Source organism: Variovorax sp. GW821-FHT09B05, assembly GCF_059418265.1.
Window position 1 is genome coordinate 1 of sequence record NZ_JBWKPN010000023.1, and the last position, 57,671, is coordinate 57,671.

Consider the following 57,671-nt stretch of genomic DNA (forward strand, 5'->3'; position numbering starts at 1 on the left):
CGGGCGCGGCTGGGCCGGGCGCTGCCGGACTACATGGTGCCGGGCGTGGTGATGGTGCTGGAGAGCCTGCCGCTGAATGCGAACGGCAAGGTGGACCGCAAGCTGCTGCCGCGTGCGGAGTTCGCGAGCGAGCGTGCCTACGAGGGGCCCGCCGGCGACATCGAACAGAAACTCGCGCTCATCTGGGCCGAGGTGCTCGGCATTGCCCGTGTGGGTCGCAACGACAACTTCTTCGAACTCGGCGGCGACTCGATCCTCAGCCTGAAGCTCGTGGCCCGCGCGCACAGAGACGGCATCCGGATGAATCCGCGCCAGGTGTTCGAGCACCAGCGCCTGGCCCCGATCGCCGCCGCGATCGGCAGGGACGATGCCGCGCAGCCCCCGTCGATCCCGTTGCTGTCGGCAGCGCAGCGCGCGGCGGGCGTCGCGCTCTCCCATGCGCAATTGCGCCAATGGTTCCTGTGGCAGCTCGACCCGCAGAGCACGGCCTACCACGTCAGCGGTGCCCTGCGGCTGGTGGGCGCGCTGGACGTGGAGGCCATGCGCGCGAGCCTGAACGACATGGTGCAGCGCCACGAGTCGCTGCGCACGGTTTTCCGTGCCGATGCACGCGGCATGGCCGAGCAGGTGATCCACGAGACCGGTCGCATCGATATCTCGCTCGTCGACCTCACGGGGGTGGCCGAAGGCGAAGAGCGCGAGGCCCGCGCCAGGCAGGAGGCCCGGCGCCTGAGCGACACGCCCTTCGACCTGGGCCAGGCCCCGCTGTTGCGGGTGGGCCTGATCCGGCTGGCGGCCGAGGCGCATGTGCTGGTCGTGGTGATGCACCACATCGTGTCCGACGGCTGGTCGATGCAGATCATCGTGGACGAGTTCGTCGCCCGCTTCCGCGCGCGCATCGAGGGCCGCGCGCTCGATCTGCAACCCCTGCCGCTGCAGTACGCGGACTACGCGGCCTGGCACCGCGCCTGGCTCGAGGCAGGCGAGAGGGACCGGCAGCTGGCGTACTGGAAGGCGCACCTGGGCACGGAGCAGCCCGTGCTGCAGATGCCCGCCGACCACGCGCGGCGGGCCGACGGCCGCTACAGTGCCGCGAGCCATGCCTTTGCATTGCCCGACAGCCTGGTGCAGGGCCTGAACCGGCGCGTGCAGGCGCAGGGCGCGACGCTGTTCATGGCGTTGCTCGCGGGCTTCCAGGTGCTGCTCAGCCGCTACACGGGCCAGCAGGACATCCGGCTGGGCGTGCCGATCGCCAACCGCCAGCGAGCGGAGATCGCGGGCGTCATCGGCCTGTTCGTCAACACGCAGGTGCTGCGCGGCGTGGTGGACAGCCGCTCGACCCTGTCGCAGGTGCTGGCGCAGGCGCGCGAGACGGCAGTGGGTGCGCAGGCGCACCAGGACCTGCCTTTCGAGCAGCTCGTGGAGGCGCTGCAGCCCGAGCGCAGCCTCAGCACCAGCCCGCTGTTCCAGGTGATGTTCAACCACCAGCGTGGCGACTTCCGCGCCCTGGAAAACCTGCCGGGCCTCACGCTGATGGACCATGAACTGGACGCGCAGGCGGCCCAGTTCGAGCTGGCGCTGGACACCAGCGAGGACGGGGATGGCCATGTGCGTGCGAGCTTGCGCTATGCGGCCGAACTGTTCGACGCGCAGACGATGAAGCGCATGGCCGGCCATTACCTGGAGGTGCTGCGCGCGCTGGCCTGCGAGCCGCAGCGGACGGTGGGCGAAGTGGCGCTGCTCGACGGCGCCGAACGCGCGCAACTGGCCGCGTGGAGCGAGAACACGCAAAGGCACGAGGACGCCGAGCCCGTGCACCGCCTGTTCGAACGGCACGCCGCGCGCAGGCCGGAGGCGGCCGCGCTGGTCTTCAGCGACGAGACGCTGAACTACGGCGAGCTCAATGCGAGAGCGAATCGGCTGGCGCACCACCTGATCGCACGCGGCGTGAAACCCGAAAGCCGCGTGGGCATCGCGGCGGAACGCTCGATCGAGATGGTGGTGGCGATCCTCGCGATCCTGAAGGCCGGCGGTGCCTATGTGCCGCTGGACCCCCACTACCCGGGCGACAGGCTGGCCTACATGGTCGAGGACAGCGGCATCGAGATGCTGCTCACGCAAAGCGGCATCGGCGCGCGGATTCCCGTCGATCCGGCCTTGCCGGTGCTGGTGCTGGACGGCCTGGACCCGGTGGACCGCTCCGCCGCCGACCCCCAGATCGCCATCGACGGCGAGAACCTCGCCTACGTCATCTACACCTCGGGCTCCACCGGCAAGCCCAAGGGCGCGGCCAACCGGCACCGCGCGCTGCACAACCGCCTGGCCTGGATGCAGCAGGCCTATGCGCTCGGTGCCGGCGACACCGTTCTGCAGAAAACCCCCTTCGGCTTCGACGTGTCGGTGTGGGAGTTCCTCTGGCCCTTGATGACCGGTGCGCGCCTGGTGGTCGCCGCGCCGGGCGATCATCGCGACCCGGAGCGACTGCGGGCATTGATCGTCCTGCACCAGGTCAGCACCCTGCATTTCGTGCCGTCGATGCTGCAGGCGTTCCTGGCCCACGAGGGCATCGAGGACTGCACCAGCCTGCGGCGCATCGTGTGCAGCGGCGAGGCCTTGCCGGCCGAAGCGCAGAACGCGGTGTTCGAGCGCCTGCCGCAGGCGGCCCTGTACAACCTCTACGGACCGACCGAAGCGGCGATCGACGTGACGCACTGGACCTGCCGCGACGACGGGCGCCACCACGTGCCGATCGGCCGGCCCATCAGCAGCACGCGCACGCACGTGCTGGATACGCAGCTCAACGAAGTCCCCGTGGGCGTGGCGGGAGAGTTGTACCTGGGCGGCGTGAACCTCGCGCGCGGCTACCTGAATCGCCCGGGCCTGACGGCCGAGCGCTTCATCGCCGCGCAAGACGGCGGCCGGCTGTACCGCACCGGCGACCTGGTGCGCTGGAATGCGGAAGGCCAGCTCGACTACCTGGGCCGCATCGACCACCAGGTGAAGGTGCGCGGCCTGCGCATCGAGCTCGGCGAGATCGAGGCGCAACTGCTCGCCCAACCCGAAGTGCGCGAAGCGGTGGTCGTGGCCAGGGACGGCCCTTCGGGCGCGACGCTCGTGGGCTATGTCTCCGCGCATGCGGGGCAGTCGATCGAGGGGGGCGAGTTGCGCAGCCGGCTGGGCCGGACGCTGCCCGACTACATGGTGCCCGGCGTGGTGATGGTGCTGCAGGACCTGCCGTTGAACGCGAACGGCAAGGTCGACCGCAAGGCGCTGCCCGCGGCGGAGTTCACGAGCGAGCGGACCTACGAGGCCCCCGAGGGCGAGGCGGAAGAGATGCTGGCGGCCATCTGGCGCGAGGTGCTCGGCGTGCCGCGCGTGGGCCGCAACGACAACTTCTTCGAGCTCGGCGGCCACTCGCTGCTCGCGTTGCGCGTGCTCGAGCAGGTGCGTTCCCGAGGCTGGAAGGCGCAGGTGCGGACGCTGTTCCAGCAACCGCAGCTGGCTGCTTTCGCGCAGGTGCTGGCGCAGGAACAGGGGCGGCGCGAGGTTGTCGTGCCCCCCAATCTGATCCCCGATGGCTGTGGCGCGATCGAGCCGCGGATGCTCACGCTGATCGCGCTCGATGCCGCGCAGATCGCGCGCATCGAGGCGGCCGTGCCGGGCGGAGCCGCCAACATCCAGGACATCTATCCGCTCGCGCCCCTGCAGGAAGGCATGCTGTTCCATCACCTGCTGCAGACGCAAGGCGATGCCTACGTGACACCGCTCGCGCTGAGCTTCGACACGAAGGAGCGGCTGGAGCGTTTCATGGACAGCCTCGACCGGGCCGTCGCACGGCACGACATCCTGCGCACGGCCGTGCTGTGGGAAGGGCTGAAGGAGCCGGTGCAGGTGGTGCTCCGGCAAGCGTGCATCGCGCTGCAATGGCTGGAGATGGGCGAAGACCCGCGGGCCGTGGCCGAGCGCCTGAATGCGCATGTGGACCCGTCCCGCTACCGCATCGACGTGCGCAGCGCGCCGATGATCCGTGCCGTGGCGGCGCACGATCCCGCGCACGGGCGCTGGCTGCTGCAGCTGCCGAGCCACCACATGGCGCTGGACCACACGACGCTGGAGCTGCTGGTCGAGGAGATCGCGCTGATCCAGCAGGGCCGCCAGCAGGAGTTGCCCGAGCCGGTGCCGTTCCGGCGCTACGTGGCGCAGGCACGCCTGGGCGTGAGCCAGGCCGAGCACGAGGCCTTCTTCGGCGAGATGCTGGGCGACGTGGACGAGCCGACGGCGCCCTTCGAGCTGCTGGACGTGCAGGGTGACGGCACGCGGGTGGTGGAGGCGCGCGTGCCGCTGGAGGCTGCGCTGGCGGCACAGATCCGCGGCCAGGCGCAGCGCCACGGAGTGAGCGCGGCGACCTTGTTCCACCTGGCGTGGGCGCTGGTGCTGGCCAAGACCACGGGCAAGGACGACGTGGTGTTCGGCACGGTGCTGTTCGGCCGCATGGAAGGCGGCGAGGGCGGCGGGCGGGCACTGGGGTTGTTCATCAACACGCTGCCGGTGCGGATCCGGCTGGGCGCGCAGGACATGGTGCAGTGCCTGCGGCAGACGCATGCGGCGCTCACGGGGCTGCTGCACCACGAGCATGCGAGCCTGTCGCTGGCGCAGCGCTGCAGTGGCCTGCCGGGCGGCACGCCGCTGTTCTCGACGCTGCTCAACTACCGCTACAACCTGCAGGCCGTGCCGGCGGAAGGCGCCTTTGCCTGGGACGGCATGGAAGTGCTGGGCGGCCAGGAGAGGACCAACTATCCGCTCGGCGTGTCGGTCGACGACCTGGGCGAAGGCTTCGAGCTGGTGGTGCAGGTGCATGAATCCATCGACGCGGCGCGCGTGGGCGGCTACATGCATGCCGCGATCCGCGGCGTGGCCGAGGCCTTGGCGCAGGAACCGTGGAAGTTGCCCAGCGAGATCGACGTGGTGTCCGGACAGGAGCGCACGCAGCTGAAGGCCTGGAGCGAAAACGATCGGCGGCATGCGGGGGCGCGGCCGGTGCACGAGCAGATCGAGCAGCACGTGCGGCAACGGCCCGATGCGACGGCGCTGCTGTTCGGCGACGAGGTGCTGAGCTACGGCGAGCTCAACGCGCGGGCCAACCGCCTGGCGCATCGCCTGATCGCGCTCGGGGTGAAGCCCGAGCACTGCGTGGGCATCGCGATGGAGCGCTCCGTCGAGATGATGGTGGCCATCCTGGCGATCCTGAAGGCCGGCGGCGCCTACGTGCCGCTGGACCCCGAGTACCCGGCGGACCGGCTGGCCTACATGGTGGCCGACAGCGGCCTGTCGATGGTGCTCACGCAACGCCGCCTGCGCGCCCTGCTGCCCGCGCACGACGCTCTGCGGGTGCTCGAACTCGATGCCCTGGACACGCTCGGCGAGCCGGACGCCGATCCGCGGATCGCGCTGCACGGCGAGAGCCTGGCCTACGTCATCTACACCTCCGGCTCGACCGGCAAGCCCAAGGGCGCGGCCGTGCGCCACGACGCCCTGTACAGCTGCATGGCCTGGATGCAGGAGACCTACCGCCTGGGCGATGGCGACACGGTGCTGCACAAGGCGCCCTTCGGCTTCGACGTGTCGGTGTGGGAGATGTTCTGGCCGCTGACCACGGGCGTGCGGCTGGTGATCGCCAACCCGGGCGACCACCGCGACCCCGAGCGGCTGGTGCAACTGATCCAGAGGCACCAGGTCACGACGCTGAACTTCGTGCCCTCGATGCTGCAGGCCTTCCTCGCGCACGAGGGGATCGAGGCGACCACGCGGCTGCGCTACATCATCTGCGGTGGCGAGGCCATGCCCGCGGCCACGCAGCGCGAGGCGCTGCAACGCCTGAAGGGGGCCTCGCTGCAGAACCTGTACGGCCCGACCGAGACCACCATTCACGTCACGCAGTGGACCTGCCGGGACGACGGGCGCAGCCAGGTGCCGATCGGTCGCCCGATCAGCGAGACGCAGGCGCACGTGCTGGATGCGCGGCTCAACCGGGTGCCCGCGGGGGTGGCGGGGGAGTTGTACCTGGGGGGCATCAACCTCGCCCGGGGCTATCTCCATCGGGCGGGGCTGACGGCCGAGCGCTTCGTGGCGACGGACGACGGGCAGCGGCTGTACCGCACGGGCGACCTGGTGCGCTGGAATGGGGAAGGGCAGCTGGAGTACCTGGGGCGCATCGACCACCAGGTGAAGGTGCGTGGCTTGCGCATCGAGCTGGGCGAGGTCGAGGCGCAGCTGCTGCAGCAGGAGGAGGTGCGCGAGGCGGTGGTGGTGGCGGACGAGGGGCCTTCGGGGGCGCGGCTGGTGGGCTATGTGTCGGCGCATGCGGGCCGGGCCATCGATGTGGGCGAGCTGCGGGCGCGGCTGGGCCGGGCGCTGCCGGACTACATGGTGCCGGGCGTGGTGATGGTGCTGGAGAGCCTGCCGCTGAACGCGAACGGCAAGGTGGACCGCAAGCTGCTGCCGCGCGCGGAGTTCGCGAGCGAGCGCGCCTACGAGGCGCCGCAAGGCGCGCTGGAGGGCGCGCTGGCGGCCCTCTGGGCGCAGGTGCTGCGCGTGCCCCGCGTGGGCCGCCACGACAACTTCTTCGAACTCGGCGGCGATTCCCTGGTCGCGCTGAGCCTGCTGGCCAGGATCAACAAGTCCCATGCAGTGGGGGTGCAGATCTCCCTGCAGGACCTGCTGCAGAAACAGACGATCGCCAGGCTGGTCGTGCAGATGGACATCGCCACGCCATCGGATCCGGTCCAGTTGCTGAGCGCGCAGGCCGGGCCCGCGGAAGCGATGCCGCTGTTCTGCGTGCCACCGGGGCTTCGCCATCCGATCGACTATCGGCCGATGGCGCGCCATCTGGAGGGCTCGCGGGCCGTGTATGGCCTGAGCTACATGGAGGACATCGCCGGGCTGGATTCGATCGGGCAGATGGCGCGGTACTACGCCGATCTCATCCGCCAGACGCGGCCCGACGGTCCCGTCGGCATTCTCGGCTGGTCGCTGGGTGCGGTGGTGGCGGCGCATGTGGCCAACCTGCTGGAGCAGGAAGGCGTGAACGTCGCCTTCCTCGGCATGGTCGATAGCTTCCTGCTCGGCGAGCGCTTCGATCCCGACGACTGGCACCTGGACTTCCGGGAGTTCGTGCTGGACACCGCGCGCGCGGACATGGCGCGCGAGACCCTCGACGCGATGCTCGACGGGCTCGAGTCCATCCGCTCGGGCCCGAACGAGACCGTGCGCGATGCCGTCGAGCACATCGTGGCCGCGGCCGGCATCGACATGAAGGCGGCCGACATCGTCCAGGGAATCGAGGCGTCCCGTCGCATGAAGGCGATCACGCAAAGGATGGGCCCGCTGCCGCGCCTGAACGTGGCGCCGCATTTCTGGTGGGAGAAGGGTCGGGCGGCCGCGGACAAGGCCGCGCTCCTGTCGCGCTTCGATGGCGAGGCGAGCGCTTCGGTGGAGCTGGATGCCGACCACATGAGCATCGTCAGGGATGCCGCGCTGTTGCGCCATCTGTCGGCCGCCATGCAGGAGGCGGAACGCCAGGCCATGGCGGACATGCGTTGATGGCGATGCGGGAGCGCGAACGGCAGAGGAGGTCGCCGCTCCCGCATGCACGCGGGGCCGGCGCCACGCCGCTTGCGGATGATCAGGTCAAGGTCATCCGGAGGAATCCGCCGCGCGCTTGCGGATCCAGGGCCATGGCGCCATGCCGGCGCCGATGAACGGGGAACGGCGAGCGGCGGAATACCGCCGCTCTCGCTCGATCAGAACTGGTACTTGGTGGTCAGCAGCACCGTGCGCTCGTCGCCCGGCGAGTAGTAGTCGATGGTGCGCGACGGCGCGTACTTGCGATTGGCCAGGTTGGTGACGCTGAGCGCGAAGCGCCACGGGCCGCGGCGATAGTGCACGGTGGCGTCGAGCAGGGCGACGCCGCCTTCCGCCGAGGTGTTGGCCACGTCGTTCCAGCGCTTGCCGATGTAGCGCAGGCCGCCGCCGAGGCCGAAGCCGTTGGGCATCGCGTAGTCCACCCACAGGCTGGCCGTCTGCTTGGGCACCTGGATCGGGGTGTGGCCGAGTTCGGCCGTGTTGTTGCTGTCGAGGACCTTCATGTTGATGAAGGTGTAGGAGGCCGTGAGGTTGAGGTTGGGCGCGAGCTCGGTCTTAGCTTCGAGTTCGAGGCCGCGCGAGCGGATGTTGCCGATCTGGCGGCCTTCGTAGGTCTGCTGGTCGTAGGTCACCACGTTCGTCTTGCGCAGATCGAACACGGCGGCCGTGAACAGCGAGCGCGAACCTTCGGGCTGGAACTTGACGCCCGCTTCCCACTGCTTGCCGCGGCTCGGGCGGAAGGGCTGGTTGTCGGCATCGACGCCGGCGGTCGGCAGGAAGGACTCGCCGTAGCTGACGTACGGTGCCCAGCCATTGCCGACCAGGTAGGTCAGGCCCGCGCGGCCGCTGAACTTGCTGTCGCTCTGGCGGGTGACGGTGTCGGCCAGGCGGTCGGTGCTGACGGTCTTGACGTGATCCTGCCGACCGCTGAGCGTGACGACCCAGCGGTCGGCGATCTTGATCTGGTCCTGCAGGTAGACGCCGAGCTGCTCGGTCTTTTGCGAGGAGTTGTCCGTGAGTTCGGTCGGCTCGGCAATGGGCACGCCGTAGAGCGGCGCCAGCAGGTTGAGGTCCGGTGCCGGGCCGTCGAAGGTCTTCCCCGAGTTCCTGAAGCGGGTCCAGTCGACGCCGAACAGCAGCGTGTGCTCGGCCGCGCCGGTGCGCACGCGCCCGCGCAGGTGGGTGTCGGCGGTGAGCTGGTTGAAGCGTTCGGTCGTGAACTTCGCGGTGCGCGCGAGCGTCCGGTCGTCGTCGAGAAAGTTCGAGAAGATGTGGTGCTTGTCGGTGTCGAACCGGGTGTAGCGCAGGTTCTGGCGCACGGCCCAGCTGTCGTTGAAGTCGTGCTCCAAGATGTAGCCCAGCGAGCTCTGCTGCGTTTCGAGCAGGCTGTAGCGCGGATCGCCTTCCTTCACCATCGGGGTTCCGCCCTTGGGGTTGACCACGTAGCCGATGTCGTCGCCCGCCTTGTTCTTGAGAAATTCGCCGAGCACCGTGAACGAGGTCGATCCCGAGGGTTGCCAGCGCAGCGAGGGCGCGAGGTAGCTGCGCTTGAGCGGAAGGGCCTCGCCCGTCGGGTAGCGCTCCTGCACATCGCTGTCCAGCCCCACGGCGATGAGGCGATAGCTCAGGGTGTCGCTGATGGCACCGCCCAGGTCGACGGCTGCCTGCTTCCGGTTGAAGCTGCCGAGCTGCACCTCGACTTCGCGCACGGACGTGGCGCTGGGCAGCTTGCTCACGCGGTTGACGATGCCGCCCGCATCGGTCTGGCCGAAGCTCGTGGACGCGGGGCCGCGCAGCACTTCGACACGCTCCAGGCCATAGGACTCGGTCATCGACCAGGGCGGAAGCAGCAGGCCGTCGCGGTACATCGCGGTGGTCGCGTTGAAGCCGCGGATCAGCAGCCAGTCGTAGCCGCGGCCGTCGAAGCCCCAATTGCCGGCCGCCACGCCCGGCGTGTAGCGCACGGCTTCCGTGATGCTCTGGACGCCGCGTGCGTCGAGTTCGTCGCGGCCGATCACGGAGATGGACTGGGGCGTCTCGATCAGCGGCGTATCGGTCTTCATCGCGGTCGAGCTGCGGCGAGCCACATAGCCTTGCACCGGGCCGTTGGCGGTTTCCGGCCGCTCGTCGCTCACCATGATCGGCGGCAGGCCGGTGGTGGGCGTGGCCGCCTCGGGCGCCCGCGTGGTCTGTGCCTGCGCAGCGAAGCTCAAGAATGCGGCGGCAGTGCCAAAGGCTGTCGCGAGCGACGCGTGGAGCTGGCGTTGCCGCGGCAAGGGAAGAGGACGCATGACGGAATGACTCCCTGGAAGTGTTGATTGGCGCGCTTCCATTTTAATGAGAATCATTCTTAACGAATAAAAAATGTAGCACTTGTTGCGAAGTTGCAATGAAATAGCACTCATCAAAGATGCGGTGCCAACAGGGCCATGCCCTGATGCATTGCGGGGAAGAGACTGCGATTGAAATTGTTCCAGCGCAATTCGAGGATCGAATCCTCGGGTGCGATGTCGGTGCCGAGCACGTCGAAGATGACTTCCCCCGAATCGATGCCGTTGTCCACGTAATGCAGCGATGCGCCGGTCTTGGAGACCGGCTTCGTGGCGACCTTGGCCATGGCCTGCCAATCGACCACCTTCTCGCCGCGCGCGCCGTGCAATGCATCGAGCGTGGCATAGGCGCCGCGCCGTTGAAAAGGCGATTCGAGACGCGTGATGCCCGGATGGATATTGACGATCTTCCGATGGAAGCGGCTGCCGGGTCGCACCAGTTCGTCGAGGATGACCAGCAGTCCGTCGAGCAGGACCGCGTCGGCGCGCAGCGTCAGGAGCTTGTCGAGCAGCGCGCTTTCGAAGGCGCTCTTGCCCGCAATGCGTTCGGCCGAATTCATCGGCTGACGCCGGTAGGAGGAGGGCACCGAATGCATCATCTCCCGGAGCAGGCGGCCTTGCGCACGCAACTCGCCCGGGAAGATCCACTTGCGCTCGGGATGCCAGGAAAAGCCGTAGTCCACGAGCACCGCCTGGTCCCGCGGCGATTGCGGGTCGTCGTCGAAGACGATGCCTTCGAGCGAATAGGCATCGCCGAGCGGCGTGGTGTCGAGCGCCTCGGCCAGGTACTCGAGCGGCGACTTCATGTAGCGGGGCGTGCCCTTGTAGTCGATGAACTGGCCGGCCTTGTCGGCGGCGGCATTTCTCAGCGAGAGGACATAGACGAGCTTGGCTTTGGACATGGCTGTGGGTGATGAAGGATTCGGGTCTTCGTGAAAGACGAAGTGCCCGGCAATCTGTTCATCCGCCGCCAGGTCCATTCACGCTGGCCTCTTCCTCGCCTACCCGCTTTCAATGCGGCGATGCCAGCGGGCAGGCCACGCAATAGTCCTCGTCCGGCAGCAGATGGCAAAGGCAGCACTGCCGATGCAGCAGCGTCGCAACGCTGCGGCCGTCGTGGTGACGCAGCACTTCGCGCTGGCGCCCGTGCAAGGGATTGAGGCCGTCGGCGGTGTCCGGCCAGGCGGCCGTCTGCAGAAGATGGGCCCGGTCCTGCGCGAGGGTCGCGGATCCGCCGGTCAGCAGCAGTCCCTGCTCGAGCAGGGACTCCAGCCGGCGCGCCACGTTGCCCCAGAGGATCTTGGGCGCGAGCCGCGTCAGCCGGCTGACTTCAGCAAACAGCGGGTCGAGGTGCTGCCACAGCAGCGGTCCGTAGCGCTCGGGCGTCGGGCTGCCGCGCCGCGATTCGCCGAGCGCGAGCACGTGAAAGCTCGACGCCGCGCCGTTGTCGTCGAACCGTACCCAGACCTGCGATGCGGCGATCGGGAACACGTGCTCCAGCAGGCTGGCCCCCGCCACGACGGGCGGCAGCAGGACGTCGAGGTAGCGAAGGCTCCAGATCGAGGCGACGGCCCGCAGGTCGCTGCCGGCGTCGCGCTTGAAGCGGGCATGCTGCCCGAGGAGGTCGGCCAGGCGGCGCCCGGGTTGCAGCAGATCGGCCACGCGCACGGCGTCGGAAGGCGCGGTGGGCGCGCACTGGAGTGCGTCGCCGAGCGGCGCCAGTTCACCCCGGAAGATGGGAGCCAGCAGGGGGATCATGGGCCGGTTCGAAGGCGTGGGGCGAGGCATCGCGCAGGGTGCATCCCTCCGAGACGCACGGGCGGCCCGCATGTTCATCGGGCGCGAAGTGAGCCGTCCGAAGCGGCGCCGCATGAACATCGGCGAAGCCCGGTCGTCTATGCAGGGAGCGGCATCGCGCCGCATGAATGCGATCGCCCCGGTGGCGGAAAGACCCCTGCATGACATCTCCAAGCGGCAGCGACAGCAGCAACGGCGCCGAAGTCGTCCGTCTGCTGAAACCCTTCTCTCCGTGGATCCTGCTGTCCATGGTCACGGGCGTCTGCGCGGGCATCGCCACCGTCGCGCTGCTGCGCACCATCAACCAGGTCCTGAACCAGGAGGGCGGAATGGCCGGCGGGTTGCTGCTGACCTTCATCGGCCTGTGCCTGGTCGCATTGTTCGGCCGCATGGCTTCCGACATGTCGACCAACTTCGTCGGACAGAAGCTGGTGGCCCAGGTGCGGCAGAGCCTGGCGCAGAAGATCCTGTCGGCCCCCATCGATGCGTTGGAGCGCTACCGCACGCACCGCCTCATGCCGGTGCTGTCACAGGACGTGGACATGATCAGCGACGCCGCCTTCGTGCTCTCGTCCACGCTGATCTCCGTGTCGGTGGGGCTGGGCTGTCTCGTGTACCTGGCGTGGCTTTCGCTGCCGCTGTTCCTGCTGCTGATGGTGGCGCTCGTGATCGGCGCCACGATCCAGATCGTCGCGCAGACCCGCGCCGAGGCCGGCTTCTGGAAGGCGCGCGAGCATGAGGACCGGTTGCACAAGTCCTACCGCGCGATCAGCGAGGGCGCCAAGGAACTGCGCATGCACCGCGAGCGCCGCACGCGCATGTTCGGCGGGCAGATCGAGCACATCGTCGACACCATCCGCAGCGTCAACAGCCGCGCGATCAACACCTACGTCGTCGCCACAGCCTTCGGCTCTGCACTCTTCTTCCTGCTGATCGCGATGATCCTGGGCTGGGCCGCGCTTCGCACCACCGAGCCGGTGGTGCTCAGCGGCTTCGTGCTGGTGCTGCTGTTCCTGAAGGGGCCGATCGACCAGATCGCCGGTGCCCTGCCCAGCGTGGGCCGCGCCAAGGTCGCGTTCGAGTGCATCGCCGATCTCTCCGCGCGCTTCGCCACGCCGGAGCCGCATCTGCACCTGGAGCGCCCGGTCAGCATTGCCGCGCTGTCGCAGGGCATCGGCATGCGCGGCGTGCGTTACGCCTTCGACGCGCCGGAGGGCGGAACCCCGTTCGTGCTCGGTCCGATCGATCTGCAGCTGCGCCGCGGCGAGATGGTGTTCGTCGTGGGCGACAACGGCTCCGGCAAGACCACGCTCATCAAGCTGCTGCTGGGACTCTACGCACCGCAGGAAGGCGAGGTGTTGCGCGACGGCGTGGCCGTGACGCCCGAGGCGCGCGACGACTACCGCCAGCTGTTCACCACGGTGTTCTCGGATTTCTACCTGTTCGAGGACCTGGTCGCGAACGAGCGCGGCGAGGCGGGGGGCGCGTCGCTTCCGCAGGCGGCGCTGCCCTATCTGCAACGCCTGGAGATCGCTCACAAGGTCAGCGTGAAGGACGGTTCCTTCAACACCATCGACCTGTCGACCGGGCAGCGCAAGCGGCTCGCGCTGGTGCATGCCTACCTCGAGGGCCGGCCGGTGCTGGTGTTCGACGAATGGGCCGCGGACCAGGACCCGACCTTCCGCCACCTGTTCTACACCGAACTGTTGCCCGAGTTGCGTGCCAAGGGCCATCTGCTGGTGGTCATCTCGCACGACGACCGCTATTTCCATCTGGCCGACCGCGTGATCACCCTGAAGGCGGGGCGCATCGCGGAAGACCGGGCGCGCGCGCCGGAAGGCCTGGCGGCATGAAGTCGTACCCGGCCTTCGACGCGGGACTTCCGGTCGCGCGCAGATTTTCCATAGGAGTTGAATTCCATGCAGCACATCCATGACCTGATCGGCGTCGGATTCGGACCGTCGAACATCGCGCTGGCCATCGCGCTCGAAGAGAAGCGTCATGGGACGAAGCCGCTGGACGCCCTGTTCATCGAGCGCCAGCCCAGCTTCGCCTGGCATCCGCACATGCTGCTGGATCAGGCCAACATGCAGATCTCGTTCCTCAAGGACCTGGCGACCTTGCGCAACCCGACCAGCCGCTTCACCTTCATCAACTACCTGCACGAGAACGGACGCCTGCCGGAGTTCATCAACCTCAAGAGCTTCTTCCCGAGCCGGCACGAGTTCAACGACTACCTCGGCTGGGCCGCGCAGCAGTTCGACGACGCCTGTGCCTATGGCGAGGAGGTGTTCGAGGTGCTGCCGGAGACGCAGGACGGCGAGGTCTCGCTGCTGCGCGTGCGTTCGCGCAGCAGCGAGGGCGGCCGCGTGCAGGAACGGCTGGCGCGCAACCTCGTGGTCGGCATCGGCGGCGTGCCCAACATTCCCGAGAGCTTCCGCGCGCTGCGCGGCGACGGCCGGGTGCTGCATTCGAGCAGCTACCTGCGCGACATCGCGCGCATATTGCGCGACGGCCAGCCGCAGCGCGTGGCCGTCATCGGGGCGGGGCAGAGCGCGGCCGAGATCTTCATGGACCTGCAGGGGCGGCCGAACGCGCCGCAGGTCGACTTCATCATGCGGGCGCGGTCGATCCGCCCGTCCGACGACAGCCCGTTCGTCAACGAGGTCTTCAACGTCGACTTCACGGACTACGTCTACAGCCGGCCGAGCCACGAGCGCGCGGCGCTGCTCGAGGAGGTGGCGCAGACCAACTACGCGGTGGCCGACCTCGACCTGATCCAGCAGATCTACAAGGTGTTCTACGACCAGAAGGTGATGCGCGGCAATCGCCTGCGCATGCTGCGCCAGCACGAGGTGCGCTCGGTGCGCGCGGCGTCCGACGGCATCCACCTGCAGCTGCTCGACCAGGACGCGGGCCGCGAGATCGCGCAGTCCTACGATGCCGTGGTGCTCGCCACCGGCTACGCGCGCGACCAGCACCGCGACCTGCTGCAGCCGATCGCGCCCTACCTCGGCGACTTCTCGGTCGACCGCTACTACCGGCTGCAGGCCACGCCCGACTTCCATCCCGGCGTCTTCCTGCAGGGCGCCTGCGAGGACAGCCATGGCATCAGCGACACGCTGCTGTCCGTGACCTCGGTGCGCACCGGCGAGATCGGCAATGCGCTGCTGGCCGCGCTGCCGCGCATGCGCAGTAGCACCGTGCGCGGCGAATCGCAGGTCGCGCAGATCTAGGGCCGTCCGTTCGGAACCCGCGGCCGCGCGAGTCGCCGGCCCTGCAGCGCGTGGGCGATGCGCGGCGGCATGCGGCTCGCAGTGACCTCACGCGCGGCCATGTCATTTCCGGCTGCGCCGATACTCTTGCGCCTTCGAAAAACCGCCCGACTGTTCTTGCTTTCCTGACATGCGCCGAATCGTTCCCCTCCTGCTGCTCGCCCTGTTGTCGGTTTCCGTGGGGGCCGGGTATCTCTGGCATCGTCAGCCGGCGAGCGCCGTCGAATCGGTCGTGGTGGCCCGCACCCACATCGAATCCAGCGTCACGGCGCTCGGCACGCTGCAGCCGCGGCGCTATGTCGATGTCGGTGCCCAGGTGTCGGGGCAGATCCTTCGTCTGCACGTGCAGCCGGGCGACGTGGTCGAGAAGGGGCGGCTGCTCGTCGAGATCGATCCCAGCGTGCAGCGCGCGACCGTCGACGCGGGCCGCGCCTCGCTGGCCGGGCTGCGGGCCCAGTTGGCCGAGCAGCGCGCCAAGCATCGGCTGGCCGAGCAGCAGCAGGCGCGCCAGCGGCGCATGGCGGCCGACGGCGCGACGCGCGAGGAGGACGTGCAGGCCGCCGAAGCCGAACTCGCGTCGGCCGCCGCGCGCATCGACAACCTGTCGGCGCAGATCGCCCAGACCCAGGCCACGCTGCAGGCCGACGAAGCGCGCCTGGGCTACACGCGCATCTTCGCGCCCATGGAAGGCACCGTGGTGTCGGTCGAGGCGCGCGAAGGCCAGACACTCAATGCCACCTACCAGACGCCGAACGTGCTGCGCATCGCCGACCTGTCCTCGATGACCGTCTGGTCCGAGGTGTCGGAGGCCGACGTGCGGCGCGTGAAGCCCGGCATGCCGGTCTACTTCACCACGCTGGGCGCCGACCAGCGCCGCTGGCAGGGCAAGGTGCGCCAGCTGCTGCCCGCGCCGCCCACGCCCGCGCCCAAGGCGGGCGGTTCCGAAAGCAGCAGCACGCCGCAGGCCGCGGCCAGCAAGGTGGTGGTCTACACCGCGCTGTTCGACGTCGACAACGCCGACGGCGAGCTGATGCCGCAGATGACGGCACAGGTCGCCTTCGTCGAGGCCGCCGCGAAGGATGCGCTGTCGGTGCCCGTGTCCGCTCTGGTTCCGGCGCAGGGCGGCGGCACCGACCGCTTCGCCGTGCGCGTGCTGCGGCCCGACGGCACGCTCGATGCCCGCGTGGTCCGCGTCGGCGTGCGCAACCGCGTGTCGGCCCAGGTGCTCGAAGGCCTCGAGGCCGGCGAGCGCATCGTCACCGGTCCGGCGTCGCGCAAGGCCGCGACGCCATGAGCGGCGAGGCACGGCAGCCGGCCGGCCCGGGCGAGGCGGCCGTGCCGCTGATCGAACTGCGGGACATCACCAAGTCCTACGGCCGCGCGGCCGCGGACGATGCCGATGCGAACGACGCCGACGACGTGCAGGCCATGCCGCCCGCGCTGGTGCTGCGCGGCATCTCGCTGAAGCTGCACGCGGGCGAGTTCGTCGCCATCGTCGGCGCCTCGGGTTCGGGCAAGTCCACGCTGATGCACATCCTCGGATGCCTCGACCGGCCGAGCGGCGGACACTATCTGTTCGAAGGCCAGGACGTCGCGGACTTCGACGCCGACGCACTGGCCTGGCTGCGTCGCGAGGCCTTCGGCTTCGTGTTCCAGGGCTATCACCTGGTGCCGACCGAGTCGGCGCGCGAGAACGTCGAGATCCCCGCGCTCTATGCGGGCATGCCGGAGGCCGAGCGCCGCCTGCGCGCCGCCGCGCTGCTCGAGCGCCTGGGCATGGGCACGCGCCTCGACCATCGGCCGAACCAGCTCTCGGGCGGCCAGCAGCAACGCGTGGCGATCGCGCGTGCGCTGATGAACGGCGGACGCATCATCCTGGCCGACGAACCCACCGGCGCGCTCGACAGCCACAGCGGCGCCGAGGTCATGCGGCTGCTGAACGAACTCGCGGACGCGGGCCACACGGTGATCCTGATCACCCACGACCGCGGCGTGGCCGCGCAGGCACGCCGCGTGATCGAGATCAGCGACGGGCAGATCGTGGCGGACTCCGGCGTGCAGATGGCGGCGCCGGCGCAGAGCCCGCCGCGCGCATCGCTGATCGCGACCCGGGGCCGTGCGCGCTATGCCCAGGCATCGCTGGCGGCCGACCTGCAGGAGGCCGCCCGGGCCGCGTGGCGCGTGATGTGGAGCAACCGCTTCCGCACCGCTCTCACGCTGCTGGGCATCGTGATCGGCGTGGCCTCGGTGATCGCGATGCTCGCGGTCGGCAGCGGCTCGCATCGGCAGGTGATGGCGCAGTTCGAGACCTTCGGCGTGCGCACCATGTTCCTCTCCGCGCGCGAGGGCAGCGTGCGCTCGCCCGTGGCACCGCTCGTGTTCGAGGATGCCGAAGCCGTGGCCGGCGTGCCCAACGTCGAGGCCGTCGCGCCCTACATCGAGGACCGCGTGGTGGTGCGCCGCGGCAATGTCGACCATGCCACCGAGGCCGGCGGCACCACGCCGGGCTTCGGGCGCGTGCTCGGCTGGAGCGCGAGCGAGGGCCAGATGTTCGACGCGCTCGACGAGCAGCGCGTGGCCAAGGTCGCGGTGATCGGCCAGACCGTGCGCCGCGCGTTGTTCGCCGACGGCAGCGATCCGATCGGGCAGGACATCCTGATCGACAAGGTGCCGTTCCAGGTCGTGGGCGTGCTCGCGGCCAAGGGCTCCACCGACGGCGAAGACCAGGACGACCGCGTCATCGTGCCTTTCTCCTCGGCCGCGGCGCGGCTGTTCGGGCATCGCCATCCGACCTGGATCGGCGTGCAGGTGCGCGACCTGGAGCAGGCCACGCAGACCGCGGAAGGGATCGAGACGGCGCTCGCCGAACGCCGCCGCGTGCGCGACGTGCGCGTGTGGAACCGGGTCGAGGCGATCCGCGTGCAGTCGGCCACCGCGCGCGCCATGACCGTGATGCTGGGCCTGATCGCCGCGATCTCGCTGGTGGTCGGCGGCATCGGCGTGATGAACGTGATGCTGATGACGGTGCGCGAGCGCACGCGCGAGGTCGGCATCCGCATGGCGACCGGCGCGCGCCAGACCGACATCCTGCGCCAGTTCATGACCGAGGCCGTGCTGGTCACCTCGGTGGGCGGAACGGTCGGCGTGGTGGTCGGGCTGCTGATCGTCGCGGGCCTGATGCTCGCCAGCGTGCCCGTGGTGTTCTCGCTCGTCGCCACCATCGGCGCCTTCGGCTGCGCCGTGCTGACCGGCCTGGTCTTCGGCTTCATGCCGGCACGCAACGCGGCCCGGCTCGACCCCGTCGTGGCCCTCGCATCCCAGTAGGCGACGACCGTGCGCCGTTTCCGTTTCATGTTGTCCAACGCCATGCCGCCGTTTTCTTCGCTTCCCCGTGCGCCGTGGCTCGCGCTCGTGCTCGGTGCTTGGTTGCTGGCCGGCTGCGCCGTGCCCTCGGCCGACGCCGACCGTGCCGTGACGGCACCCTCCGCCTGGCGCTCGACGCCGCCTGTCGTCGCGCAGGCCGGCCTGCCCGATGCGCAGTGGTGGCGCGGCTTCGGCAGCGCCGAGCTCGACGCCATGATCGAGCGCGCACAGGCCGGCAACCACGATCTCGCGATGTCGGCCGCGCGCGTGCAGGCGGCCCGCGCGCAGGCCTCGATCGCGGGCGCGGCGCGCCTGCCGGTGTTGAGCGGCGCCGTCGATGCCAGCCGCGATGCGCGCGTGGGCGGCCGCGGCGCGGCCGACAGCGACTCGCACTTCGTCGGCTTCGCGGCACGCTATGAACTCGACCTCTGGGGCCGGCTGGCCGCCTCGCAGCGCGAGGCGCTGCAGGGCGTGCGTGCCAGCGAATTCGACCGCGACGCCGCACGCCTCGGCCTCAATGCCCAGGTGGCTTCGGCCTGGCTGCAATGGACCGCGCTGCGCGAGCGCGAGGCCATCGCGCGCGACAACCTCGACAACGCCCGGCGTGTGCTGCGGCTCGTGGAATCGCGCCATCGTGCCGGCGCCGCGACCCCGCTCGAGCTCGCGCAGCAGCGGGGCCTGGTGGCCGCGCGACAGCGCGAACTCGCGGCATTGACGCAGCAGGCCAGCGATGCCGCCACCGCGCTCGCGCTGCTGTTCGGCCTGCCGGCGTCGGCACAGGGCGGGCCGCTGGCAGGCGATGCGCGCCTGGAGGCCGTGCGCGTTCCCGCGGTCGATGCCGGCATGCCGTCCGAACTGCTGGTGCGCCGGCCCGACATCGCGCTCGCGGAGGCGCGGCTGGCGGCGGCCGATGCGAACGTGCAGGCCGCGCGTGCCGCACTGCTGCCGAGCGTGTCGCTGAGCGCCACATTCGGATGGCGCGGCGGCAGCGCCGCCGGAAACCTGTTCGACAACCCGGCCTATGGCCTCGTGGCCGGTCTCGCGGCACCGATCTTCGATGGCGGACGGCTGCGTGGCGAGCAGGCGCTGGCCGAGGCGCGCCGCGAAGAGTTGCTGCAGGCCTACCGCCGCAGCATCGCCGCGGCCTTCGCCGACACCGAGACCGCCCTCAACGGCCTCGCCGGTCTCGACGCCCAGGCCGACATCCAGGCCGAGGAACTGCTGCAGGCCCGCCGCGCCGCCGAGCTGTCGGAGTCGCGCTACCGGGCCGGCGCCGAGACGCTGCTGTCGCTGCTCGATGCGCAACGCACGCTCTATGGCGCGCGCGACCAGCAGGTGCAGCTGCTGCAGTCGCGGCTGCAGGCGCGGGTCGCGCTCTATCGCGCGCTGGGCGGCGGATGGCGCGAAGCGGCCGCGGGCGGCGGGTAGCCACGGCGTCGCGCGCGCCTGGCCGATGCCCTCCGGAATTCCGTCGGGTGAGCGCCTGCTTTCTCGGAACTGCCCGAAATGAACATATGCCAGGGTTGCGCGTCAGTACCAAGACGCAGACAACGCTTCGGCACATTCGCAAGGCAGTCGACGATGAAACACTCCTCTCTCACGCGCTCCGAAGCTGCCGTTGCGACCGCCTGGACGCTCTTCAGCCGCCTGCATGACGAGCCTTCACGCGTCCATGCCCACCGGCTGGTGGCGTGGCTCGGCGAAGACCCGCTGCACGTGCGCGCGCTCGACGATGCGCTCACCTTGTGGGCACTGGCCGGCGCGGCGCTGTCGCGGCCTTCGGGCGACGAGGACAGGAATGGCCCGCGCACCGGGCTGCAGTGAACAACACGGCGCCGCCTTCGTCTTCCGAAGGAGCAACGGCCCTCGGCTACCGATCGGGCTGTGTTGCCGCAACCTGACGGAGTCGCGTGATCTTTTCTTCCATGACAGGTGCCCCGGCGGCATCGGGCCGGCAAGCGACGGGCCGCGCCGCGCGCGTGCTGGGCATCGCCGCCGTGCTGGCGCTGATGGCGGGCTCGCCCGCCAGCGCACGCGAGGCCGTTCGCGAGCGCACGTCCACCGCGATCGACATCCGTCGCACCGCCGACGGCATTCCGCATGTGCGCGCCGGCTCCTGGCGCGGCCTGGGTATCGGCCAGGGCTATGCGCAGGCGCAGGACGCGCTGTGCACGCTGGCCGACGCCTTCGTCACCTACCGCGGCCAGCGTTCGTTCTACTTCGGTCCCGACCGGAAGCCCGCGACCCGCTCGACCTTCGGCACGCCCGCCAACCTCGATCTCGATTTCTTCTTCAAGGCCTTCGCCGACGCCCCGGCCGTCGCGGCACTCGCGCGCGAGCAGCCCGCGGCGCTCAATGAACTGATCGCGGGCTACGCCGAGGGCTACAACCGCTACCTGTCGACGCTGCGCGAGCCGCGGCGCGGCACCGCCGCGAAGCCGGCCTGCGCCGATGCCCCCTGGGTGCAGGACATCGGCGCCGACGACATCTACCGCCGCATGATCGCCGCCGGCCTCGCGGGCGGCTACACGCAGTTCCTCACCGAGATCGTCAAGGCCCGGCCCGCGGCCGCGGTGCCGCCGGCATCGCCCGACCAGCTCTCGCTGTCCTCGCGCCTGGCCATGCCGGTGGGCGACGCGCGCGGCATCGGCAGCAACGTGCTGGCCTTCGGCGGCGCGGCCACCGGCGGGCAGGGCGGGGTGCTGTTCGGCAATCCGCACTGGTACTGGGGCGGGCCCGACCGCTTCTACCAGTCGCACCTCACGCTGCCGGGCCGGCTCGACGTGGCGGGCGTTTCCTTCCTCGGCATTCCCGTGGTGATGATCGGCTTCAACAACGACGTGGCCTGGAGCCACACCGTGTCGGCCGCGCGCCGTTTCGGCCTGTTCGACCTGGTGCTCGATCCGGCCGATCCCACGCGGTACCTGGTCGACGGCGTCTCGCAGCCGATGCAGGCTCATCCGCTCGCCGTCGAGGTGCGCCGCGCCGACGGCACGATCGCCACCGAACGTCGCACGCTCTACAGCACCCGCTTCGGGCCCGTGGTCGATCTCGGCGCACGCCATCCCGCGCTCGGCTGGAGCGCGAAGAAGGCGGTCGCGATGCGCGATGTCAATGCCGACAACCACCGCATCTTCCGCAACTTCTTCCGCTGGAACCAGGCCCGCTCGCTCGATGATTTCATCGCGATCCAGCGCGAGGAGACCGCGATGCCCTGGGTCAACACCGCCGCCATCGGCCGTGGCGACCCTCGCGCCTGGTATGCCGACATCGGTGCGGTGCCCGACGTGCCCGACACGCTGCGCGCCGCCTGCGCCACGCCGCTGTCGAAGGCCTTCGCGGCCCTCGATCCGACCACGCCGGTGCTCGACGGCAGCCGCTCGGCCTGCGACTGGCGCAGCGAGAGCGCGGCGGCGCAGCCCGGCGCGATGCCCGCCGCGCGCATGCCGGGGCTGCTGCGCGAGGACTACGTGGCCAACATGAACGACAGCTACTGGCTGGCCAATCCGGCGCAGCCGCTCGAGGGCTTCGCGATCGGTCTCGGCGGCGAGGCGAAGCCGCTCTCGCTGCGCGGGCGCGAGGGCCATCGCATCGCGGGCGAGCTCGCGGGCGCGCACCTGCGCTCGGCGGACGCGCTCGCCGATCGGCTCGCGGTCGAGACGCTGGCCTCGCGCGCCTACAGCGCGGACCGTTTCAAGGCGCCGTTGCTCGACGGCATCTGCAAGGCCGACAGCGTGGCACTGGGGGCCGACGATCCGGTGCCGGGCCAGGCCGCGGGCATCGCCGCGAATGCGCGTTCGGTGAGCATCGGGCCGGCCTGCGAAGTGCTGCGCCGCTGGCCGAATCGCGCCGATGCGCAAGACCGCGGCGCGCTGCTGTGGGACTTCTTCTGGACCCGCGTGCGGAAGATCCCGTCGGCCGAGCTCTATGCCACGCCGTTCTCGCCCGGCACGCCGCTGTCCACGCCCGACGACATCCGTGCCGCCGATCCGCGCGTGGCGCGTGCGCTGGCCGGCGCCGTCGAGGACATGGCCGCCAAGGGCTGGGCGCTCGACACGCCGTTGGGCGCGCGCCGCTTCGCGCGCAGCGCGGGTGGCCTGGTTCCGCTCTACGGTGGCTGCGATTCCGATGGCTACTTCACCAATGCCTGCTCGCGCGACGACGATTACACGATGAGCGAGCTCTCGCACGGCAACACCTACCTGCAGATCGTCCACTTCGACGCACGCGGCGTGCAGGCCCGCACGCTGCTCGCGCACGGCGAGCGCGAGACCGCGGTGACGAACGGCGCGGGCGCCGCACCCGTGTTGCGTTATGCGCGCAAGGACTGGCTGCGCTTCCCGTTCCGCGAGGAAGAGATCGCGCGCGATCCGAAGCTGGTGCGCGAGACGCTGCGGCCCTGAACGACGCGCTTCAGGCGCGCGATGCGTCCAGCGTATTCATCCGCTCGACGATGTCCGCGCAGACGCGTGCGTTGCCCGGCATGAACCGATGCAGCAGGGCCCGCGCATCGAGGCTGCTCGATGCACGAGGCCAGTGGGAGCTTCGGGCCGGGAACACCGTCACGTCGAAAGACGTCCAGTACCCGAACACCGCCATCCGCGCCAGCCGATGCTCGGTGCGCTGGAGTTCCTCGAGCACCGGGCTGCCGGGCCGCATGTCGCGGGCGCCCTTTCCCGGATAGAGGTAGGCCAGCAGCGTTCCCCGGTGCGGCGCCGAGACCGCGAACAGAGCTTCGGAGCGTGCATGCCCGTCGAGCAGCTGCAGGTAGTGGCGCGAGACGATGCAGCCCATGCTGAAGCCGACAATGGCGATCGGCTCGGTCGGGCCGAGCTGCTCGTCGACGTACGCCTTCAGCTTGCAGGCAAGGTCATGGATGCCGCGGCGTCCGTCCGCGGGCTTGAGCGCGGGCACCCGGCAGCGATGGCCGGCGTCGCGCAGGCTGCGCTCGAGGCGCCGGAAGATCGCGCCGTCGTCGAAGATGCCGTGCACCAGCACCACATTCATGCCGTGCGCTTCTTCCGCATTACTGCTTCGCCGCCGGAAACGTGAGCTTGTTCTTCAAGCGCGCGCCGTCCGGGCTGATGGCCAGCACCGCCTGGGTCACGGCCTGCGGACTGTCCGTCGTTCCCGCGCCGAAGTGCCACAGCTGCCCGTCGCTGTCGCGCTGCACCCGGTACACGGTCTTGCGCAGCGGTCCGCCGTAGTCCGGAACCTGTGCATCGGACAGCTTGCGTACCGTCACGCCGGTGGCCGCCAGGGCTTCGACGCTTTGCGCGAACGCCGCATCGACCTCCTTGGCACTGGCCTTCTGCGCGCGGATCTCGCACACGCCGTTGTCGAGCAGCACCAGCACCCGCTGCGAATAGACGCTGCTGCTGACATCCCACACCGAGCCCGGCTCGCCGTTGAGAAAGCTGATCGCGTTCGGTGGGTTCTCGATGTAACTGGGCCTGGCCTTCACCAAGGCCGTGCGCAGGGCCAGCGGCTGGTCGTAGTGCTTCAGGCAGGTGTCCTGCCACAAGGCCATGAGCGCACGCGCCTGTGCCTCGGGGGAGAAGCGCAGGTCCGGATTCGCGACCGGTGCGCCCGCGTTGGCGTCGATGCCGGCGGGCGTGCGAAGCTTGAGTGCGCGCTGCTTCTGGCCCTCGATGTACCGGAGTTCGCTGCGCGACATCGCGTTGGCGGGGTCGAGCGCGAGCACGCGCTCGTGCAGCGCCTTGGCGGCATCGAGATCGCCGAGCTCGACCTCGGCAAAGGCCATGCCGCGCAGTGCGCGCGTGGTCTCCGAGGTCTTCACCTGTTCCGGGCTGAGCTGCGCCGCGTCCAGTGCCTGCTTGAACCGGTCGAACGATGCGCGCCAGTTCTTCTCGAGCGCATCGATGTTGCCGCGCTCTGAAAGGTACTTGGAGTTCTGCGGCGACAGCAGGATGGCGGCATCGAAGGCCTGCCTTGGCTTCCGGAATCCGGTGCAGGTCGACCAGCGCGAAGCCCTGCGTGAAGTAGGCGAGGCCGAACCAGGGGCCATGAACCTTGGCCGGCGTGTTCGCGCTGGCGGCCTGGCCCAGGTAGGCGAGGGTTTCGACCAGGGAGCGCGACGAGAACGAGATGACGCCGATCTCGCGATAGCGCTTCTCGTACTCGGCGACGGCCTGTTGCGCCAGCGGCAGGGCCTCGGCCGGCTTCTTCGCCTGGATCAACGACAACGCGCGCAGCACCCGTTGCGCGTTGGCGTCGTTGTCTTCATCGGATGGGGCGGGCGCCGGCTTGGCCGAAGCCGTGGCTTGCGCGGCCGGCTCGATCTTTCCTTCGGGTTGCGTCGCGCAGGCGGCCAGCAGCAGCGACAGAAGAAGTGCCGCGCAAGCCTTGCCGCGGGCCTCGAACCTTGTCATGTCTCCCATTCCTCGTTCCCTGCATATTCGTGTGCCGGGCACGGTAGCGGAAGGCGGGCCGAACTGCAACGACAGTTCGATGACAGAAGTTCGGGCGTTCGCGGCGGATGCTTCGCGCCCGGCCCGGGCTCAGAGCTCCAACACCAACCGCTCCCCCGCACAAGCCCGCGAGCAGCAAGTCATCATCCTTCCATTCGCCTCGCGCTCCGAGCGCGTGAGCACCACGTCGCGGTGGTCGACCTTGCCGGCCAGCACGCGCACCTCGCACGAGCCGCACAGGCCTTCCTCGCAGTCGCTCTGCACGTCGATGTTGGCGGCGCGCAGCGCGTCGAGCACGGTGCGGTCGGCCGGCACGGGCACGACGATGCCCGAGTCCTTGAGCTCGACCTCGAAGGCATGTTCCTTCGACGGGTCGAGCGTGCCGAGCTTCGATTCGAAATGCTCCACGCGCAGCGAGTCCTCGGGCCAGGCGGCGCAGCAGGCCTCGAGGGCGTCGAGCATGCGCGCGGGGCCGCAGGCATAGACCTGGGTGCCTTCGCGCGGGGTGGCGAGCAGCGCGGCGAGGTCGCAGCGCAGGCCTTCCTCCTTCGCGTAGACATGCAGGCGCTCGCCATGCTGCGCGGCCAGCTCGTCGACGAAGGCCATGCGCGCGCGGCTGCGGCCGCTGTAGTGGATCTCGTAGGCCAGGCCCAAGGCCTTGGCGCGGCGCGCCATCGCGGCGATGGGCGTGATGCCGATGCCGCCGGCGACGAGGATGAGCCGCTGGCGGCTCTCGTCGAGGTGGAAGTGATTGCGCGGGCCGCGCACCTTGAGCTTGTCGCCGGGGCGCACGTTGGCATGCACCCAGGCCGAGCCGCCGCGGCCATCTTCTTCGCGCAGCACCGCGATCTCGAGCACGTCGGCCTCGGCCGGGTCGCCGCACAGCGAGTACTGGCGCGACAGGTCGGGCGAGCCGCACTCGATGTCGATGTGCGAACCCGGCGTCCAGCGCGGCACGGGGCGGCCGTCGGGCGTGGCCAGGCGCAGCTTCACCACGCCCTCGGCGACCGGGGTCACGCTCTGCACCACCATCTGGCGCGAGATCGCGTGCTTCGAAGGCTCGCCGATGCGCACGGGCACCTGCTGCTGCAGCAGCGCGGCATCTCGGCGCTCGGGGTTGTGGGCCGGGTCCCATTCGACCCACAGGTGCTCGGGGCCGCGGAACGAGGTGTTGGGCACGTAGCTGAACTGCTGCTCGGCCAGCTTCATGTGCGGCAGGCGGCGCGTGAACTCCTCGAGGAAGATCTGCATCTCCATGCGCGCGAGGTTCTTGCCCATGCACTGGTGCGAACCGTAGCCGAAGGTCAGGTGGTCGCTGGCGTTGTCGCGCCGGATGTCGAACAGGTCGGCATCGGCGAAATGCGCCTCGTCGTGGTTGGCCGAGGAGGTGACGATCAGGAGCTTCGAGCCGGCGGGGATGTCGATGCCGCCGACCTGCACGTCCTTCGTAGCCAGACGTCGCCAGGCCGCGACCGAGCCGTTGTGGCGCAGGCATTCCTCCACCGCGCTCGAGATCAGGCCCGGGTCCTCGCAGATGTCGCGCCAGGCCTGCGGATGCTGCAGCAGCAGCTTCATCGCGTTGGCCGTGGCATTGGCGGTGGTCTCGTGCGCGGCCACGATGCCGGCCATCATCATCGAGTGCAGGTAGGAGTCGGTCACGACCTCGGGATGCTCCTTCTGCTTGCGCAGGCCGTAGGGCATCCAGCCCGGCGCGTCGGGGTTCAGGCGCATCTTGTCGAGCACCTTGCCCGCGAACTGCCAGAAGTTGCCGACCGCGTGCGCCACCGCCACCTGCTCCTCGGGCTTGGGGCGGCCCCAGGTGTTGACGGTGTGGGCGATCGAGTACTGGCGCAGCGTGTCCATGTCCTCCTCGGGCACGCCGAGGAAGTGCAGCGCCACGGTCAGCGGCACCTCCCACAGCATCTGGTCGACCAGGTCGGCGCGGCCGTCGTCGATGAAGCGGTCGACGTACTCGCGCGCGAGCTGGCGCACCATCGGCTCGTGGTGCTTGAGCGCCTCGGGCGTGAACGGGTCCATCAGCACGCGGCGCCGCGGCATGTGGGCCGGCTCGTCCTCGTTGACCAGCGTGCGGTTGAGCGCGAAGCCGTAGCTCGCGAGCACCGCGTTGGCCTCGGGGCCGGTGGGCGTGATCTTCTCGAGCGCGATCGAGGGGCTGAAGGTGAGGTTGTCGCGGAAGATGGCCTTGATGTCCTCGAAGCGCGTGACCACCCAGTAGCCGAGCTTCGGGCTGTAGAACACCGGCTCCTGCTCGCGCGCCCAGCGCACGTACTCGGGCGGGTCCTGCTGGTAGCCGTCCTCGAAGGGATCGAAGTCGGCGGCGCGCCGGCTCACCGGGCAGCCGGTGGGCGAGCGTTCGGCGGACAGGTCGCCGTGCGCCACGGGGCAACCCCCGGTGCGCGCGGCGGCGGCTTCGGAAACGGTGGACATCGAGAAGGCTCCTTCCGCGCGGCGCGTCAGTCCAGGGTGATCTTCAGGTCGCGGATCAGCTTCTGCCAGCGCACGGTCTCGCTGCGCAGCAGTTCGCCGAACTGCGCGGGCGTGTTGCCCACGGGCTCGACGCCGAAGTCCTCGAGGCGCTTGCGCACCGTGGGTTCGTTGATGGCCGCGACCACGCGCTTGTTGAGCGCGTTCACCACCTCGGGCGGCGTGGCGGCGGGCACCACCATGCCGACCAGCGCGGCGGCTTCCACGCCCTTGTGGCCGAGCTCGGCGAAGGTGGGCACGTCGGGCAGCTGCGGCAGCCGCGTGGCGTTGGCCACGGCGATGGCCTTGACCTTGCCGCCCTTGATGAAGCCCGCGCCCGCGGCGAGGTCGACCATCATGGCCTGCACCTGGCCGCCGGCCACGTCGGTGAGGGCCGGTGCCGCGCCGCGGTAGGGCACGTGCACCATGAACAGGCCGGCTTCGGTCTTGAGCAGTTCCATCGCCAGGTGGTGCGGGCTGCCCGCGCCGGCCGAGGCGTACGAGAAGCTGCCGGGCTTGGCCTTGGCCTGGGCGATGAAGGTCTTGGCGTCGGCGATGCCGCTGGCCGGGTTGACCACCAGGATCATCGGGAAGCGGCCCATCAGCGTGACCGGCGCGAGGTCCTTGGTGGGGCTGTACGACAGCGTCTTGTAGAGCGAGGGGTTGAACACCATGGTGCCGTTGTCGGCCGACAGCACGGTGTAGCCGTCGGCCGCCGAGCGCGCGGTCTCCGCGGCCGCGATGGCGGTGTTGCCGCCGGGCTTGTTGTCCACCAGCACCGGCTGGCCGGCCTGCGTCGACAGTGTCTGGCCGATGGTGCGCGCGAGGAAGTCGGAACCGCCGCCGGCGGCATAGGGCACGAGCCAGCGGATGGGCTTGGCGGGGTAGGCGGCGGCCTGGGCGAAGGCGGTGCTCGTGACTGCGAGCGCGGGGAGGGCCAGCAGGCAGCCGGCCAGGAACTTCTTCATCGTGTCTCCTGGTTTCTAGGGTTCTGGGAAGCGCAATCCGGGGTCAAAATCCGCGACGGCGAGTTTTGCGTAATGATTGTACGCATAGCGTAAATCGCGAGGCAAGCCCTCGGGCCACCGTACTTACCATCGGGTGCCCGCCCCTTTTTCGAGAACGAGACGATCAGCACATGGCTTCCACCCCGAAGAAAAGCGCTCCCGCCGCCAAGCCGAAGGCCGCTGCCGCCAAGCAGCCCGCCACGCCCGCGCCGCGCGAGCGGCGCCAGCGCGTGCAGTCGGCCGAGACCGGCATGGCGGTGCTCAAGGGCCTGGCGCGCATGGGCGGCAAAGCGGGGCTGTCGGGCCTCGCGGCGCACGTGGGCGAGAGCCCGGCCAAGGTGCACCGCTATCTCGCGAGCCTGGTGCAGGAAGGGCTGGTGGCGCAGGACGTTGATTCGCAGCGCTACCGGCTCGGCCCCGAGGCCATCAACATCGGGCTGGCCGCGATGCGCCAGTCCGATCCGGTGCGCGCGGCCGAGCCCGCGCTGGTGCGGCTGCGCGAAGGGCTCGAGGTCACCTGCTTCGTCGCCGTGATGGGCAACAAGGGCCCGACCGTGATGCGCTTCGAGGAGCCGGGCCTGCCGGTCACGGTCAATGTGCGCGCGGGCTCGGTGATGTCGATGCTGTGGTCGGCCACGGGCCGCGCCTTCCTCGGCCTGCTCAACGAGCGCAGCGTGCGCGAGCTGGCCGAGCAGGAACTCGCCGCGGCGCCGCGCGAGATGCGCGCGCAGCTCGACGCCAAGCAGCCGATCGAGGCCCTGCGCGCCGAGGTGCGCGCGCTGCGCTGCGCGGTGGTGCGCGACACCTACCTGCGCGGCATCAGCGCGGTGGCGGCGCCGGTCCACGACTTCACGGGTCGCGTGTGCGCCGTCATCACCGCGCTGGGCGCGAGCGGCGGCTTCGATCCCTCGGCCGATGGCGAGATCGCGACCGCCGTGCTGCGCGAGGCAGCCGCCACCAGCGAAGTGCTGGGCTACCTGGTACCGAAGGAATGCTGAGCCGCGCTTGACCCGCGTGCGGGCGGGGCGATAGGCTGCGGCGGCGCGTCGCGGGGAGCGGCGCGCCTCCTCGCGGAGCCACAAGCCATCGACAAAGAACGGACAACAAGACTTATGAAGACTTTCGCCTTCCCCTCCCTTCGCACCCCGGCCATCGCGCTGGCCTGCGCGCTCGCCTTCGCGGGCGCTTTCTCGGGCGCTGCTTCGGCGCAGCAGCCGAACCAGGCCGTGCTCGACGCCGCCACGCAGAAGAAGGAGGAATCGCTCAAGCTGCTCGAGCGCCTGGTCAACATCGACTCGGGCTCGACCAATGCCGAGGGCCTCGAGAAGGTCCGCACGCTGGTGGTGGACGAACTGCGCCAGCTCGGCGCGCGCATCGAGACCTTCCCGGCCGAGCCGCATCCGGGCAGCAACGTGGTCGCGACCTTCACCGGCACCGGCAAGAAGAAGATCCTGATCCTGGCCCACATCGACACCGTGTTCAAGGACGGCACCGCCGCGGCCAAGCCCTTCTACGTGAAGGACGGCCGCGCCTACGGCCCGGGCGTGATGGACAACAAGGGCGGCGTGGTCGCGGGCCTGCAGGCGCTCAAGATCCTGCAGCAGCTGGGCTTCAAGGACTACGGCCAGCTCACCTTCCTGATCGACACCAACGAGGAGACCGGCTCGGTCGGCACCAGCGCGCTGATCGAGCGCGTGGCGAAGCAGCACGACGTGGCGCTGAACCTCGAGCCGGGCCGTCCGGCCGACGGCCTGGTGGTGGAGCGCAAGGGCTCGGCCACCGCGCTGATCGAGGTCAAGGGCCTGGCCGCGCACGCCGGCGTGGCGCCCGAGGCCGGCCGCAATGCCGCGATGGAGGTGGCGCACCAGGTGCTGCAGCTGTCGAAGACCGCCGATGCCGCGAAGAAGACCACGGTCAACTTCACGGTGCTGACCGCCAACGGCCCGACCAACGTGATCCCCGCCACCGCGAGCGCGCGCGGCGACGTGCGCGCCGCCACGCCCGAGGAGCTCGACCGCGTCGAGAAGGACCTGCAGCGCATCTCGCAGAACAAGCTGATCCCCGACACCGAGGTCAAGGTGCGCCTGATCCGCGGCCTGCCGCCGATGCCGCGTTCGCCCGCCTCCGACAAGCTGGTGGCGACGGCCGAGGGCATCTACGCCGAGATCGGCAAGAAGCTCACGATCGAGAGCAGCGGTGGCGCCGCCGATGCGAGCCTGGTGGCCGGCGTCGGCGTGCCGGTGCTCGACGGCTTCGGCATCGTGGGCGGCGGCATCCACACGCCCGAGGAATACGCGGAGGTCGAGAGCATCGTGCCGCGGCTGTATCTGCTGTCGCGGATGCTGATGGCGTTGAGCGCGAACTGAGGTTCAGGCCGCCGCGCTCTGGAGGCGCGGCAGCACCTCGCGCCCGAGTTCTTCCACGATCTCGCGCGCGTCGCGCGGTCCACGCGCGATGTTCATCAGCACGTGGGCCACACCCGCATCTTCGAGCCGGTCGAGGTAGGCCACCAGCGCGTCGCGCCCGGTGCGCAGCCCCAGTTCGATCGGCTCGGCCGGCGCGTCGGCGCGCTCGAGCAGTTCGAGCTGCAGCGACTGGATGAAGGGCTTGGCCTCGCCGCCCGCGCGCTCGCGCAGCGCGGTCTGCCACAGGCCGATGCGGCCCTGCTGGCGCGCCTCGTCGCGGTGGTAGGTGGCCCAGCCGTCGGCATGGGCCGCGGTCCACTGCAGCGACTGCCGCGCCGACCCCACCACCACCATGCCGATGCGTTCGGCCGGCGCCGCCATCAGCTCGTGGCCCGCCGTGGCTTCGCGCAGCACGGCGCGTTCGGCAGCCAGCGGCGAGAGGGCCGAGCGCACCAGCGACCAGCGCTCGCGGAAGGTCTCGGCGCGCTGCGCGATGTCCTCGCCGAAGATCGCGAACTCGGCCTCGCGGTCGCCCGAACCGAGCCCGAGGATGAAGCGCTCGCCCGACAGCCGGTTCAGCGACAGCGCGGCCTTGGCCAGGTGCAGCGGATGGCGCAGCGGCAGCACCGCGGCGGCCGTGCCGAGCGCGATGCGCTGCGTGGCCGCGGCCAGCGTGGCGAGCCAGAGGAAGGGCTCGTCGAGCGGGGCTGTCGGCATCATCCGCTCGCCCTGCGGCGCGAGCACCGGCACGTCGCGCGTCCACAGCGCCGCGAAGCCCAGCGCGTCGGCACGCTGCGCGAGATCGCGTTCCACGGCGAGGTCGGCCATCGCCTCGTCGGGGCGCGCGATCGGTGTCATGAGGCCGAGCGTGAGTCGGCCGGCCTGGAGGGTCTGCTGGTAGGCGCGATTGAAGGAGGGCATGGGCGGCGGGAGATGGGGCGAAGGAAATGATCGCATGCGCATCGTGGCCGGCGCCGCGTGGGGACAAGGCCGCCGCGCCAAGCATCTCGATCGGAGATGCGCCGATCTTCAATCCATATGAATCTTGCGCGTAAACCCGCTGCGGTGCCCTCGCGTGCCGCCGCGACCATCGGCGCACCGAATCACAAGCACAGCGAGACACCCACTCCATGAACACGAGCGCGATCACACGGCCCCGGGCAGCGGCGGCGCAAGAGGACGGCGGCGCCGATGCCGTCTACCGCAAGGTCGGCTGGCGGCTCATCCCGCTGCTCTTCGTCTGCTACATCGTGGCCTACCTCGACCGCGTCAACGTCGGCTTCGCCAAGCTGCAGATGCAGGGCGATCTGCAGTTCAGCGAGGCGGTGTACGGCCTGGGCGCGGGCATCTTCTTCATCGGCTACTTCCTGTTCGAGGTGCCGAGCAACGTGGTGCTGCACCGCGTGGGCGCGCGCCGCTGGATCGCGCGGATCATGATCACCTGGGGCCTGCTGTCGGCCGGCACCATGTTCGTGAGCTCGCCGATGTCCTTCTACGTGATCCGCTTCCTGCTGGGCGCGGCCGAGGCGGGCTTCTTCCCCGGGATCATCCTGTACCTGACCTACTGGTACCCGGCCGCGCGGCGCAGCAAGGCGACCTCGCTGTTCCTCGCGGCGATCCCGTTCGCGGGCATCCTCGGCGGCCCGATCTCGGGCTGGATCCTGCAGGGCATGGGCGGCGTCAACGGCTGGGCCGGCTGGCAATGGCTCTTTCTGCTGCAGGGCCTGCCGACGGTGGCACTGGGCCTGGTCGTGTGGCGCTACCTCGACGACCGCGTGAAGGACGCGCAGTGGCTCAGCACCGCCGAGCGCGAGCTGATCGCGCGCGACATCGCGGCCGAGAACCAGGGCAAGGCCGAGCCGCGCATCCTCGAGGTGCTGGGCAACGGCCGCGTCTGGCTGCTGGCGCTGGTGTACTTCGCCTACACCTCGGGCCTCTATGGCATCTCGTTCTGGCTGCCGAGCATCATCAAGGCGATCGGCGTGAAGGGCGCGCTCGACATCGGCCTGTTGAGCGCCATCCCCTGGACCTTCGGCGTGGTCGCGATGTACCTGATGGCGCGCAGCGCCGACCGCCGGCTCGAGTACCGCTGGCACAGCGCGCTGGCCGCGATCGTGGGCGCGGTCGGGCTGGTGCTCAGCGTGGCCTTCCACGGCAACGCGGTGCTCGCGATGGCCGGGCTCACGCTGGCCACCATGGGCATCATGTCGACCCTGCCGATCTTCTGGGGCATGCCGACGGCTTTTCTGGGCGGTGCGGCCGCCGCCGCGGGCATCGCGCTGATCAACTCCTTCGGCAATCTCTCGGGCTTCAGCGCACCCTTCCTCATCGGCCTGATCAAGGACGCGACGCAGAGCACCGACGCGGGCCTGCACATGCTCGCGGGCCTGCTGGTGGCGGGCGCGGTGCTGGTGCTGCTGGTCAAGCCGGCCACCGCACGGCGCTGAGCCTTCGTCTTTCCGCGCCGCGGCGTTCGTCCGCGGCGCTTCATTCCCGGTTCCCCACAGAAAGTCCCACCCCATGGATGCGGTCGTGATCTCCCCTGCGCGTCGTTCGCCCTCGGCCGAACTGCTCGCGCTCCTGCAACGGCGTTTCGAGGAACGCCTGTCGACCAGCCAAGCCGTGCTGCTGCAGCACGGCACCGACGAATCGGCCTATGCGCCGCAACCGCCCGACGCGGTGGTGTTCGTGCAGAGCACCGACGAAGTGGCCTTCGTGGTGCGCGCCTGTGCGCGCGAACGCGTGCCGGTGATCGGCTTCGGCGTGGGTTCGTCGGTCGAAGGCCACCTGCTCGCGGTGCAGGGCGGCGTGTGCATCGACTTCTCGCGCATGAACCGCGTGCTCGCGATCCGCGGTGGCGATCTCACGGCCACGGTCGAGGCCGGCGTGACGCGCGGCCAGCTCAACGCGGCGCTCGCGGACAGCGGTTTCTTCTTCTCGGTCGACCCCGGTGCCGACGCCTCGATCGGCGGCATGGTCGCCACCGCCGCCTCGGGCACGAACACCGTGCGCTACGGCACCATGCGCGACAACCTCGTGAACCTCACGGTGGTGACGGCCGACGGCGAGGTGGTGCGCACCGCGACGCAGGCGCGCAAGAGCTCGGCTGGCTACAACCTCACGCAGCTCTATTGCGGTTCCGAAGGCACGCTGGGCCTCATCACCGAGGCGACGGTGCGGCTGCATCCGCATCCCGAAGCGCATGCGGCGGCGGTGGTGCATTTCCCATCGGTGCGCGCGGCGGTCGACGTGGTGATCGAGGCGATCCAGCTCGGCGTGCCGCTCGCGCGCGCCGAGATGCTGGACGCGCTGACGATCCGTGCCGTGAACGCCCACAGCCGCACCACGCTGGCCGAGCAGCCGACGCTGTTTCTCGAATTCGGCGCGAGCAAGGCGCAGATCGACGAACAGGCCGAGCTGGTGCGCGAGATCGTGGCCGGCCATGGCGGCGGCGCGTTCCAGTGGGCGCTGCGGCAGGAAGAACGCTCGCGGCTGTGGACGCCGCGCCATCACGCCTATTTCGCCTGCCTGCAGCTCCAGGCCGGCTGCCGCAGCCTCACGACCGATGCCTGCGTGCCGCTGTCGGCGCTCGCGCAGTGCATCGACGAGACCCAGGCCGACATCGCCGAACACGGGCTGCTGGCACCGGTGTTCGGGCATGTGGGCGACGGCAACTTCCATTGCCTGGTGCTGGTCGACCCCGACGATGCCGCCGCGAACGCTGCCGCGGAGGCCTTCAGCCACCGGCTGGTGCAGCGCGCGCTGCGCCATGGCGGCACCTCCACCGGCGAGCACGGCGTGGGGCTGCACAAGATGCAGTACCTGATCGAGGAGCACGGCGCGCAGGCGGTGGGGCTGATGCGCGCGATCAAGCGCGCGCTCGATCCGCACGACATCTTCAATCCCGGCAAGGTCGTGGGCCACGCCGCGGTCTGAGTACGCCCGAATACGACAACACAGGAGACAAGACGATGAAGGGTTCGCACAAGCACACATGGGTCACGATGGCCGCGGCAGCGTTGATGGCGGGATGCGGCGGCGGGGGCGGTGGCGGCGGCGGCGGCTTCGTGCCGCTGGTGCCTCCGGCGAGCGCACCGCCGGCGGCGCCGCCGCCCGCGCAGTCGCTGGCCGAGAAATGCCCCGCGTTCAAGGGCCGTGCCGTTGCCGAAGGCGCGGTGCGCGTCGACGATGCGAAGGTGGTGGCCGCCGTGGGAGTGCAGCCCGAATACTGCGTGCTCACCGCGAGCTTCCAGGGTTCGAGCCTGCGCTTCGAGGCGCGGCTGCCGACCTCGGGCTGGAACGGCAAGCTGGCCTTCATCGGCGGCGGTGGCTTCGACGGCGCGCTGCCGAGCGCGGCCGATCCGCAGTTCAGCGCCTCGATCTTCAGCGAGCGCTACGCCACGATCGGCACCAACGGCGGCTACGACTACCCCGGCGTGCGCGACGCCGGCTACTTCGCGGCGCGCTTCGCGGCCGATCCCGCGAAGCTGCTCGACTTCACGCAGCAGTCGGAGCACCGCGCGCTGCCGCCGGGCAAGGAACTGATCGCGGCCTTCTTCGGCAGCGGCCCCGCGCGCAGCTACTTCGAGGGCTGCTCGATGGGCGGCCACGACGCGCTGATGCTCGCGCAGCGCTTCCCCGAGGACTTCGACGGCATCGTGGCGCGCGCCCCGGCCGGCAACATCATGGGCCTGTTCGTGCAGTTCAACCGCATCTCGAAGCAGGTGCGCGTGCCGGCCAACACGCTGAATCCGGCCAAGCAGACCCTGCTGGCCAACGCGGTGCTCGCGCAGTGCGATGCGCTCGACGGCGTGGCCGACGGCATCGTCTCGAAGCCCGCGGCCTGCAACTACGACCCCGCGCCCTTGCGCTGCGCGGGCGGCGCCGACACCGGCGATGCCTGCCTGTCGGATGCGCAGATCGCCACGGTGAAGACCATCACCTCTTCGGTCGCCACCTCGGATGGCGCCTGGTCGCACCCGGGCTACAACTTCGGCCTCGAGAACACGGCCGATGGCTGGGGCTCGTACATCTGGCCGCAGGCGCCGCTCGGCGGCAACTCGATCCAGGGCATGTTCTCGGACGGCTTCGTGCGCTCGTTCATCACGCAGGACCCGGCCTTCGACACGCTGGCCTGGAATCCCGACCAGTGGCTCGCGCGCATGGGCGTGGTCGGCGGCCTGTTCAGCGCGGCCGATCCCGACCTGGAGCGGCTGCATGCGCGCGGCGCGAAGTTGATCCTGTGGAACGGCACCAACGACACCTCGGTGAGCGCACGCGACACCTCGCGCTACTACGACCGGGTGGTCGGCAAGCTGGGACAGCGCAAGGCCGACCAGACCGTGGAGCTGTTCCTCGCGCCGGGCGTGGGCCATTGCGCGGGCGGGCCGGGCGCCGACAAGGTCGACCTGCTGAAGGCGATGGCGACCTGGGTCGAGCAGGGCGTGCCCGCGTCGGCGCAAGGCCTGGTGCAGCGCAAGCTCGACGCGGCCACGGGCGCCACGGCGCTCGCGCGGCCGATGTGCAAATACCCCGCGTACCCGCGCTACAAGGGCGCGGGCGACACGAAGGATGCGACGAGCTTCGACTGCGTGAACTGAGGCCTTGTCCGACCCATAGGCCGCGAACGCGCGGCCTAGAATGGCCGGCCGTTCCCGCAACCCTGTGGCGAATGGCCGGAGACCCCCCGCCGATGGAACTGCGCCAGTTCAAGTATTTCGTTGCCATCGTCGACTGCGGCAGCCTCTCGCGCGCCGCGCAGCAGCTCTACGTGGCGCAATCGGCGCTGAGCAAGCAGATGGCCGAACTCGAGGCCGAGCTCGACACCCAGCTGCTGCTGCGCAGCCGCAACGGCGTGGCGATGACCGAGGCCGGCAAGGTGTTCTACGAATACGCGCAAGGCATCACCAAGCAGGTCAGCGACGCGCGCGCCGCGGTGCACGTGGCGGCCGACTCGGTGGTGGGTTCGGTGGTGGCGGCGCTGCCGCAGAGCGTGTCGCCGATGATCGCGCTGCCGCTGATGCGCGCGGCCGCGCGCCGCTATCCCGACGTGGTGCTGCACCTCAACGAGGAGCTCACGGGCAACATGGCCGACCAGCTCACGCGCGGCCGCGTCGACGTGGCGGTGTTCTCGCCGACCATGCCCGCCGAGGACGTGGCCTTCACGCCGCTGGTGGAGGAGGACTTCGTGTTCCTCGAATCGCCGCAGAGTCCGCATGCGCTGCCCGAGGGCGAGGTGAGCATCGAGCAGGCGACCGCGCGGCCGCTGGTGTGGCCCGCCAATGCGCACGGGCACTGCACGCGCTGGCTGGTCGACGCGGTGCTCGAGGCCGCGGGCCAGCCGGCCGCGCGCGTGGCGGCCGAGATCAATTCGGTCTACACGCTCAAGGCCGCGGTCGAAGCGGGGCTCGGGCCGACCATCATGCCGCTGGGGCTCGCGCAGCGCGAAGTCAGCGAAGGGCGGCTCGCGGCGCACCGCATCGCCTCCGGCGCGATGTTCCGCACGCTGGGACTGTGCGTCTCGGTGCACCTGCCGACCGGCAATGCCAAGCGCGCCATCTGCGCGCTGATCGCCGAGGTGATGCAGGGCCTGTGCGCGTCGGGCGAATGGGCCGGCGCGCGGGCCGTGCAGGCCGCGAAGAAAACGAAGGCCTGAGTCAGGCGCGGCGCTTGCGCGCGGCGGCCGGCTTGCGGAGCTCGGCGGGCCGCGGGAACAGGCGCAGGATCGCCGCGCGCACGTCGTCCTTCATGCGCTCGGCCGCATCGGCCTCGCCCGACAGGTGGCGCAGCAGCGCCTGCTGGAACAGGCCGTCGAACAGGGAATAGGCCGCGGCGGGCGGCAGGCCCGTGGGCACGCCCGCGAGCTCTTCGAAGCGGACCATGATGCGCCAGATCATCGCCTCGAGGCTTTTGTCGATCTCGGTCACGTCGTCGCGGAAGGCGGCCTCGAACAGCGCCTGCGAGCGCAGGTCGTACCACAGGCGGTGCATGTGGCCCTCGTCGCGCAGCGTGTCGGCCAGGCTCTGCAGGAAGCCTTCCGTCAGTTCGTCGAAGGTGGTGGCGCTGTCGACCGCATGGTCGTAGCGCTTGACGCAGCGTGCCTTGTACTGCTTCACGCTGCAGACGATCAGGTCGACCTTGTCGGTGAAGTAGTAGTGCAGCACCCCGTGCGAGAACTCGGTGTTCTGCGCGATCTCGCGCAGGCTGGTGCGCGCGTAGCCGAGCGTGGCGAGCGTGGTCAGCGCGGCCTCGCCGAGCTCGGCGCGCCGTTCCTCGAACTTGTCGACCCTGGCCTTCGGCACCCGGGCCGTCGACGGTTGTTCCTGCTGTCGTGTCGTCATTTCCACCGCGCCGCGCGATGCGCGAGCCGCTCTCGTTGTCCGTTGATCTGCAAACCATAGCACGCATGGCACGCCCGTGCGAAACGGCGTTCCAGCCCGTTCCGGGTGCCATTCTAAAAAATCTGGACGGTCGTCAAAGAAAATCTTGACACTCGTCAAGACGATTTCTAGGATGGCCGCTCCATCTCACAACCAGACCACAGGAGACAAGCGATGGGACAGTTCGATCTGAAGGGGCGCAAGGCGCTCGTGACGGGTGGCGCGCGCGGTATCGGCGCCAGCATTGCGCAGGCGCTGACCGAGGCCGGCGCGGCGGTGATGATCGGCGACGTGCTCGCCGACGTGGGGCGGGCGACCGCCCAGCGCCTCTCGTCCGGCGGGGCGAAGGCGGGCTTCGTGCCGCTCGACGTCACCGACGACGCGGCCTGGGCCGCGGCCGTCGAGACCACGGTGAAGGAGCTCGGCGGGCTCGACATCGTGGTCAACAACGCGGGCATCGAGATCACCTCGCTGGTGGTCGACGTGCAGGCCGAGGACCTGCGCCGCATGCTCGACGTGAACGTGACCGGCACCCTGCTCGGCATGAAACACGCGTTCCGCGCGATGCGCCCTGGCGGCACCGCGGGCGCGGGCGGCGCGGTGGTCAACATCGCCTCGGTCGCCGCGACCATCGCCTTTCCCGCCATCGCGGGCTACTCGGCCACCAAGTCGGCGGTCGATCGCGCGACCCGCGTGGCCGCGATGGAGTCCGGCAAGCTGGGCTACGGCGTGCGCGTCAACTGCATCTACCCGGGGCTGGTGCCCACCGACATGGGCATGAAGCTCGCGAACGACATCGTCGCCGCGGGCCTCGCGCCCAGCGTGGAGGCGGCCGTCGGCGACGTGATCGGCCAGACGCCGCTGGGCCGGCTCGGCGAGGTCGGCGACATGGCCGACGTGGTGGTCTTCCTCTGCTCCGACGCGGCCCGGTTCATCACCGGCGCCGGCCTCGCGGTGGACGGCGGCATGGGCATGTGAAGGCCATGCCCGAACAGAACGAGTCACACATCAGGCAAGAAAAAGGAGAGACGACATGAGCAGCAAGAACAAGAAGCCGGTCATCGTGTACGGCGCCTCGGGCTACACTGGGCGGCTGGTCTGCGAGTACCTGCGCGAGTACAACATCCCGTTCATCGCCGCGGGCCGCAGCAAGGAGAAGCTCGACGCCGCGATGAAATCGAACGTGCCCGGCATCGAGACCGCGCGCTACGAGGTGGTGGAGGTGGCGCACTCGGTGGAGGCTTTAACCGAGCTCTTCACCGGCGCCTCGGTGGTGCTCAACACCGTGGGGCCGTTCGCCAAGTTCGGCCCCGAGGTGGTCGAGGCATGCCTCAACGCCGGCTGCCACTACACCGACACCACGGGCGAGCAGGACTGGCTGATCACGCTCGACCAGCAATGGGGCGCCAAGTTCGCCGCCGCGGGGCTGCTGCTCTCGCCGGGCCTGGCCCACATGTACACCACGGGCGAGATCGCGGCGCAGCTGTGCCTCGAGACGCCCGGGCTCGACACGCTCGACATCGCCGTGTTCTGGGGCGGCAGCCCGACCATCGCGTCGACGCAGACCATCCTGGTCAATGCGGCGACGTCGAAGGCCTATTACCTCGAGCAGAACGAGTACGTCGAGTGGCAGCCCGATGCCGGCCTCTACCACCTGTCGATCCCGGGCCAGCACGAGGCCGCGCTCGCGCTGCCCTGGGGCGGCACCTCGCACCCCGTGTGGTTCAAGCGCGATCCGCGCGTGGCCAACGTCAAGGTGCTCGGCGGCGTCTTCAACAAGCCGCTGATGATGGGCGTGCCGCAGATCGTGGCCGCCGCGCTCAAGGCCACCGAGGGCATGAACGAGGAGGACCGCTACGCGGCGCTGGCGCAGACGGCATCGAGCGTGATGAACACCATGCCGCCGCGCGAGAACCCGCGCATCAACAAGTCGGTCGACTCGGTGCATGCCTCCGGTCCGCTGGGCCGCGTGCACTGCGTGATCTTCGGCAACTGCAACTACAAGCAGACCGGCATGCTGCAGGCCTATGCGGCGGCCTCGCTGCTGCAGCAGCCGCCGCGCCGCGCCGGCTTCGCCTCGGGCTGCCAGGCCTTCGGCCACCGCGAGCTGCTGGGCGCGCTGCGCGGCTTCGGCCTGGTGCAGGAACCCGTGCTCACGCGCATGGGCTGACCCGATGCGTCTCGTCGACTACCTCGACAAGGGCGCCCAGCTGGGCGCCGATGCGCCCTGCCTGACCCTGGGCGAGGCCGACCTCAGCTATGCCCAGGTGCAGCGCATCAGCTGGCGCGTGGCGCGCGGCCTGCAGCGCGCGGGTCTCAAGCCCGGCGACAAGGTGGCCGTCCTCTCGAGCAACGATGCGATGGCCTTCGCCACGGTGTTCGGCATCTCGCGCGCGGGCGGCGTGTGGTGCCCGATCAATCCGCGCAACGAGGCCAGCGAGAACGCCTTCGTGCTCGATGCCTTCGACTGCGCCTGCCTGGTGTTCCACAGCAACTACGCGCCCATGGTCGAGCAGATGCGTTCGCAGCTGCCCAAGCTGCGCGCGCTGGTCTGCCTCGATGCGCGGCAAGCCTTCGCGCCTTCGATGGACGACTGGCTCGAAGGCCTGGACGACGCGCCGCTCGACATCGCGCCGCCCGACGACGTGGCGATGATCGCGGGCACCGGCGGCACCACGGGCCAGCCCAAGGGCGTGATGCTCACGGGCCGCAACCTCGAGGCGATGTCGGCGCTCACGCTGATGGGCTATCCCTTCGAGGGCCGGCCGGCCTACCTCGCGCTCGCGCCGCTCACGCACGCGGCCGGCGTGCTGTGCCTGCCGGTGATGGCGCTCGGCGGCCGCGTGGTCATCATGCCCAAGCCCGACCTCGGCGAGTTCCTCGCGCTGATCGAGCGCCACCGCATCACCCATGCCTTCCTGCCGCCGACGCTGATCTACATGCTGCTGCAGCATCCCGAGCTCGCGGCGACGAAGCGCGATTCGCTGCAGTGCTTCTGGTACGGCGCGGCGCCGATGTCGGCCGCGCGGCTCGAGGAGGCACTCACGAAGATCGGCCCGGTGATGGCCCAGCTCTTCGGCCAGACCGAGGCGCCGATGATGATCTCGATGATGTCGCCGCGCGAGCACTTCAATGCCGACGGCTCGGTGGCTAGGCACCGCCTCGCCTCGGCGGGCCGGCCCGGGCCGCTGGTGCAGGTGGGCGTGATGAACGCCGAGGGCGAGCTGCTGCCCACGGGCGAAAGCGGCGAGATCGTGGTGCGCGGCTCGCTCGTGATGCAGGGCTACTACAAGGACCCGAAGGCCACGCAGGAGGCCTCGCGGTTCGGCTGGCACCACACGGGCGACATCGGCCGGCTCGACGACGACGGTTTCCTCTACATCGTCGATCGCGCCAAGGACATGATCATCTCGGGCGGCTTCAACGTCTATTCGGCCGAGGTCGAGCAGGCGCTGATGCAGCACCCCGACGTGCAGGACAGCGCGGTGATCGGCCTGCCCGACGAGAAGTGGGGCGAGCGCGTGGTGGCCGTGCTGCAGCCACAGGCGGGCCGCAGCATCGATGCCGAGGCGATCAAGGCCTTCGTCAAGGCGCGCATCGGCAGCGTGAAGGCGCCCAAGCAGGTCGAGGTGTGGGCCGACCTGCCGCGCTCGAAGGTCGGCAAGGTGCTCAAGAAGGACGTGCGCACCATCCTGCTCGCGACCTTGACGCGCGAGCCGAGCGAATAGAGGCGGGAGATCGGCGGCACTGCGCCGCCGATCTCCCCGCGATCAGAAGCGCGCCTTGAGCGAGGCCGTCGGCCCCTGCAGGCGGATCTTCAGCCGCGCGTCGGCCGTGCCGCTGTCGCGCGTGATGTCGATGTTGGTCACGTTGTAGGCCAGCACCAGGCCCACGTTCTTGACCGGGAACCACTCCACGCCGGCCGCGGCGTTGTAGATGTTGCCGTGCGAGCTGCCGCCGTTCTTCCACACGCCCGAGGCGTCGGCGAACAGCCGCAGGTCGGGCGTGATCGCGTGGCGCACGCCGATCTCGAGCAGCGGCGCGATCGCATCGCGGCTCGAGCTTTCGTTGAGCGTGCCGAACTGGCCGTTGACCCCGGCGAGCGCGCTCACGCCGAGCTTGATGCGGTAGTAGGCCGCGCCGGCACCGAGGCCCAGCACCGTGTTGCCCGAACCGATCCACCACTTGTACGAGAGCTTGGCGAAATCGACCTGCGTGTCGACGTTGGCATTGCCGAAGGCCGCGATGGTGCCGAGCCCGCCGAGCGAGGTGCCGCCCGAGAGGCCGCCGAAGTAGTCGCGCTTGTAGCGGAAGTAGTCGAACGAGAGGCCTTGCGTGTCGCCGAGCAGCACGTCGGCCGTGATGCGCGGCATGGTCACGCGGCCAGGCTTGATGTCGCCGGTGCGCAGCGAGCCGTAGGGCGTGCCCACCGAGGCGTCGAACTTGGGATCGGCGGCATAGGCGCCGACGGAAAGGCTGAAGCGGTCGAGCGCCGGCGACGGGTCGGCGAGGGCGGGCGTGGCGGCTGCGAGCAGGCCGCCGCCGGCCAGGGCGGCGACGAGGGTGGCGTGGCCGCGGGCGCGCGAACGGAGCAAGGGCATGAAGAAGGTCCTTCGAAGAAGAGGCAAAAAACTGAAACCCTCGGACCTGCGTTCGCTACGCCGCGAGGCCGGTCGGCCTGCGGTGTCGCTCGGGGTTCCGGGGCGCTGCTCCCTGTTGTTGACCCCCAAGTTATTAGGTGCGGCCCACCGCGCGTATGCGTCGAAGCCGTCAGCGCCTGTAGGAGATTCGCCATGCCCGCGTTCGCCTTCAGCCGACGGCGATGTGCCGTGCGCCGGCCTAGGGTGCGGCGCGGTTCGCGCCTCAGCGCCGCGCGATGTCGAGCTGCGTGACCGGCGCGCTGTCGTTGCCCCACGAGCCGCGGATGTAGGTCAGCACGGCCGCGAGGTCGGTGCCGTCGAGCGTCTCGCCGAAGGGCGGCATGCCGTAGGGGCGCGGATTGCCCGCGGTGGTCGGCAGGAAGCCGCCATGGCTCACGACCTGGATCAGGTTGACGGGCCGCGCCATGTTGACGGCGCGGCTGCCCGCGAGCGGCGGGTAGGCGCCCGGCGCGCCCTGGCCCTGGTCGCCATGGCAGTAGGCGCAGCGCTGGTCGTAGATGCGGTTGCCGCGCGCCATCTCGCCGGCATCGCGCCGGTAGGTGGCGGGGCGCGCGGGCTTGGCGTCTGCGGCCTCCTGCGCGACGGCCGGCAGGTCCTTGAGGTAGCTCGCCATCGCCGAGAGATCGGCCTCGGACAGGTGCTGCGTGCTCTCGAACACCACGTCGGCCATCGGGCCCATCACCGAGCCGCGCGGCGCGCTGCCGTTCTTCAGCAGCGCCACCACCTCGGTGGCGGGCCAGCCGGACACGCCGGCCTCGCGCGGATCGGCCAGCGAGGGCGCATACCAGTTCTGCACCGCGATCAGCCCGCCCGACAGGCCGCGCTGCGTCTCGGTGGCGCCGAAGGCATTGCGGCTGCCGTGGCAGGCGATGCAGTGGCCCAGGCCGTCGACCAGGTAGGCGCCGCGGTTCCATTCGGCCGGCTTGCCCGCGTCGGCGACGAAGGTCTGCGGCGTGAAGAACAGCGCGCGCCAGACGCCGAGGGCGGCCTGCGTGTCGTAGGGGAAGCGCAGGCGGTGCGGCCGGTTCGGCGTATCGGCCGCGGGCAGGCTGCGCAGGTAGGCGTAGATCGCGTCGGAGTCCTCGCGCGTGACGCGCGTGAAGCTCGGATAGGGGAAGGCGGGGTAGAGCAGCCGGCCGTCCTTCGAGCGGCCGTTGTGCATCGCGCGCCAGAAGTGCGCGCTGCTCCAGCCGCCGATGCCGTGCTGCGCATCGGGCGTGAGGTTGGTCGAGTGGATGGTGCCGAAGGGCGTCTCGATCGGCAGGCCGCCCGCGTAGGCCTGGCCGCCGCGCGTGGTGTGGCAGCCCGCGCAGTTGCCGGCCAGCGCGAGGTAGCGGCCGCGCTCGATGCGCTGCGGCGTGGCCTCGAAGGCCTCGGCCTGCTCGGGGATGGCGGCTTCGCCGCGCAGGTTGAGCGCGACCACGCCGCCGGCCACGGCGGCCAGCAGCAGCACGAGCACCAGCAGGGTCCAGAACAGGCGTTTGAGCGCGGTCATCGTCGCGGCCTCACTGCATGCCGCCGCAGGCCATCGGCAGCGGCGTGGCCGGCGCGGACGCCGGCTTGGGGTTGGCGGGCATCGGCTGCACCGCGAGCCAGCTCGCGACGGCGTTGATGTCGGCGGTGGTCATGCGACGGCCGATCTCGGCCATGCAGTCGGGCGCGAGCGCATGGCGCTCGTTGGTGAGCCAGGCACCGAGCTGCGAGGAGACGTAGAGGCGCGGCAGTCCCAAGAGGCCCGGGATGGCCGGCTGCACGCCAGTGAGTGCGGCGCCGTGGCAATGCACGCAGGCCGGGATGTTGCGCGTGGCGTCGCCCTCGAGCGCGAGCTGGCGGCCGCGCGCGAGCTGGGCGGGCGGCGCATCGCTGGTCGGCGAGACCGCGGCATAGGGCAGGTCGAGGCCGGCGAAGTAGTCCGCGATCTCCTGCAGGTAGGCGTCGGACATGTGGCGCACCATGTAGTTCATGTCGGTGTTGGAGCGCCGGCCATCGCGGAAGCTGCGCAGCTGGTTGAACAGGTAGCCCGCGGGCTTGCCGGCCAGCCGCGGGAAGAAGGCCGCGTTGCCGGTCGAGCCCTGGCGGCCATGGCAGGCGATGCAGGCGGCCACGCGCTGCTCGATGGTGTCGGGGACGCCGGCCGGTTCGGCCGCGCGCGCGGGCTGCAGGCCAACCAGGCCGAGGGTCACGACGGCCAGTGCCGCCAGCGTGGCGCGCAGCCCGTGGTGCAGTGGTCGCGAAGGAAGTCGCACGTGTCTCATGGCGGAAGGGCGCGGCTGCATCGGCCGCACGTCGTTGCTTCGTGGGAAAACGTCGTCGGGCCCGGCGCGGTGCCCCGGGGACGTCGTGACCATACCAGCGCGCGCACGTTGCGGCGTACGCTGGGACAAAAAGTCCCATCGGGCGCGCCGCACCGCGCAGCGCCGTGGCCACGGCGCTAAGCTGCGCCCCATGTCCACGCTCCACCCCCTGTCCACCACCACCGGTCCGCAGCGCCTGCTGTATGGCGGCATCGTCGGCGTCGCCATTGCGGCGATCCCCTGGCCACTGGGCCTGATGGCGCGCGGGCTGGCCGGCTGGTGCGCGGCCGTGCTGGTCTACCAGGTGCTGACCTGGTGGCTGGCCGACACCTTCGATGCCAAGCGCACGCGCGAGCGCGCGCAGTCGCTGGACCAGCCGAACCTGATGATCCTGGTGTCGATGCTGGTGGTGGTGGGCGCGAGCGTGGTGGCGATCGCGATGCTGCTGCAGCAGGTGAAGCAGTTGAGCGGCATCGAGCGCGCGGTCCACATCGGGCTCGGGCTGGTGGCGCTCGCGGGCTCGTGGCTGATGATGCATTCCATCTACGCCTTCCACTACGCGCACCGCTACTACAACGACGAGAAGCACCGCGGGCCCGACGCGGGCGGGCTGGACTTCCCGGGCAAGGAAGACCCCGACTACTTCGACTTCCTCTACTACGCCTACGTGATCGGCATGACCTCGCAGGTGTCGGACGTGCAGGCCACCTCGCGCGAGATGCGGCGCATCACGCTGATCCACAGTGTGCTGGCCTTCGCCTTCAACATGCTGGTGCTCGCGCTGTCGGTCAACGTGGTGGCCGGCGCGATCTGATCCCGGCTCAGGCCTTGGCGGGGCGGGGCCAGAGCTTCACGAGGCCGGTCGACAGCGCCACGCCGCAGACGATCACCACGGCGCAGGTCAGCATCCACTGCGTGATGGTCTCGCCGAGGAACACGGCGCCGTAGAAGGCCGCGAACACCGGCACCAGGAAGGTCACGGTCAATGCGCGCGCCGGGCCGGCGCGCTCGATCAGCCGGAAGAACAGGATGTAGGCCACGCCGGTGCAGGCGATGCCGAGCGCGAGCAGCGCGAGCCAGGCGCGCGCCCCGGGCATCTGCGCGGGCCAGAGCCAGATCGCGGGCACGGCGAGGAACAGCGAGGCGCCGATCTGGCTGCCGGTGGCGGTGGCCAGCGGCGGCACGCCGGTGAGGAAGCGCCGCGTGGCGCTGGCCGAGATGCCGTAGCACAGGCAGGCCGCGAGGCAGGCCAGCATGGCCCACAACGCCGCGAGGTTGCTGGCGCCGGTGTGCAGGCCGGCACCGCCGCTGGCGAGCATGGCGACGCCGATGAAGCCGATCACCAGGCCGACCAGCCGCGAGCCGTCGGGCCGCTCGCGGAACCAGGCCCAGGCCACCAGCGCGCCGAACATCGGCGTGGCCGCGTTGAGCACGGCCGCCAGGCTGCTGTTGATGCTGAGCACCGCGAAGCTGAACAGCGCGAACGGCAGGCCCGAATTGAAGACGCCGACCGAGAAGCTGGGCTTCCAGTGGCGCGCCAGTGCGGGGCCCTGGCCGCGCAGCAGCGCGATCGGCAGCAGGAACAGCGCGGCGATGCTCACGCGCACGGCCGCGGTCGGCAGCGCGCCGAACTCGGCGGCGCCGATGCGCATGAACAGGAAGGAGGCGCCCCAGAGCGCGCCGAGCAGCACGAGGTCGACGAGCCAGCCCTTGGGCTTGGGTGCGCCGGCGGCGGTGGTGGTGGAGGTGGTCATGCGGTGTTGTCGTTGTGTGTTCTCTTGCGCCCGGCTGCGGATCCGTCTGCAGCCGGGCGTTCCCGGACCGCGAGCCTACCGCACGCCTTCGAGCTCGAGCAGCGCGCTCTTGCGCTCGAGCCCGCCGGCATAGCCGGTCAGCGAGCCGTTGGCGCCGAGCACGCGGTGGCAGGGCACGATCACGCTGATCGGGTTGCGGCCCACGGCCGCGCCCACCGCGCGCACCGCGGCCGGGTTGCCGACGTTTGCGCTCAGCGCGCCGTAGCTGGTGGTGGCGCCCGCGGGGATCGCGAGCAGTGCCTGCCACACGCTCTGCTGGAACGCGGTGCCGTGCGACAGGTCGAGCGGCAGCTCGAAGCGGTCGCGCTTGCCGGCGAAATAGTCGCGCAGCTGTGCGGCCGTTTCGACGAACACCGGGTGGTCGTCGCGCGTCTGCCAGCCCGTGGTGTCGGGCCAGTGGCGCTGCTGGTCGAACCAGACACCGGCCAGGCCGGCGTCGGTGGCGGCCATGGTGATGCCGCCGAGCGGGCTGTCGTAGTGCGAGGTGTAGATGACGGTCTTCTTGAACTTCATGGCTTTTCAGGCGGTGAGGCCTGCCGTGGGAGTGGAAGGGAAGTCCGCGGCGGTGGGCTCGGCGGACGGCGTGGAAGGGACGGGTGCGTGCCAGGCGCGCAGCACCGCATAGCTGCGCCACGGGCGCCAGGCCTGCGAGGCCTCGCTCGCGGCGCGCGCGGTGCTCACACCCAGCGCCTTCTGCAGCGCGACGTCGCCGGCCGGAAAGGCATCGGGCCAGCGCAGCGCGCGCATCGCGATGTACTGCGCGGTCCAGGCGCCGATGCCCGGCAGTTCCTGCAGCGCGGCGATGGTCGAGGGCACGTCGGCGCCCGCGTGCAGCGGCAGCCGGCCCTCGGCCGCGGCGCGCGCCAGCGCATGCAGCGCGGCCTGGCGCTGGCGCACGATGCCGAGCTGGCCCAGCGCATCGCCGCTGGCGGCCGCGATGGCGGCGGGCGTGGGGAACAGGCGGTCGAGCCCGTCGATGGGCGTGACGATCGGTTCGCCGAAGGCCTCGACCAGCCGCGAACCCAGGGTACGTGCCGCGGCCACCGTGATCTGCTGGCCCAGCACCGCGCGCACCGCGAGCTCGAAGCCGTCGACCGTGCCCGGCACGCGCAGCCCGTCGCCATGCGGAAAGGCCTCGTGCAGCGCGGCATTGATGGCCATCGGGTCGGCGTCGATGTCGAGCATGGCGCGGGCGCGGCTGATCACCACCGGCAGCACGGGCGCCAGCGAATCGCTGACCGACAGCAGCATCTGTTCGCGTGCCATGTCGAAGCGCAGCTGCAGCCAGCCGGCGTGCACCTGCGCGCCATGCTGCACGCGCAGCGTGCGCGTCAGCCGCGTGAAGGCCGGAGCCTGGGTGTTCTTGCCCGCCACCGGCACCTTGCCGTCCTCGGCCGTCACGAGCTCGACCCCGCGCAGCGCGCGCCGCGCGAAGAAGCCGAGCATCGCGTTCGGGTCGTAGGGCGGGCGAAAGCCCAGTCGCACCTCGATCGCGCGGCCGTCGCCGCCCTCGGCGCCGCCGGCGCGCCGCAAGGCGCTCGGATTGAGGCCGTAGTGCTCGACGAAGGCCGCGTTGAAGCGGCGCACGCTCGCGAAGCCGCTGGCCAGCGCCACCTGCGTCATCGGCAGGCGGGTGTCGGCGATCAGCTGCTTGGCCGCGAGCAGGCGGCGCGTCTGCAGGTACTGCAGCGGCGAGACGCCGAACTGGGCCTCGAAGATGCGGCGCAGGTGGCGGTCGCTGACGCCGAGCCGGGCCGCGATCTGCGCGGCGCCCGGGCCCTCGTCGGTCCAGGCGTCGGGCTCGTCGATCAGCCGCGCCGCCTGCTGCGCGAGGATGCGCGAGGCATCCTCGGTCGACCAGTTGGCCGTGCCCATGGGGCGCGGCGCCAGCTCGGGCCGGCAGCGCAGGCAGGGGCGGAAGCCCTCGGCCTCGGCCTGCGCCGCATGGCGGAAGAAGCGGCAGTTCTCGCGCCGCGGCAGCTTCACGCGGCAGACCGGGCGGCAGTAGATGCCGGTGGAGGTCACCGCGGTGAAGAACGAGCCGTCGAAGCGCGCGTCGTGCGTCTTCAGCGCCAGGTAGCAGGCATCGCTCTCGAGCACGTCGGGGGAGGCGTTGGCGTTTGTCATGGCTCGAATGTTAAGGTTTCGAGGCGTTTCGACTGGCCGTTTTCGGACATGTGGGTACCCCTGGCGATGCCTACAATCCCCGGGGTCCACGAATCCACAGAGGAATCCTTTTTCATGCAGCTCAGCGCGTCGATCTTCAAGGCCTACGACATTCGCGGCGTGGTGCCCTCCACGCTGAATCCCGAGGTGGCGGAAGCCTTGGGCCGGGCCTTCGGCAGCGCGGCCCGCGCGGCCGGCGAGACCTCCGTGGCCGTGGGGCGCGACGGGCGCCTGTCGGGCCCGGTGCTCTCGCAAGCGCTGATCCGCGGCCTGGTGGCCACCGGCGTCGAGGTGATCGACGTGGGCGCGGTCACCACGCCCATGCTGTATTTCGCGGCCCACACGCTCGCCACCAGCGGCATCCAGGTCACGGGCAGCCACAACCCCAAGGACTACAACGGTTTCAAGATGGTGCTGGCCGGCCGCGCGATCTACGGCGACGAGATCCAGGCACTGCGCAAGACCATGGAAGCAGGCAGCGCGACGCTCGCGCCCGGCGGCAGCGTGCGCGAGGTCGACGTGACCGAGGCCTACGTGCAGCGCATCGTGGGCGACGTGCGGCTCGCGCGGCCGATGAAGATAGTGGTCGATTCGGGCAACGGCATCGCCGGCGCCTCGGCCCCGGCGATCTTCCGCGCGCTGGGCTGCGAGGTGACGGAGCTGTTCAGCGAGGTCGACGGCGACTTCCCGAACCACCACCCTGATCCCAGCAAGCCCGAGAACCTCAAGGACCTGATCGCCGCGCTGCAGCAGGGCGACGCCGAACTGGGCCTGGCCTTCGACGGCGACGGCGACCGGCTGGGCATCGTCACCAAGGACGGCCAGAACATCTTCCCCGACCGCCAGATGCAGCTGTTCGCGCAGGACGTGCTGTCGCGCGTGCCGGGCGGCACCATCGTCTACGACGTGAAGTGCTCGCAGCGCCTGGGCCCGGCCATCGAGGCCGCGGGCGGCAAGCCACTGATCTTCAAGACCGGCCATTCGCTGATCAAGGCGAAGATGAAGGAACTCGATTCGCCGCTGGGCGGCGAGATGAGCGGCCACATCTTCTTCAAGGAGCGCTGGTTCGGCTTCGACGACGGCACCTATGCCGGCTGCCGCATGCTCGAGATCCTCAGCAGGAGCCCGAACGCGAGCGACGTGCTCAACGCGCTGCCCACGAGCTTCTCCACGCCCGAGCTCAACGTGAAGTGCGCCGAGGGCGAGCCGCACGCGGTGGTCGAGCAGCTGCTGAAGGCGGCGAGCTTCGAGGCCCCGGCGCAGGTGTCGACCATCGACGGCCTGCGCGTCGATTGGCCCGACGGCTTCGGCCTGATCCGCGCCTCCAACACCACGCCGGTGCTGGTGCTGCGCTTCGAGGGCCAGACCCAGGCGGCGCTCGAGCGCATCGAGGCCCGCATGCTGGCGCTGCTCAAGACGGTGAAGCCCGACGCCACGCTGGCCGAAGCGGCGCACTAGGACACCGTGCGTTCGCTGCTGCTGCGCCTGTACGGCGCCTTCACCACCCTGGCCCAGCCGCTGGTGCGCCGCAAGCTGCGGCGCCGCGCGGCGGCCGAGCCCGGCTACGCGGTGGCGGTCGAGGAGCGCTTCGGCCACTACGACGCCGCCACCACCGGCCACGCCCAGTGTTGGGTGCACGCGGTCTCGCTCGGCGAGACGCGCGCCGCCGCCATCCTCATCGAGGAACTGCGGCGCCAGTTCCCCGAGATCCCGATCCTGCTCACGCACGGCACCGCCACCGGCCGCGAGGAGGGCGCCAAGCTGCTGCGCGAGGGCGACACGCAGGTCTGGCAGCCCTGGGACACGCCGGGCGCCGTGGCGCGCTTCCTCGACCGCTTCCAGCCGCGCATCGGCGTGCTGATGGAAACCGAGGTCTGGCCCGAGATGGCCGCGGCCTGCGCCGAGCGCCGCATCCCGCTGGTGCTGGCCAATGCGCGGCTCAACGAGAAATCGCTGGCCTCGGCCGAGCGGCTGGGCTGGCTGGCGCGGCCGGCCTATTCGGCGCTGAGCGCGGTCTGGGCCCAGACCGAGGCCGACGCGCACCGGCTGGTGTCGCTGGGCGCCAAGGTCTCGGGCATCTACGGCAACCTCAAGTTCGACGCCACGCCCGACGTGCGGCAGCTGCATGCGGCCGCCAAGCTGCGCGGCACGCTGCCCAAGCCGATCGTGGTGCTGGCCAGTTCGCGCGACGGCGAGGAACGCCTGCTGCTCGAGGTGCTGCGGCGCTTCGGCGCCACCGCGCCGGTGCCGCCCGAGCAGGGCGCGGTCCGCTCGATCTCGAAGCGGGTGCACGACGTGCAGTGGATGATCGTGCCGCGCCATCCGCAGCGCTTCGACGAGGTGGCCGCGCTGATCGAGGTCGAGGGCTTCGCCGTGGCGCGCCGCAGCACGGCGGGCCAGCCGGCCGAGGCCGAGATCTGGCTCGGCGATTCGCTCGGCGAGATGGCGCTGTACTACGGCCTGGCCGACGTCGCGCTGCTCGGCGGCAGCTTCGAGCCCCTGGGCGGCCAGAACCTGATCGAGCCCGCGGCCTGCGGCTGCCCGGTCGTGATGGGGCCGTCGACCTTCAATTTCGCGGAAGCCGCGCAGCTGTCGCTCGCGGCCGGTGCCTCGCTGCGCGTCGAGACCATGGAACAGGCCGTGACCAGCGCGCTCAAGCTGGTCGAGAACCGCGAGCGCCGCGAGGCGATGTCGCAGGCCGCGCAGGCCTTCTCGTCCTCGAACCGCGGCGCGGCCGAGCGCACGGCGGCCGCGGTGCTCACGATCGCGATGGCGGCCGAGCCCGAGGAACCTGTGGAGCCGGCGCTGGCCGACGAGCCGGCGAAGCCGCCGGTTCAGGCTGCGCAGCCGGTGCCGGAAGGCCCGCGCGAGCGCGCGGAGCCCACGCTCGACTAGGGTTTCAGCGCCCCGGGTTCAGCACCGGCGGCGGCGGGGGTGCGACGGGGATCGCGGGCGGCGGCGGATTGAACGGCGCCACCGGCACCGGCGGCACCACCGGCACGCTGGGCCGCGCGGGCGGCACGGCCACCGCGTTCGGATCGGCCGGGGTGGTCGATGGGGCCGGCACCGCGGGCACGCTGCCGTTCTTCGCCAGCGTGGCGTTGATGGCATCCATGTCGGCCACGGTCAGCGTGCCGTTGGCCTGGCGCAGCTTCAGGTTGCCCAGCAGCACGTTGTAGCGCGCCTGCGCGAGGTCGCGCTTGGTCTGGTAGAGCTGGCTCTGCGAATTGAGCACGTCGATGTTGATGCGCACGCCGACCTGGTAGCCCAGGCGGTTGGCGTCGAGCGCGCTCTGGCTCGAGGCCTCGGCGGCCTCGAGCGCCTTGACCTGGCCCGCGCCCGAGACCAGCCCGAGGTAGGCCGCGCGCGTGGCCTGCGCCACGTTGCGGCGCGTGCCGTCGAGCACGCTGCGCGACTGGTCCTCGAGGGCCAGCGTTTCCTTGATACGGTTCTCGGTCGCGAAGCCCGCGAACAGCGGCAGGTTGAAGGTCACGCCCACGGTGGCGGCGTTGATGCGCGTGCCCACGGTGCTGGTGCTGGTGCCGTTCGGGTTGCGCGTGACGTTGTAGCCGAGGTTGGCGTCCAGCGTGGGCTTGTGGCCGGCGCGCGCCTTCTCGATCTCGAGGCCCGCCACGTCGACGCCGAGCTGCGCCTGGCGGATCGCCGGATGCCCGGCGTCGGCCTGCGAGACCCAGGCCTCGATGTCGGCCGGCTGCGCGGTCGGCAGCACCACCGGCACGGCCAGCGGCACCGGCACGCTGCCGGGGCGGCCGACCAGCTGGTCGAGCACGATCTTCTTCACGCGCAGGTCGTTCTCGGCCGCGATCTCCTGCGCCACCACGAGGTCGTAGCGGGCCTGGGCCTCGCGCGAGTCGGTGATGGTGGAGGTGCCGACCTCGAAGTTGCGCTTGGCCGAGGCGAGCTGCTCGGACACGGCCGCCTTCTGCGCGCGCACCAGCGACAGGCTGTCCTGGCTCGCGAGCACGTCGAAATAGGCCTGGCTCACGCGCACGATCAGGTCCTGCTCGGCGATGGTGAACACCGACTGCGCGATCTCGGCCTGGCGCTTGCCCTGCTCCCAGGTGGCCCAGTTGGCGGGCCGGTACAGCGGCTGGGTGGCGTTGATGCCGACGTTCTGCTGCGTGAAGTCGCGCGAGGAACTGCCCTGCTGGTTGCCCGTGATGACGTCGATGTCGAGGTTGTTGCGGTTCACGCCCGCGCTGAGCCCGACGGCCGGCAGGATGCCGGCCCTGGCCTGCGCCGCGCGCGCCACGCTGGCGTCGTACTGGGCGCGCGCGCCCTGGTAGGTGGCATCGAAGCCACGCGCCGATTCGTAGAGTTCGTTCAGTGTCTGGCCCTGGGCCGGCGATGCGAGCAGCGTGGCAAGAAGGCTTGCGATGGCTGCGGAAAGAGGCAGGAGCCGGGGCCTGGGAGGCATTGAAAGTCCTTGGGAGCGGAAGAATCAGTAGCGCGGCACGGCGGGGTCGTGCTGCGCGGACCAGGCGTCGATGCCGCCGGCCACGTTGGCCAGTTGCGCAAAGCCGTTCTGGTGCAGGAAGGCGGCCACGCGCTGGCTGCGGGCGCCGTGGTGGCACAGGCAGGCGATGCGCTGGTTCTCGTCGAGCTCGGACAGGCGCGCGGGGATCTCGTTCATCGGGATCGCCAGCAGTGTGAAGCCCGCCGGGGCGACGCTCGCGGTCTGCAGCTCCCAGGGCTCGCGGACGTCGAGCAGCACGGCGGGTGCGTCGGCGTCCTGTGCAAACCAGGCGGCGAGGTCGGCGGGGCGGACTTGATCGATCATGCGGCCGGCCCGATCAGAACGCGAAGCGCGACGGCTCGGGGAAGTTCAAAAGGCGCGGCGCCACCGTGTCCCAGGGCTGGATCGTGTCCCACTTGCTTTCGCTGCTGCGGGTCACGAAGTGGGCGCGCATCATGGGCTCGTCGCCGACGATCGCGGCCAGGCGGCCGCCGACCTTGAGCGAGCCGAGCAGGTTCTGCGGAATGCGCGCGACCGAGCCGCTGAGCACGATCACGTCGAAGCTCGGGCCGCTGGGCAGCGGCACGGCGCCGTCGGCATGGCGCACCTCGACGTTGGTCACGCCGTTCTGACGCAGGGTCTCGGCGGCGCGGGCGGCCAACTCGGGGTTGATTTCGAGCGACAGCACCTTGGCGGCGCGGGCGCCGAGCAGGGCGGCCATGAAGCCGGAGCCGGTACCGATCTCGAGCACCGATTCGTGCTTCTGCACGTGCAGGTCCTGCAGCGTGCGCGCCTCGACCTTGGGCGACAGCATGAATTCGCCGGGCACCGAGCCGTCGAGCAGCGGCAGCTCCATGTCGAAGAAGGACAGCGCGCGGTGCGCCTCGGGCACGTAGTCCTCGCGGCGGATCACCGCCAGCAGGTCGAGGATTTCCAGGTCCAGCACATCCCAGGGGCGGATCTGCTGTTCGATCATGTTGAAGCGCAAGCGCTCGAGGGTGGGGGCGGTGCTCATGGGTTTTCCTTCTGGGGGCGGGTCAGGACAAACCTTCAATTTTAGGCGGCACCCGACGGGCCAGCGGCTTCGTCGGGTTCCGCCTGCGCCCGCGGCTGGGTGCTGAGGCCGTAGAGCACCACGTCGGCCTGCATCTCGATGTACTTGAGCGGGTCGAAGTTGTCGCCCTCGTCGACGCACAGGTTGGCCGAGTGCTTCCAGAGCATCAGGAAGATCATCGGCGCGACCACCGAGTAGATGGTGTGGTCGACGTCGACCGGCCGGAACTCGCCGCGGTCGATGCCGCGCTGGATGATGCGCCGAAGCAACGCATGGCCCGGCCGCACTACCTCCTGGCGGTAGAAGTCCGCCAGCTCGGGGAAGTTGGCGCCTTCGCTCATCATCAGCTTGGTGAGGCCCGAGGCCTGGGTCAGGCCCACGCGCTCCCACCACACGCGCATGCAGTAGCGCAGCATCTGGGCCGTGGTGCCCTCGAAGGTCTCGAATTCCTGGTTCCACTCGGTGAAGCGGCCGCCGAGGTTCTCGACCACCACGGCCTTGAACAGCTCTTCCTTGCTCGGGAAATAGAGGAACAGCGTGCCCTTGGAGACGCCGGCACGCACCGCCACTTCTTCCGAGCGGGTGGCGGCATAGCCCTTCTCGACGAACAGATCGAGCGCCGCCGCCAGCAGTTCGCCGGGGCGCGCCTCCTTGCGCCGCTCGCGCTTGGCGCGGACCGGGCAGATCTTGTCGGCAAGGAATCGGGGAGTGGGCATTGTTTAATGACTCGCGGGTTAGTAATGTAGTGAGCCGCATCGAATGCGTCAAGCCGCGACAATATCGGGTTCCCTTGTCAGTCCGTTCCTGGAGTCCCCCATGACCTCTTCGCCTTCCACCACCGAAACCATCGTGCTCGGCGGCGGCTGCTTCTGGTGCACCGAGGCGGTGTTCGACCGCGTGCAGGGGGTGGTCGACGTGGAATCGGGCTATTCGAACGGCCAGACGGTCAATCCCAGCTACGAGCAGGTCTGCACCGGCCGCACCGGCCACAACGAGGTGGTGAAGCTGACCTTCGATCCGGCGCAGATCGCCCTGCGCGAGATCCTCGAGATCTTCTTCGTGGTGCACGATCCCACGACGCTCAACCGCCAGGGCAACGATGTCGGCACCCAGTACCGCAGCGGCATCTACTACACGACCGAGGCGCAGAAGCAGGTGGCCGACGACGTCATCCGCGAGATCGAGGCCGGCAAAACCTATACCTCACCGGTGGTGACCGAGGTCAAGCCGCTCGACAACTACTCGACCGCCGAGGCCTACCACCAGGACTACTTCCTGAACCACCCGAACCAGGGCTACTGCGCCTTCGTCGTGGGACCGAAGGTCGAGAAGTTCCAGAAGACCTTCGCCGCGCGCGTCAAGGCCTGATCCTCTTTCCGCCGCGCCCGTGCACCTCGCCCTTTCGTCCGGCCCGACCCGCTCGCAGCGCGCGCTCGTCTTCGCGCTGGCGATCGCGCTGTGGCTCGCGGGCACGCTCGGGCTGATGCACCGTTCGCTGCATGCGCCGGGCCTGCCCGCGGCGGCCGCGGCCGCGCACGTGGACCACGACCACGCCGGGCACGACCATGCCGCGCACGGCCTGGCGAGCCTGTTCGGCGAGCACACCGATGCCGAGTGCCGGCTGTACGACCAGCTCTCGCACGGCTCCAGCGCACCGGGCGTGCCGCTGGTGGTGCTGCCGATGCTGCTGCCGACGGCCACCTTCGCCTACCTGCAGGGCGAGGTGCTCGCCCGCTGGGTCGCGCTGTTCGACGCGCGCGGCCCGCCTTCCTCTCGCTGAATCCCCCTTGTGTTCCGGCTCGCCGCACCCGTTCGCCACGGGTGGCGGCGGGCCGCCCATCGATTCAACGAGTGTCCATTCATGATTCCCCATTTCCGTCGCAATGCCATCGGCGTTGCCGTTCTTTCCCTGCTGTCGCTGGCAGCCGTCGCGCAGGAGCTCGCCGCGCCGGCGCCTGCCGCCGATGCTTCCGCGGGCGCGCTGCCCGCCACCGGTGCCCTGCCGGCGGTGACGGTGGAGGCGCAGTCCGAGCGCCTCAAGAAGGCGCGCATGGAGCTGTCGCCCGCGGTCGGCGCCACGGTCTACCGCATCGACCGCTCGGCCATCGACGCGCTCGGCAAGGGCGACGCCACGCCGCTGGACGACGTGCTGCTGACCCTGCCGGGCGTCGCCAAGGATTCCAAGGCCTCCGGCTCGCTGCACGTGCGCGACGACCACGGCAACGTGCAGTACCGCGTCAACGGCGTGCAACTGCCCGAAGGCATCTCGGGCTTCGGTCAGTCGCTCGACACGCGCTACATCGACTCGGTCGATTTCCTCACCGGCGCCTTGCCCGCGCAGTACGGCCTGCGCACCGCCGGCATCGTCGACATCCAGACCAAGCAGGGCCTCGGCAAGCCCAGCGGCTCGCTCGGCTTCACCTTCGGCAGCCACAACACGCTGGAAGAGAACGCGTCGTTCTACGGCACGAGCGGCAACCTGAGCTACTACCTGTCGGGCAGCCTAGTGTCCAACACCAGCGGCATCGAGAACCCGCAGCCCACGCTCAACGCGCAGAACGACCGCACGCGCCAGGGCAAGACCTTCGGCACCCTGTCGTACTACCTCGACGCCGACACGCGGCTGGGCCTGATGTTCGGCACCTACAACGGCAAGTTCCAGATCCCGACCAATCCCGGCCAGGCCCCGGCCTTCTCGCTCGCCGGCTTCAGCGACCTGGGCTCGGGCTTCAACGCGCTGCCGTCGTCCGACGTGCGCGAGCGGCAGACCGAGGCCACGCGCTTCGTCGCGCTGTCGTTCCAGAAGACCCTCGGCGCGCTCGACTTCCAGGTCTCGGCCTTCCACCAGTACTCGAACCTGCACTACCTGCCGGACCCCGTGGGCGACCTGGTCTACAACGGCGTGGCCTCGGACACTCTGCGCTCGAATTCGTCCAACGGCCTCCAGGCCGATGCCTCGTACAAGCTCGGCAGCGCGCACACGCTGCGCTTCGGCGGCGCCTACACGCGGCAGACCACGCGCAGCATCAATGCGGTGAACGTGTTCCCGGTCGACGACAGCGGCGCGCAGGCCGGCGACACGCCCGTGCTGAT

At 70.2% G+C, this 57,671-nt stretch carries 42 protein-coding genes (1 of these 42 running past the window's edge); 23 read left to right on the forward strand and 19 right to left on the reverse strand.

Annotated features, from left to right (window positions below; translation table 11 throughout):
* Positions 1–7,599: amino acid adenylation domain-containing protein (locus tag AC07RM_RS37185; RefSeq protein ID WP_495337669.1), on the forward strand; the 7,599-nt coding region annotated here is incomplete at its 5' end.
* Positions 7,600–7,799: 200 nt separating this feature from the next.
* Here AC07RM_RS37185 and AC07RM_RS37190 read toward each other — a convergent pair.
* The 3 genes from AC07RM_RS37190 to fhuF all read right to left on the reverse strand — a co-directional run bounded on the left by AC07RM_RS37190 (position 7,800) and on the right by fhuF (position 11,729).
* Entirely contained in the window at positions 7,800–9,854 is a 2,055-nt protein-coding gene (locus tag AC07RM_RS37190) for a TonB-dependent siderophore receptor (protein WP_495337670.1), read from the reverse strand.
* A 191-nt stretch (positions 9,855–10,045) separates the two neighbouring features.
* A complete protein-coding gene (locus AC07RM_RS37195; RefSeq protein WP_495337740.1) occupies positions 10,046–10,873 on the reverse strand; it encodes a formyltransferase family protein in 828 nt (275 codons plus the stop codon).
* 109 nt (positions 10,874–10,982) lie between these two features.
* On the reverse strand, positions 10,983–11,729 hold the full coding sequence (gene fhuF / locus AC07RM_RS37200; protein WP_495337671.1) for a siderophore-iron reductase FhuF: 747 nt from the start codon (positions 11,727–11,729) through the stop codon (positions 10,983–10,985).
* 200 nt (positions 11,730–11,929) lie between these two features.
* On the opposite strand from fhuF, the gene AC07RM_RS37205 reads away from it, so the two are divergent.
* The 7 genes from AC07RM_RS37205 (at position 11,930) to AC07RM_RS37235 (ending at position 22,809) form a co-directional block, all read left to right on the forward strand.
* Entirely contained in the window at positions 11,930–13,621 is a 1,692-nt protein-coding gene (locus tag AC07RM_RS37205; protein ID WP_495337672.1) for a cyclic peptide export ABC transporter, read from the forward strand.
* A 66-nt stretch (positions 13,622–13,687) separates the two neighbouring features.
* Entirely contained in the window at positions 13,688–15,004 is a 1,317-nt protein-coding gene (locus tag AC07RM_RS37210) for a lysine N(6)-hydroxylase/L-ornithine N(5)-oxygenase family protein (protein WP_495337673.1), read from the forward strand.
* Positions 15,005–15,173: 169 nt separating this feature from the next.
* Positions 15,174–16,337, forward strand: a complete 1,164-nt coding sequence (locus AC07RM_RS37215; protein WP_495337674.1) for an efflux RND transporter periplasmic adaptor subunit — start codon at positions 15,174–15,176, stop codon at positions 16,335–16,337.
* Positions 16,334–18,367: a MacB family efflux pump subunit gene (locus AC07RM_RS37220; RefSeq protein WP_495337675.1), complete on the forward strand. Its 2,034-nt coding sequence runs from the start codon at positions 16,334–16,336 to the stop codon at positions 18,365–18,367. The genes AC07RM_RS37215 and AC07RM_RS37220 overlap by 4 nt, the downstream gene beginning before the upstream one ends.
* 42 nt (positions 18,368–18,409) lie before the next feature.
* Complete coding sequence (locus tag AC07RM_RS37225; RefSeq protein WP_495337676.1) at positions 18,410–19,834, forward strand: efflux transporter outer membrane subunit; 1,425 nt, start codon at positions 18,410–18,412, stop codon at positions 19,832–19,834.
* A 153-nt stretch (positions 19,835–19,987) separates the two neighbouring features.
* Positions 19,988–20,230, forward strand: coding sequence for a hypothetical protein (locus AC07RM_RS37230; protein ID WP_495337677.1), 243 nt, complete (start codon positions 19,988–19,990; stop codon positions 20,228–20,230).
* A 101-nt stretch (positions 20,231–20,331) separates the two neighbouring features.
* Positions 20,332–22,809 (forward strand): penicillin acylase family protein, encoded by a 2,478-nt coding sequence (locus tag AC07RM_RS37235; RefSeq protein WP_495337678.1) that lies wholly within the window; start codon positions 20,332–20,334, stop codon positions 22,807–22,809.
* Positions 22,810–22,819: 10 nt separating this feature from the next.
* Here AC07RM_RS37235 and AC07RM_RS37240 read toward each other — a convergent pair whose 3' ends face one another.
* From AC07RM_RS37240 to AC07RM_RS37255, 4 genes are all read right to left on the reverse strand, one after another.
* Complete coding sequence (locus AC07RM_RS37240) at positions 22,820–23,413, reverse strand: esterase/lipase family protein (protein WP_495337679.1); 594 nt, start codon at positions 23,411–23,413, stop codon at positions 22,820–22,822.
* Positions 23,414–23,432: 19 nt separating this feature from the next.
* Positions 23,433–24,434 (reverse strand): tetratricopeptide repeat protein, encoded by a 1,002-nt coding sequence (locus AC07RM_RS37245; RefSeq protein ID WP_495337680.1) that lies wholly within the window; start codon positions 24,432–24,434, stop codon positions 23,433–23,435.
* A 493-nt stretch (positions 24,435–24,927) separates the two neighbouring features.
* A complete protein-coding gene (locus AC07RM_RS37250) occupies positions 24,928–27,285 on the reverse strand; it encodes a cytochrome P450/oxidoreductase (RefSeq protein WP_495337681.1) in 2,358 nt (785 codons plus the stop codon).
* Between the two features lie 26 nt (positions 27,286–27,311).
* A complete protein-coding gene (locus AC07RM_RS37255) occupies positions 27,312–28,289 on the reverse strand; it encodes a Bug family tripartite tricarboxylate transporter substrate binding protein (RefSeq protein WP_203202173.1) in 978 nt (325 codons plus the stop codon).
* Positions 28,290–28,459: 170 nt separating this feature from the next.
* On the opposite strand from AC07RM_RS37255, the gene AC07RM_RS37260 reads away from it, so the two are divergent.
* On the forward strand, positions 28,460–29,326 hold the full coding sequence (locus tag AC07RM_RS37260; RefSeq protein WP_495337682.1) for an IclR family transcriptional regulator: 867 nt from the start codon (positions 28,460–28,462) through the stop codon (positions 29,324–29,326).
* 114 nt (positions 29,327–29,440) lie between these two features.
* On the forward strand, positions 29,441–30,694 hold the full coding sequence (locus AC07RM_RS37265; RefSeq protein WP_093340157.1) for a glutamate carboxypeptidase: 1,254 nt from the start codon (positions 29,441–29,443) through the stop codon (positions 30,692–30,694).
* Between the two features lie 3 nt (positions 30,695–30,697).
* Here the strand turns inward: AC07RM_RS37265 and AC07RM_RS37270 are convergent, their stop codons facing one another.
* Positions 30,698–31,654 (reverse strand): TIGR03571 family LLM class oxidoreductase, encoded by a 957-nt coding sequence (locus tag AC07RM_RS37270; RefSeq protein ID WP_495337683.1) that lies wholly within the window; start codon positions 31,652–31,654, stop codon positions 30,698–30,700.
* Between the two features lie 209 nt (positions 31,655–31,863).
* On the opposite strand from AC07RM_RS37270, the gene AC07RM_RS37275 reads away from it, so the two are divergent.
* The 4 genes from AC07RM_RS37275 to AC07RM_RS37290 all read left to right on the forward strand — a co-directional run bounded on the left by AC07RM_RS37275 (position 31,864) and on the right by AC07RM_RS37290 (position 37,388).
* Positions 31,864–33,180 carry an MFS transporter gene (locus AC07RM_RS37275; protein WP_495337684.1) on the forward strand — a complete coding sequence of 439 codons (1,317 nt, stop codon included), beginning with the start codon at positions 31,864–31,866 and terminating at the stop codon, positions 33,178–33,180.
* A gap of 73 nt (positions 33,181–33,253) precedes the next feature.
* Positions 33,254–34,669: an FAD-binding oxidoreductase gene (locus tag AC07RM_RS37280; protein WP_495337685.1), complete on the forward strand. Its 1,416-nt coding sequence runs from the start codon at positions 33,254–33,256 to the stop codon at positions 34,667–34,669.
* A gap of 35 nt (positions 34,670–34,704) precedes the next feature.
* Positions 34,705–36,333: a tannase/feruloyl esterase family alpha/beta hydrolase gene (locus AC07RM_RS37285; protein WP_495337686.1), complete on the forward strand. Its 1,629-nt coding sequence runs from the start codon at positions 34,705–34,707 to the stop codon at positions 36,331–36,333.
* A gap of 71 nt (positions 36,334–36,404) precedes the next feature.
* Positions 36,405–37,388: a LysR substrate-binding domain-containing protein gene (locus tag AC07RM_RS37290; protein WP_495337687.1), complete on the forward strand. Its 984-nt coding sequence runs from the start codon at positions 36,405–36,407 to the stop codon at positions 37,386–37,388.
* A 1-nt stretch (position 37,389) separates the two neighbouring features.
* On the opposite strand, the gene AC07RM_RS37295 is transcribed toward AC07RM_RS37290, so the two are convergent.
* Positions 37,390–38,073: a TetR/AcrR family transcriptional regulator gene (locus AC07RM_RS37295; RefSeq protein WP_208514128.1), complete on the reverse strand. Its 684-nt coding sequence runs from the start codon at positions 38,071–38,073 to the stop codon at positions 37,390–37,392.
* Between the two features lie 213 nt (positions 38,074–38,286).
* On the opposite strand from AC07RM_RS37295, the gene AC07RM_RS37300 reads away from it, so the two are divergent.
* From AC07RM_RS37300 to AC07RM_RS37310, 3 genes are read left to right on the forward strand one after another with little or no spacing between them, the layout of a single operon-like run.
* On the forward strand, positions 38,287–39,090 hold the full coding sequence (locus tag AC07RM_RS37300; protein ID WP_495337688.1) for an SDR family NAD(P)-dependent oxidoreductase: 804 nt from the start codon (positions 38,287–38,289) through the stop codon (positions 39,088–39,090).
* Positions 39,091–39,145: 55 nt separating this feature from the next.
* On the forward strand, positions 39,146–40,282 hold the full coding sequence (locus AC07RM_RS37305; RefSeq protein WP_093340142.1) for a DUF5938 domain-containing protein: 1,137 nt from the start codon (positions 39,146–39,148) through the stop codon (positions 40,280–40,282).
* Between the two features lie 4 nt (positions 40,283–40,286).
* Positions 40,287–41,840 carry an acyl-CoA synthetase gene (locus AC07RM_RS37310; protein ID WP_495337689.1) on the forward strand — a complete coding sequence of 518 codons (1,554 nt, stop codon included), beginning with the start codon at positions 40,287–40,289 and terminating at the stop codon, positions 41,838–41,840.
* 42 nt (positions 41,841–41,882) lie between these two features.
* Here the strand turns inward: AC07RM_RS37310 and AC07RM_RS37315 are convergent, their stop codons facing one another.
* The 3 genes from AC07RM_RS37315 to AC07RM_RS37325 all read right to left on the reverse strand — a co-directional run bounded on the left by AC07RM_RS37315 (position 41,883) and on the right by AC07RM_RS37325 (position 45,028).
* Positions 41,883–42,713 (reverse strand): hypothetical protein, encoded by an 831-nt coding sequence (locus AC07RM_RS37315; protein WP_296791078.1) that lies wholly within the window; start codon positions 42,711–42,713, stop codon positions 41,883–41,885.
* A gap of 262 nt (positions 42,714–42,975) precedes the next feature.
* Positions 42,976–44,268: a c-type cytochrome gene (locus tag AC07RM_RS37320; RefSeq protein ID WP_495337690.1), complete on the reverse strand. Its 1,293-nt coding sequence runs from the start codon at positions 44,266–44,268 to the stop codon at positions 42,976–42,978.
* Positions 44,269–44,278: 10 nt separating this feature from the next.
* A complete protein-coding gene (locus AC07RM_RS37325) occupies positions 44,279–45,028 on the reverse strand; it encodes a c-type cytochrome (protein ID WP_495337691.1) in 750 nt (249 codons plus the stop codon).
* A 190-nt stretch (positions 45,029–45,218) separates the two neighbouring features.
* Between AC07RM_RS37325 and AC07RM_RS37330 the strand changes: the two genes are divergently transcribed.
* On the forward strand, positions 45,219–45,881 hold the full coding sequence (locus AC07RM_RS37330) for a DUF1345 domain-containing protein (RefSeq protein ID WP_093340126.1): 663 nt from the start codon (positions 45,219–45,221) through the stop codon (positions 45,879–45,881).
* Between the two features lie 7 nt (positions 45,882–45,888).
* On the opposite strand, the gene AC07RM_RS37335 is transcribed toward AC07RM_RS37330, so the two are convergent.
* The 3 genes from AC07RM_RS37335 to AC07RM_RS37345 form a co-directional block, all read right to left on the reverse strand.
* Complete coding sequence (locus AC07RM_RS37335; protein WP_296781298.1) at positions 45,889–46,821, reverse strand: DMT family transporter; 933 nt, start codon at positions 46,819–46,821, stop codon at positions 45,889–45,891.
* Between the two features lie 75 nt (positions 46,822–46,896).
* Entirely contained in the window at positions 46,897–47,394 is a 498-nt protein-coding gene (locus AC07RM_RS37340) for a methylated-DNA--[protein]-cysteine S-methyltransferase (RefSeq protein WP_093340123.1), read from the reverse strand.
* 6 nt (positions 47,395–47,400) lie between these two features.
* Positions 47,401–49,008 carry a DNA-3-methyladenine glycosylase 2 family protein gene (locus AC07RM_RS37345; protein WP_495337692.1) on the reverse strand — a complete coding sequence of 536 codons (1,608 nt, stop codon included), beginning with the start codon at positions 49,006–49,008 and terminating at the stop codon, positions 47,401–47,403.
* Positions 49,009–49,122: 114 nt separating this feature from the next.
* Here AC07RM_RS37345 and AC07RM_RS37350 point away from each other — a divergent pair, with 114 nt between their 5' ends.
* Together AC07RM_RS37350 and AC07RM_RS37355 are read left to right on the forward strand one after the other, a co-directional pair.
* On the forward strand, positions 49,123–50,505 hold the full coding sequence (locus AC07RM_RS37350; protein WP_495337693.1) for a phosphomannomutase/phosphoglucomutase: 1,383 nt from the start codon (positions 49,123–49,125) through the stop codon (positions 50,503–50,505).
* Positions 50,506–50,511: 6 nt separating this feature from the next.
* On the forward strand, positions 50,512–51,942 hold the full coding sequence (locus tag AC07RM_RS37355; protein ID WP_495337694.1) for a 3-deoxy-D-manno-octulosonic acid transferase: 1,431 nt from the start codon (positions 50,512–50,514) through the stop codon (positions 51,940–51,942).
* A gap of 4 nt (positions 51,943–51,946) precedes the next feature.
* Here AC07RM_RS37355 and AC07RM_RS37360 read toward each other — a convergent pair whose 3' ends face one another.
* From AC07RM_RS37360 to AC07RM_RS37375, 4 genes are read right to left on the reverse strand one after another with little or no spacing between them, the layout of a single operon-like run.
* Entirely contained in the window at positions 51,947–53,485 is a 1,539-nt protein-coding gene (locus AC07RM_RS37360; RefSeq protein ID WP_093340118.1) for a TolC family outer membrane protein, read from the reverse strand.
* A 24-nt stretch (positions 53,486–53,509) separates the two neighbouring features.
* Entirely contained in the window at positions 53,510–53,848 is a 339-nt protein-coding gene (locus AC07RM_RS37365) for a rhodanese-like domain-containing protein (protein WP_057596286.1), read from the reverse strand.
* Positions 53,849–53,861: 13 nt separating this feature from the next.
* The gene (locus AC07RM_RS37370; protein WP_093340116.1) at positions 53,862–54,539 is read right to left on the reverse strand and encodes a protein-L-isoaspartate O-methyltransferase family protein; all 678 of its coding nucleotides are present in this window, start codon (positions 54,537–54,539) and stop codon (positions 53,862–53,864) included.
* A gap of 41 nt (positions 54,540–54,580) precedes the next feature.
* On the reverse strand, positions 54,581–55,294 hold the full coding sequence (locus AC07RM_RS37375; protein WP_093340115.1) for a TetR/AcrR family transcriptional regulator: 714 nt from the start codon (positions 55,292–55,294) through the stop codon (positions 54,581–54,583).
* 100 nt (positions 55,295–55,394) lie between these two features.
* Between AC07RM_RS37375 and msrA the strand changes: the two genes are divergently transcribed.
* From msrA to AC07RM_RS37390, 3 genes are all read left to right on the forward strand, one after another.
* Positions 55,395–55,946, forward strand: a complete 552-nt coding sequence (gene msrA, locus AC07RM_RS37380) for a peptide-methionine (S)-S-oxide reductase MsrA (RefSeq protein WP_495337695.1) — start codon at positions 55,395–55,397, stop codon at positions 55,944–55,946.
* 19 nt (positions 55,947–55,965) lie between these two features.
* Complete coding sequence (locus AC07RM_RS37385) at positions 55,966–56,358, forward strand: hypothetical protein (RefSeq protein ID WP_296781304.1); 393 nt, start codon at positions 55,966–55,968, stop codon at positions 56,356–56,358.
* Between the two features lie 81 nt (positions 56,359–56,439).
* On the forward strand, positions 56,440–57,671 hold the 5' portion of the coding sequence (locus tag AC07RM_RS37390) for a TonB-dependent receptor (protein WP_495337696.1). The gene runs 958 nt beyond the window's last position; only the first 1,232 of its 2,190 coding nucleotides appear in the window; it begins with the start codon at positions 56,440–56,442; the stop codon falls past the right edge of the window.

Excerpts from the sequence above, each read along its gene's own strand:
- AC07RM_RS37195 (WP_495337740.1), bottom strand. The coding sequence starts at position 10,873 with ATGTCCAAAGCCAAGCTCGTCTATGTCCTCTCGCTGAGAAATGCCGCC.
- AC07RM_RS37370 (WP_093340116.1), bottom strand. The coding sequence starts at position 54,539 with ATGAGCACCGCCCCCACCCTCGAGCGCTTGCGCTTCAACATGATCGAA.
- AC07RM_RS37295 (WP_208514128.1), bottom strand. The coding sequence starts at position 38,073 with ATGACGACACGACAGCAGGAACAACCGTCGACGGCCCGGGTGCCGAAG.
- AC07RM_RS37275 (WP_495337684.1), top strand. The coding sequence starts at position 31,864 with ATGAACACGAGCGCGATCACACGGCCCCGGGCAGCGGCGGCGCAAGAG.
- AC07RM_RS37280 (WP_495337685.1), top strand. The coding sequence starts at position 33,254 with ATGGATGCGGTCGTGATCTCCCCTGCGCGTCGTTCGCCCTCGGCCGAA.
- AC07RM_RS37290 (WP_495337687.1), top strand. The coding sequence starts at position 36,405 with ATGGCCGGAGACCCCCCGCCGATGGAACTGCGCCAGTTCAAGTATTTC.
- AC07RM_RS37250 (WP_495337681.1), bottom strand. The coding sequence starts at position 27,285 with ATGTCCACCGTTTCCGAAGCCGCCGCCGCGCGCACCGGGGGTTGCCCC.
- AC07RM_RS37345 (WP_495337692.1), bottom strand. The coding sequence starts at position 49,008 with ATGACAAACGCCAACGCCTCCCCCGACGTGCTCGAGAGCGATGCCTGC.
- AC07RM_RS37375 (WP_093340115.1), bottom strand. The coding sequence starts at position 55,294 with ATGCCCACTCCCCGATTCCTTGCCGACAAGATCTGCCCGGTCCGCGCC.
- AC07RM_RS37215 (WP_495337674.1), top strand. The coding sequence starts at position 15,174 with ATGCGCCGAATCGTTCCCCTCCTGCTGCTCGCCCTGTTGTCGGTTTCC.
- AC07RM_RS37220 (WP_495337675.1), top strand. The coding sequence starts at position 16,334 with ATGAGCGGCGAGGCACGGCAGCCGGCCGGCCCGGGCGAGGCGGCCGTG.
- AC07RM_RS37285 (WP_495337686.1), top strand. The coding sequence starts at position 34,705 with ATGAAGGGTTCGCACAAGCACACATGGGTCACGATGGCCGCGGCAGCG.
- AC07RM_RS37365 (WP_057596286.1), bottom strand. The coding sequence starts at position 53,848 with ATGATCGATCAAGTCCGCCCCGCCGACCTCGCCGCCTGGTTTGCACAG.
- AC07RM_RS37255 (WP_203202173.1), bottom strand. The coding sequence starts at position 28,289 with ATGAAGAAGTTCCTGGCCGGCTGCCTGCTGGCCCTCCCCGCGCTCGCA.
- AC07RM_RS37230 (WP_495337677.1), top strand. The coding sequence starts at position 19,988 with ATGAAACACTCCTCTCTCACGCGCTCCGAAGCTGCCGTTGCGACCGCC.
- AC07RM_RS37225 (WP_495337676.1), top strand. The coding sequence starts at position 18,410 with ATGCCGCCGTTTTCTTCGCTTCCCCGTGCGCCGTGGCTCGCGCTCGTG.
- AC07RM_RS37300 (WP_495337688.1), top strand. The coding sequence starts at position 38,287 with ATGGGACAGTTCGATCTGAAGGGGCGCAAGGCGCTCGTGACGGGTGGC.
- AC07RM_RS37330 (WP_093340126.1), top strand. The coding sequence starts at position 45,219 with ATGTCCACGCTCCACCCCCTGTCCACCACCACCGGTCCGCAGCGCCTG.
- AC07RM_RS37305 (WP_093340142.1), top strand. The coding sequence starts at position 39,146 with ATGAGCAGCAAGAACAAGAAGCCGGTCATCGTGTACGGCGCCTCGGGC.
- AC07RM_RS37245 (WP_495337680.1), bottom strand. The coding sequence starts at position 24,434 with ATGGCCCCTGGTTCGGCCTCGCCTACTTCACGCAGGGCTTCGCGCTGG.
- AC07RM_RS37235 (WP_495337678.1), top strand. The coding sequence starts at position 20,332 with ATGACAGGTGCCCCGGCGGCATCGGGCCGGCAAGCGACGGGCCGCGCC.
- AC07RM_RS37315 (WP_296791078.1), bottom strand. The coding sequence starts at position 42,713 with ATGCCCTTGCTCCGTTCGCGCGCCCGCGGCCACGCCACCCTCGTCGCC.
- fhuF (WP_495337671.1), bottom strand. The coding sequence starts at position 11,729 with ATGATCCCCCTGCTGGCTCCCATCTTCCGGGGTGAACTGGCGCCGCTC.
- AC07RM_RS37350 (WP_495337693.1), top strand. The coding sequence starts at position 49,123 with ATGCAGCTCAGCGCGTCGATCTTCAAGGCCTACGACATTCGCGGCGTG.
- AC07RM_RS37260 (WP_495337682.1), top strand. The coding sequence starts at position 28,460 with ATGGCTTCCACCCCGAAGAAAAGCGCTCCCGCCGCCAAGCCGAAGGCC.
- AC07RM_RS37340 (WP_093340123.1), bottom strand. The coding sequence starts at position 47,394 with ATGAAGTTCAAGAAGACCGTCATCTACACCTCGCACTACGACAGCCCG.
- AC07RM_RS37360 (WP_093340118.1), bottom strand. The coding sequence starts at position 53,485 with ATGCCTCCCAGGCCCCGGCTCCTGCCTCTTTCCGCAGCCATCGCAAGC.
- AC07RM_RS37310 (WP_495337689.1), top strand. The coding sequence starts at position 40,287 with ATGCGTCTCGTCGACTACCTCGACAAGGGCGCCCAGCTGGGCGCCGAT.
- AC07RM_RS37210 (WP_495337673.1), top strand. The coding sequence starts at position 13,688 with ATGCAGCACATCCATGACCTGATCGGCGTCGGATTCGGACCGTCGAAC.
- AC07RM_RS37205 (WP_495337672.1), top strand. The coding sequence starts at position 11,930 with ATGACATCTCCAAGCGGCAGCGACAGCAGCAACGGCGCCGAAGTCGTC.
- msrA (WP_495337695.1), top strand. The coding sequence starts at position 55,395 with ATGACCTCTTCGCCTTCCACCACCGAAACCATCGTGCTCGGCGGCGGC.
- AC07RM_RS37335 (WP_296781298.1), bottom strand. The coding sequence starts at position 46,821 with ATGACCACCTCCACCACCACCGCCGCCGGCGCACCCAAGCCCAAGGGC.
- AC07RM_RS37325 (WP_495337691.1), bottom strand. The coding sequence starts at position 45,028 with ATGAGACACGTGCGACTTCCTTCGCGACCACTGCACCACGGGCTGCGC.
- AC07RM_RS37265 (WP_093340157.1), top strand. The coding sequence starts at position 29,441 with ATGAAGACTTTCGCCTTCCCCTCCCTTCGCACCCCGGCCATCGCGCTG.
- AC07RM_RS37270 (WP_495337683.1), bottom strand. The coding sequence starts at position 31,654 with ATGCCCTCCTTCAATCGCGCCTACCAGCAGACCCTCCAGGCCGGCCGA.
- AC07RM_RS37320 (WP_495337690.1), bottom strand. The coding sequence starts at position 44,268 with ATGACCGCGCTCAAACGCCTGTTCTGGACCCTGCTGGTGCTCGTGCTG.
- AC07RM_RS37240 (WP_495337679.1), bottom strand. The coding sequence starts at position 23,413 with ATGAATGTGGTGCTGGTGCACGGCATCTTCGACGACGGCGCGATCTTC.